Source organism: Synechococcus sp. RedBA-s (assembly GCF_024345495.1).
In the GTDB taxonomy this organism is placed as follows: Bacteria; Cyanobacteriota; Cyanobacteriia; order PCC-6307; family Cyanobiaceae; genus Regnicoccus_A.
The window spans coordinates 1-49,604 of the sequence record NZ_JAGQBF010000023.1 but is presented as its reverse complement, the minus strand read 5'-3'; the positions used below and the strand labels follow the sequence as shown (position 1 = coordinate 49,604).

The following is a 49,604-nucleotide window of genomic DNA, read 5'->3' as shown; positions in this document are numbered from 1 at the left end:
TCTTCTGCCGAAGCCTGTGGATGCGCTTCTCCTCATCCCAGAATCCACGCTGTCCCATTCAGCTGTGTTGAACTGAACCAATTCTATAGCATATTTCATAGTCTGTCAGGGAGCGGCGTAGATTTTTCGAGGTGCCCTTCAGCCACTTTTTGGATAAACGACCCCAAGGCCAGGTGAGCCAACGGGAAATCCTGATCGGCTGCAAGATGCAGGCCTCTACACCTTCCGCTTTGCCAATGGCAGCACTGCGGAAGCACGCTACAGCTTCATCTATGTACTGGAGGATGGCGAGTGGAAGATCTCCCACCATCACTCATCACTCCAACCCGAATCGACCGATTGAGTCACCACTGAGATCTTGGCCATGCCCCTGGCTTCATTGATGCGCCGTCTGTTGCTGCTTCTGATCCGCGGCTATCAGACCCTGATCAGCCCGCTATTGGGGCCAAACTGCCGCTTCACCCCCAGCTGCTCTCAATACGCCATCGAAGCCATTGAAATCCATGGAGCTTGGCGCGGCAGCTGGCTGGCGCTCTGCCGGTTGGGTCGCTGCCATCCCCTGCATCCAGGGGGCTACGACCCGGTACCGCCATCCACAATTCAGCCAAAACCGCTGCCGGCAGAAGCCCGCTGACGCGCGCGAGCCGGCACCACCACCGGCCACAGCCACCAACGCCCCTGGGCATCACCAGCAGCCAGGTGGAGTCCATCAGGTCGCCAGGCCAGGGTATTGAAGCCGCAGCCCTGCCCCTCTAGCGGCTGCAACATTTGCCCTTTGCCATCCCAGAGCGCCACGCTGCCGTCGCTTGAAGCACTGGCCAGCAGGGTGCTTCCGGGAGCAAAGGCCAGCGCCTGAACACGCTTTTCGTGCCACAGCAACGGTTCTGGCTGCCAGGCCTTGGAACCCTGCTTCACCTGCGTCCAGAGGATCACAGCCTCACCAGCAGCACTGGCCAGCAGCGGTGCCAGGCGACCCGGCTGATCACTCCAGGCCAGCTGACGCACCTTGGAGGGAAAGCCGCTGAACTGCCAGGGCTGGCCGTGGCAGCCCTGGGGCCACACCAGCAGGGAGCGATCCAGCATCCCGCAGGCCAGATGGTGCCCCGGCCCTGAAAAAGCCAAAGCCAAACCGGCCGAGGCGATGGCATGGCGCAGCGGCAGATCCGCAGCCGAGCTCAGACACGGCTGCCAAAGCACCACTTCACCGTTGCAACTGGCAGCTAGTTGAACCCCATCAGCGCTCCAGGACAGGGCTTGGATGGTGCCGGGCAACTGCAGCGGTGGCTCACTCCATTCGCGACTGGCCCCATCCCAGAGCTGCAGCTCGCGCCCAGCAGCCACCGCCAGTAGCGACCCACCAGGCTGCCAGGCAGCCGCATCGATCCAACCGCCGCCCAGGGGGAGGGGGTCCATGGCCAGCGGCCGCACCCCCGTGCCACCCAGCTCCCAAAGCAGCAGCTCGCCGCCCTGGCCCGCGGCCATCAGGAACTGGCCATCGTCGCTGAAACCGACCACATCAAGGCTGCTGTCACGGTCGCCCCGCAGCAGCTCCTCACAGCCGGCGCGGAAATCGATCATTAACAATTCACCACCGGCGCTGGTGATGGCTAGAAACTCACCATCGAGCGACCAGGCCAGGGCCGAGATCGGCTGCTCCAGATCGCCGCAGAGCCGTTCGCTCACCAGGGTTGCCTGAGCCATCGCCTGCTCAGGCCACACACGCCAAGAAGCTGGTTCGCAGCGCCTCAGCATCGAGATCGCGGCCGATGATCACAAATTCGCTGCGGCGCCGTTCACCGGCTTTCCAGGGGCGATCAAAATCGCCATCAACGAGCATGTGCACCGACTGGAGCACGTAGCGCTCATCCTTGCCAGCCAACTGGATGATGCCCTTCATGCGGAACAGATCCGGCCCACGGCTGCTCACCAGCTCCGAGATCCAGCTGCCCAACTTCTCCATGTCCATGGGCCGCTCCTCCACCAGGGCCACAGAGCCCACGGCATCGTCATGTTCATGGGCGTGCTCATCCACCAGGAACCCAGGATCGAGGCCTAGGGCCCGATCAAGCTCGAAGGCCTGAACGCCCAACAGCTCCTGCATCGGCACATCAGCGTTGCAGCTGGTGAGCAGGCGAGCCATTGGGTTGATGGCGCGCACCCGCCGCTCGATCGCGGCGCGCTCCGCGTCGCTCACCAGATCAGCCTTGTTGAGCACCAGCACATCTGCGAAGGCCAACTGCTCCTGCACCTCCTCCGTATCCCAATGCAGCTCAACGTGCTTGAGGTCCACCAGGGTTACCACCGCATCAAGCCGCAGCTCATCGCGCAGGTCTTCATCCACAAAGAACGTTTGAATCACCGGGGCCGGATCGGCCAGGCCGGTGGTTTCGATCACCAGGTGGTCGAAACGATCACGCCGCTTCATCAGGTTGCCGATGATCCGAATCAGATCGCCGCGCACGGTGCAACAGATGCAGCCGTTGTTCATCTCGAAGATCTCCTCATCGGTATCAACCACCAGCTGGTTATCGATGCCAATCTCGCCGAACTCGTTGACGATCACCGCCACCTTGAGACCGTGCTCGTGGGTGAGAATCCGGTTAAGCAGGGTGGTTTTGCCGGCACCGAGGTAACCAGTGAGCACGGTCACTGGCAGGCGCTCGGCGGCGGGAACAGGGCTGGAGAAGGCCATGGCCAGGGAGGAGCCGGAGCCCCATATGCTGAGAATGGTTCTCGTTTTAGCAGGTTGCGCACCTGGCAGTCCACCCATGGCTCAGCACTCCTATCCCCCCGATCCGGACGTCATGCCCCTGGGGCCCCGGCAGCGGGCCTTGCTGGCCGTGCTGCAGGAGGCGAATGCCGAGCTGAGCGGCCAGGAGCTGCATGAACGCCTCAGGCAGGGCTCGCAACGGCATGGGCTGGCCACCGTGTATCGGAACCTGCGGCTGCTACAGCGTTCAGGCCTGGTCCGTTGTCGCAAGTTGCCCAATGGGGAGAGCGTCTATGCCCCCCTGGAGCGCGATGACCATCACCTCACCTGCGTGAGCTGCGGCCACAGCGAACCGTTGCCGATCTGCCCGGTGGCAACGGGTGGCCTCGGACTGAGCAAGGTGTTGCTGCAGGGATTCAAGCCTCTGTTTCACACCTTCGAGATCCACGGCCTCTGCCTTTCCTGCCAGCAGAGTGAACCCTTGTCCCATGGCTGATCTTGTGATCGTCGGGGCCGGACCCCAGGCTCTCACCCTCAGTTGTCTGTTGCTGCAGAAACGGTCGCGGCTGCACCGCCGCCTCCGGATCGTGGATCCCAGCGGCCGCTGGCTGAGCTGCTGGCAGCGCCAGATGGAGCGCTACGAGATTCCCTGGCTGCGATCACCCTCGCCCCATCACCCCCATCCAAACGCCCATGCCCTGCGGCGCTTTGCCCACAGCCAGCAGCGCCATCGGCAGCTGGAAGGAGCGTATGGCTTGCCGCACACCGATCTTTTTGCTGCCTTCTGCCGCGAGGTGATCGCCGAGTTTGCGCTGGAGGGGCGTGTGCAGGCGGCGAGCGTCGAGCACATCAGGCTTCCAGCGAACGGCAAGGGCCCGCTGGAGCTATCGCTCAGTGATGGGACCACAGTGCAGGCCGGGAGGGTGGTGATCGCGACGGGCAACGGAACCCCGCAATGGCCCACCTGGATCAAGGCCATCGCAGGCGAGGCCCCGGCAGACGCGCTGCAGCACAGCGATGGGATTGATCTGCCTGCGCTGCGGCTACGCCCTGGTGAACGAATCCTGATTGTCGGCGGCGGACTCACCAGCGCCCATCTCAGCCTCGGGGCGCTGCGGCGCGGCGCAAAGGTGCAGCTGCTGTGCCGCCGCGGCCTGAAACAAAAGCCTTTCGATGCCGATCCTGGCTGGCTGGGCTCCAAATACCTCAAGGGCTTTCATGCAGAACCCTGCATGCACCGCCGCCGCCGCCTCGTCCTGGAGGCACGAGACGGCGGTTCGATCACGCCAGAGACTGGGGCAGAACTCAGAGAGGCCCAACGACGCGGCAAACTCCAGCTTCATGAACACTGCGAGGTGCAGGCCGCACATTGGAGTTCCGGTGAGTGGGACATTGTCTGCGGCGGAGGCCAGAGGCTTTCAGCGGATCGAATCTGGCTCGCCACGGGGCATCGGCAGGGCGTCAGCCAGCACCCGCTGTTGCAGCAGCTGCATCAGCAACTGCCGATTGAGCTGGTGGATGACTGGCCGGTTCTCGGGCCAGATCTGCGCTGGCCAGGAACCCCTGTGCATCTGATGGGCGGCCTCACTGCCCTCCAGGTCGGCCCGGCGGCCCGCAATCTCTTCGGCGGACGCGAGGCCGCCCAACGCATCTGGCGAGCTGTGGTTAAGCATTGATTGACGGCCACCACTCGGCAGGGGAAAGCCCCGGGGGACCCGCAGGCCCAGGGCGTCAGAGCACCGCGACGGCGCCGAACTTGTAGCTTGCGCGCCAGCTGATACGCCCGCTGGGGCTGAATGAAGCGTGGTTTCTTCACGGTGCGGCCACGATGGCCAGTGAAGACTGTGATGCGCTTGGCATATCACCTTCTAACAACCAGATACAGAAGACGGGAGCGGGGGTGGCTTGTCAAGACAATGAGTCCTTGCCCGCTTCTGATCTTGAGCGTTAGATCCACAAGCGTAAAGAGGCTGACTCCGAGCATCACGCTCCACACCTCTCAGCGAGTTGAATAGCCAGCAATGAAGTGGGCGATTCAATTTGCGCTGAAGAGCAAGGGAGGTAGACTTCCAAATCATTATCTTTTCGGTTCCAATGCGTGCTCCACTCGCCTTTGCCGCCGCTGGCCTCTTGGCGATCAGCCTTCCGGCAGCGGGCGCATTGGCCCAGGTGGCGATCGAGAGTCAAAGGGTCACGTTTCGAGCCGGAGCGGATTCCACCCTGCTCACGGGCCAGCTCAAGGGAGACCAGACCATCGACTACAAACTGCGGGCCGGCGCCGGTCAGACCCTGACGGTGGAACTCAAGGGTTCCAACCCGCAGAACTACTTCAACGTGCTGGCGGCGGGCACTGACACTGCTGTGTTCATCGGCAGCAGCTCCGGCAACCGCTTCAGTGGGCTCCTGCCGAGCGATGGCGATGTGAGGGTGAGGGTGTACCTGATGCGCCCGGCGGCGCGCCGCAATGAAACCAGCACCTACAGCCTGAAGGTGGGGATCGGCGGTGCTCCCCTCGCCCCCGTGTCCGCTTCCCGCGATGCCCTGATCCCCGGCACTCCGTATCACGCCTCTGCGGCTGTGCCCTGTGTGTCCGGGAGCAGCGGCAAAGGCTCCAGCTGCAAGGCCTCCGTGATCCGCCGGGCCAACAACAGCGCCACGGTGGTGGTGACGATCCCCGGGGGCCAGAAGCGGCAGTTCCTGTTCGTGAAGGGCAAGGCCGTCGCTTCCGATCAGCCCGAGAAGCTTTCGGTGCAGCGGCGCGGGGATGTTTCGGTGCTCACTCTGGGGGAGAACTTCGAGCGCTATGAGATTGTCGATGCCTTTGTGGTGGGGGGCTGAGGCCTCTGACTCCATCGCTGGATCTCGCGATGAATCGCACCGACCTGGGCCTGTCCCTCCTGCTCCTTTCGATAACGGGGGCTCCGGTTCTCGCCATTCCGCCGCCCCCACCCGACGACGTCCGTGTGGTGAAGGTGCGGGATGGCAACACGGTCGTCGTCACCCCTTACGGCGATCCGTTCACGGTGCGGCTGGCCTGTATCCATGCCCCGTCACTCCGTCAGGGCAGAGCTGGCCAGGTCGTCAAGGTAGCCCTGGAGAGGCTGCTCCCGCCCGGCGCCTGGGTGACGCTAACGACACGCAGCAAGGCCGCTGACGGAGTTGATCTGGCTGAGATCATTCCGGTTGGCTCTACGGTGCCGGTCAACCTGAGCCTGGTGCAAGTCGGCATGGCGGCGCTGGATCGCCAGGCCTCGAGCCCGTGCAACCAGGTGAGCTACAGAGAGGCGGAGTTGGGAGCCCGAACAATGCGACTCGGACTCTGGGGGCCATCGCCGGACACCCCATAGATGCGGTCCTAAGCCAATAGTTCTTGCACGAAGAGTGGAGCGAACTGATGATCATTCTGCGAGCAAGTAGAATGTCAGGGCATTGCGATGGAGCCCTTTGTTTACTTCATGGCCAGATAAAGTGAATTGCTCTCAACCCTAGAATCTGCGCAGCCCATCCGACTCATCGCACTGGCCGCGCTTGGCAGCTCGATTGCCTTGGGCCATGGCCTCTCTCCTGCCTTGGCTGAGCGGGCGGACACCACCACCAACGATGAGTTCCCCTCCGGGTCGAGCGCCAAGCGACTGTCCGGCAAGATCAAGGGTGATCAGCGTGCCCGTTACATCCTTCCTGGCAAGGCTGGCCATAAGTTGAGTGTGGAAATCAGTGCGAGCAATTCCCGCACCTTCTTCTCGATCAGCCCTCCAGGAGGCGGCACGGATCTTTTCCTCGGCGAAGATGCAGGCACCCTCTATGAGGGCAAGCTGCCTAAATCAGGTGGCTATCTGATTACGGTGTATCTGGGCCGGGGGCCCGCCAGTGAAGGTGCGGCCTCCAAGTACGACCTCACCATCCGTGATCTCGGCAAAACCGGTTCCAGCTCCAGCAGTGGTAGGTCACCCCGAGGCGATGATCTGGCCGGCGGTCCGGACTTCTGGGAGGTCACCAATTTCGACACCCCCTACTACGGGCTGTCCAGTAAGCCTGCTCTGGGGTCCACCTTCGTGGCTCGCGTTCGCAAGGGAACGGTGTTGAAGAATCTCGGTTGCGAGATGCACAACGGTGATCGCTGGTGTCGCGTTCAGCTGCGGGATGACCCACGGGTGGAAGGCTGGGCCAGGGGCCAGTACCTGCGAGAATTCAATCGCTAAATCTGCTTCCCTGTGATTGATCAGGCTGGGCGAGCAATCTCGTGATCGTTTCCCAGCCATTCTGCCGACTAATCATCATGTCAGAATTCGCTTGAGGACTTCATAGGCCTTTCGTTTGGGTCCTGCAGAGTGGTCAGGCGGTCATTAGAGAAGGGACGCCTCAGAAGATAACGATGATTCTGATCCAGCAAACCAAGATGACCCCAGGCTCCCCAGATCAGCGCTCTCATTGAGCCAGGGATAATTGCCTGGTTTATCATTAATTAGATAACATCGATGGCGCCAAGCAGCCGATGGCCCTTTGCCGCTCGATCTTCCAGGGCTGGGCCCTCCGGCAGCGCCGACTCCTGATCACTGGCCTGGCGTTGCTGTTGATGCTGGTGGCCCTGCCGGCCCTTGCGGCGGAGTCTGCCGGCCCTGCCACCACCCCTGAAACCGCCCAGGTCGTGGCAGGCAGCTTTCGGTTCGCCCAGGTCCGCATTCTTGGGGTGCCGGTGATCAACGTGGCCTCTCGGAGCATGGTGGGCCCGGATGCCGGGCCGGATGCCGCCGAGCGCGCCCGGGTGATCGAGGGCAACCTGGAGCTGCTCTACCGGCCCCAGCAGCCCTGCACCCCCGGGGAACGGATCGGCGAGCTGCTGCTGGAGCGTTCCAGCATCGGGGCCTCGGAAGCGGTCTGCGACCCTGATCACCTGGGGCTGCAGGGTGCGCCGGCCGCTTTGCGCGTTGTGGTGGAGCGCCAAGCAGGGGGGCTGAACGAGTTGGCGGCCGTGGTGCCGGGCCGCTCCACCCCTTTCCCTCTGCTCACCGTCACCGCCGCCGACGCCCAGCTGAATGGCATGACGGCCGAGCAGCTGGCGGAACACTGGCGTGGCCGGCTGGAGCGCCGGTTGCGCCGTGCTCGTGGGATCTACGCCAGCGAGCAGATCGATGGTCGAATGAGGATTGCCAGCCTCGTTGCCGGGCTCCTGGCTGGGGTGCTCGTCCTGGCCGTCTGGCTATGGCGCCGCCTCCAACGCCAGCTGCCTCGCCTCCATCGTGAACGTCTGACCTCAGTGGGCCGCTTCGCCGCCGCCCGTTTCCATCTGGTTCAGAGCCTCAGCCGGCTGCTGATGGCTTCAGTGCTGCTGCTGGGCGTGGCGATCAGCGCCGTGGTTCTGCTGGCCTGGCCGGGCCAGGTCGCGCCGGCGATCGATGTGTTGTTTCAACCGTTGGTGGTGATGTTCAAGGCCCTGCTGCTGGTGGCCTTGGCAGCCCTGCTGCGGGCCGTCTTGGGGCTGCTGCTGAGCCAGTGGGCCACCAATGTGTTCGTGCCGCTGGCCTCCCAGGCCCGCCGTGAGCAGCGCTACCGCAGCCTGCTGCGGGTGCTGCGCCGTCTGGTGGATCTGGGCTGCCTGCTGCTGTTCGGCTTCTGGACGGTGATGGGAATTCCGGTGTTGCGGGACCTTTCCAGCAATGCCCTGCTCGCCAGTGGCGCCGTGCTCGGTGCCTTGGCCCTGGTCTTTCAGGGCCTTCTGCGGGATTTTGTCACCGGGCTGGTGCTGCTGCTCGACGACCGCTATGCGATCGGCGACACCGTTGAGATCGGCGGGCGGCTTGGCGAGGTGATCGATGTGGGGGTGCTGAGCACCGAGCTGCGCTGCCGGGACCAACGGGTGGTGGTGGTGCCGAACAGTGGCTGTGAGCAGAGCGTGAACCACACCAAGTTGCGCTCAGGCGCGGAGGTGTCGCTGCTGCTACCCAGCAGCAGCGATCTGTCCCAGGCGCTGGAGACGATTGGTGCTGAGCTGGTCGCCTTCGCCGCTGATCCCGTCTGGAGGGCGCTGCTGCTGGAGCCGCCCCGCCTGCTTGGCGTGGAGGCCATGACCGCCGACGGCCTGCTGGTCGGCGTCCTGCTGATCACCGAAGCGGGCCGGCAGGGGGAGGCCCGGCGGGAACTGCTGGCCCGGCTGGTGCAGCGGCTGACCCTGACGACCTGACTCAAGACAGGTCACAGGCCTCCAGATTGACATCACTCGGCGTGGCGCATTCCCATCCAATAGCCAGATGCAGAAGGAGGGAGGTATTGTTATTTCATCGCTTTGATAAGAGCCTGCTCGATTCTGACCTGGAGCGTTGACGGCGACTCCATGGAGATGCGCTACACCGTTGAAGTTGTTTGATGTTTGATTTCCAAAGATCGCGGAGGAAGTCCTGATATGCCCCTCAGAGTCGTCCTTAGGAATGGACGTGCCTGGTCATTCTGTCGCCATCAGTGCATACCTCCATGGTGCATGCGCTTGTCTGGAAACTGAAGCGGCAGTGCGGTGATCCCGACGCGCCCTCACCTGGTTACATCCGCTCCAGCGTCGGGATGCCCAGCAGGCCCAACCCCAGCCGCAGCGTGTCGGCGGTGAGGCGGCAGAGCGCCAGACGTGAGCCCCGGGCCGGTTCATCAGCCTTGAGCACCGGCACCTGGTCGTAGAAGCGGTTGAACACCTGGGAGAGCTCAAAGAGATAGGAGCAGAGCCGGTTGGGCAACAGTTCCTCCTCCACCTCGGCAATCACCGTATCCAGCGCCAGCAGCTGGCGCGCCAGGGCCCATTCCTGGGGTTCGCTGAACACCAGGGGATCAGGGAACATCCCGGACGCATCCCCTTCCCCCACACCCACGCCCCCCTTGCGAGCGATGCCGGCGATCCGCACCAGGGCATAAAGCAGGTAGGGGGCCGTGTTGCCAGAGAGGGCCAGCATGCGATCAAAGCTGAACTGGTAGTTGGTGTTCCGGTTGGTGCTCAGGTCGGCGTACTTCACCGCCGCAAGACCCACGGTGGTGGCCACATGGGTGACGAACGCCTCCTCTTCCTGACGCTCTTCCTCCGCCAGGCGGCGGCGCAGATCCGCCTCGGAGCGCTCCACCGCCTCATCGAGCAGATCCTTGAGCCGAACCGTGTCGCCGGAGCGGGTCTTGAGCTTCTTGCCGTCGTCCCCCTGCACCAGACCGAAGGGCACATGCTCAAGCCGGCCTTCCTCGGGCACCCAGCCGGCTCGGCGCGCCACCTGGAACACGGCGGCGAAGTGGCTGGCCTGGCCCGCATCGGTGACGTAGATCAGCCGACGGGCGCCATCCCCCTCGGGCGGCGGCGCGAAGCGATAGCGCAGGGCCGCCAGATCGGTGGTGGCGTAGTTGAAGCCACCGTCGCTCTTGCGCACGATCAGCGGCAGCGGCTGGCCGTCCTTGCCGCTCACCCCCTCGAGGAACACACACTGGGCGCCGGCATCGGTGACCAGCAACCCGGTGGCGTCGAGATCGCTCACCACCTGCTCCAGGTGGGGGTTGTAGAACGACTCACCCCGCTCGCTCAGGCGGATGTCGAGGCGGTCGTAGATCTGCTGGAATTCGCGCCGTGACTGCTCGCACAGCAACAGCCAGGCCCGGCGGCTCACCGGATCGCCGCTTTGCAGCTTGACCACCTCCTCACGGGAGGTGGCCTGGAAGGCCTCATCGGCATCGAAGCGGGCCTTGGCCTGGCGGTAGAAGGCCACCAGATCGCCCAGATCCACCGCATCGGCGGTGGTGAGCGCCTCGGGAGCCACCTGCTTGAGATGGGTGATGAGCATGCCGAACTGGGTGCCCCAGTCGCCCACGTGGTTGAGGCGCAGCACCGGGTGGCCGCGGAACTCCAGCACCCGCGCCAGAGCGTCGCCAATGATCGTGGAGCGCAGGTGCCCCACGTGCATCTCCTTGGCGATGTTGGGGCTGGAGAAATCCACGATCACAGGCGCGCCTGCAGCCTCTGCCGCGCCACCGGCCGCAGCGCCGCCCACCTCCGGCACCCCCAACCGCGCAGTCCCCAGGCGGCTGCGCAGCTCCGCCGCCAGCTGCTGGGGGCGCAGGGTGAGGTTGATGAAGCCCGGTCCTGCGATCTGGGCGGGCTCGCACAGCGCTACGAACGCCGCATCAGCGGCCAGCTGCTCCACGATCGCGCCGGCGATGGCCCGGGGCGCCTGCTTCAGTGGCCGGGCCAGGGAGAGAGCACCGTTGGCCTGAAAATCACCGAATTCCGGCTGGCTGGCGGGCGCCAGCTGCGGATCGAGGGGGGCACCGGCCGCCTGCGCCGCCGCCACCTGCTCGGGGAAGGCCCGCTCCAAGGCCGCGCGCAGCTGGGCGTCGAGGGCGTGGGCGATGCGAAGCATGGCTGGGGGGTGCGGCCGGACTGCCAGGGGAGGGGAGGGATCCGGCTTCGATCATCCCTCCTGAGGGTCGCCTCCCTGGAGCGGAGGCGATCAGGCGCTCAGCCCCAGCTCCTGCTCCATGCCGGCGAGCACCACGTCGGCCACCAACTGGATGCGGTAGCGGCAGGCCTCGGTGACGCTGCAGTCGAAGCGGCCGTGCTCCCAGTACTTGTTGCTGCCCGCGCCACCCCCGCAGAGGCCGAAGTAGGCGCAGTCGCGGCGGCAGAGGTCCACGCCGGCCTCGATCTCGCGCCACACCCGTTGGAACTTGTCGGTATGCATCGAGGCTTCAAGGCTGCCCTGAAGCACGTTGCCAAAGATGAAATCACCGTAGTCGGCGGTAGCCACCGCCAGCAACTCCGGATCGAAGCTGGTGAAATTGCCCTTGGCATCCACGTTCACGATCGCGAAAGGGGTGTTCATGTCGGTGCTCTCCATCCGGCTCTCACCGCAGGCCAGGCTGGTGATGCCATCGAACTCGCGCAGGTTCAAGCGACCCGGCTCGGCCCGTTGCCGCTGCCAGAACCGCTCCATGAAGGCGCTGTAGCGGCGCTCACCATCGGGGCGCTCAAGGGTGGAGCGCAGGTTCTCCCCCTCGGTTTCCTCCATGTTGAAGCCCACGTCGCCGATGCCGTGGGCCGTGAAGAAGTCGTAGAGGGCATCGGCCTGATCGAGGGCATCGGCGGTGAGCACGCAGATCACCTCGAAGGGAATGCCCCGGCGCTGCAGGGCCGCGATGCCGCGCATCACCGCCCCATGGGTGGGCAGGCCCGTGCGGGTGCGGCGGTGGGCGTCGTGCAGGGCCTCGGGCCCATCCATGCTCACGCCCACGTGGATGTCGTTGCGCTCGAAGCAGTCGCACCAGGCGTCATCGATCACCACCGCATTGGTCTGCAGCGATTGCACGATCGTGGAAGGCGACAGGCCGTGGCGCTCCAGGGCCAGGCGGATGCGCTCGGTGGCCGCGTCGTAGAAGGCGATCGGCATGGTGAGCGGTTCGCCCGCATGCCAGAGCAGGGTGAAGCCACCGTTGAAGAACGGGCTCTCAAGCACCCGCTCCAGGGCGGCATCGAGGATCTCCAGCGGCAGCCGGCTGCGGTCGTCACGGCTGGGCAGATAGCAGTAGTCGCAGTCGAGGTTGCAGAAGGGTGTGGGCTGCACCACCAGCAGCCGCAGCGGGCCGGCCTGCGTCCGTGGAGACTCGCTCACCAGTAATTGCGCCAGCCGCCGTTGCGGAAGCCGCCATTGCCGAAGCCGCCATTGCGGAAGCCACCGTTATAGAAGCCGCCATTGCGGAAGCCGCCGTTGAAGAAGCCACCGTTGCGGAAGCCACCATTGCCCCAGCCGACCCGGGGACCATTGACGAACACCCTGGCCTGCAGGCCGTCAGCGGGCGTTTCCACCTGGGCTGGGTCCGCTCCCTCCTGATCCCGCACGGCGGCGGCGATGCGGCGCAGGCGCGCCTCAATCGCGTTCTCCTGGGGAGGGGGCTCCGAGGACGGCGGCGCCGAGGCCGATGCGGCCAGGGCCCTCCCCAGGCCAGGGTCCAGGGGCAGCGATGCCGCAATCAGCAGAATGCCGAAGAGCCGGGAACGAGTGAAGAGGGCCATCGGTGCAGGGCAGGGGCGGAGAAGGAGAAAGCGAAACGGCTGGGCGGTTCGGGCCACCTGAGCGGGCTAAGGAGCGGCAGGACTGGCGGAGGGCGCACCCGCCTGAGCCGGCAGAGGGCGCAGGGCCTCCACACCCAGCAGCACCGCATCGAAGTAGTTGCGGATCTGATCCGGCGTGCGGTTGAGCGCACTTCCGGGCCCCACCCAGCGATCGATGGAGCTCACCGCCTCGGGCTGGCCATCGAGGTAACCCTGCAGCAGCCGTGCAATCGCCAGATTCACCAGGTTGCGGAAGGCGGAGTCGTTCTCAGGAATCAGGCAGGCCACGGCATAGCGCTCGTAGGGATCAGAGGGGGTCTGAGCCAGAGCGGCATCCTTCCCTCCGGCGACAAGGCCCGCCAGGAGGGTGCTGTCACCGATCACCCCATCCACTGAGCCGCCCCGCAGTGCTGCCACCGCCTGGGAGAGATCCGCAAAACCCACGGGCCGGGCCGCCGGCTGGAGGCCCTTCAGCTCTGTTTCCCCCAGAGAGTTGGCGACCACACCGATGCGCCTCCCGGCCAGCGACTGGGGCGATCCATCCAGACGACCAGCGGGCGCCAGCAGCCGCAGACCGGAGAGCCCGAACGGCAGCGAATAGTCGAGGGTGATGTCCCGCTCCCAGGTGAACGGCACGCCACAGGCAAGATCGGCCTTGCCACCCACCAGCCGCTGGCCCAGATCAGCGGGGTCGGTCACCGGCTCGAAGCGGAGCCGCACCGGACGCCCCACGGCCACGGCCAGCTCAGCGGCGATCCGATTGGCCACCTCCATGGCGTAGCCCACTGGCCGCCCCTGGCCGTCCAGGGAGAGCAGGGGCGCCTGATCGGGGAGCCCCACCAGCACCAGCTCACCGCTGCGGGCGACCCGGTCGACGACGCCCTCAGCACGCGCCGAGTCCGCTGGCATAACAGCAGCGAGCAGGGCCAGGCTGGAGGGCAGGAGCCAGGCGTACGAGTGGGAGGGGAACAGTCGCGTCACAGAAGGTCGCCAGGCAGACCATCCGCAATCTGGACATGCCCAGCGCATTTGGCTAGCCACCAGGCCGAGAGAGCACAGCTTTGTGATGAAGAGCTTTGAGATGAGACGTCTGGGGAGAACGGCCTGGATGGCACCAGCGTCCGCCCTTCGGTTGGATCTACTTGGGCGCTCAGGCCAGCACCGGGGCGTAGCGCATGCTCAGATCCAGCCAGGGACTGCGGGTAACCGGGGCGCTGGTGGAGATGAGATCGATGCCGGTGGCGGCATAGGCCCTCAGCTGAGCTGGATCCACCCCGGACGCCTCCAGCACCACAGCCGAGCCCCGCCCCACTGCCTGCTGGCGCAGCTGCGGCACCAGCTCCAGCAGGGCCTCGGGCGTGAAGCCATCGAGCAGCACCCCGTCGGCACCGGCACCCACGGCCTGAGCCGCCTCGGCTGCACTTTCCGCTTCCACGATCACCCGCGCCGGCCAGGGCGCAGCGGAGCGCACCGCAGCAACGGCACAGGCCACTCCTCCAGCCCAGGCCAGGTGGTTCTCCTTGAGCATGGCGGCGTCATCGAGGCCGCAACGGTGGTTGATGCCGCCGCCGCAGCGCACCGCATATTTCTCCAGCAGACGCAACCCGGGGGTGGTCTTGCGGGTGTCGGCCAGGGCCACGCCGCTGCCGCTCAGCTCCGCCACCAGCGCCGCTGTGGCGGTGGCGATGCCGGAGAGGCGCATGGCCAGATTGAGGGCTGTGCGCTCCCCCGCCACCAGGGCCGTCGCCGGACCGGCCAGCTCCAGCAGCCGTTGATCGGGCTGCACCGGCTCCCCATCGGCCACCAGCAACCGCACCTGCACCGAAGCATCCAGCAGGCGAAACAGCGGCTCCACCAGCAGACCACCGCAGAAGATCCCCCCACGCCGGGCCGTCCAGCTGGCCCGGCCCGGCCGGCCCAGCAGCGCCGCCGCGCTGAGGTCGCCGCGGCCGATGTCCTCCGCCAGCCAGGAACGCAGCAGGGGCTCCAGCTGGGGCTGGCTCAGCAGGGAGGCGGCGGCGACGGCACTCGCGGGGATGGCCAACGGCAGCACGGGCGGGCGGTCTTGCCCCCCCATCCTGACCGCCGGGGCGGCCGACTCACTTGCCGATGCAGAAACGGGAGAAGACCCGATCGAGCACTGCCTCGTTCACCTCTTCGCCGGTGATCTCACCGAGGCTGCGGGCGGCCTGGCGCAGGTCGATGGTCCAGAAATCCCAGGGCAGCCCGGCGGCCGCCGCCTCAAGGGAGCCGGCCAGGCTCGTGGCCGCCGCCGCCGCCAGGTCCCGCTGGCGGGCGTTCAGCGCCACCTCCAGCCCCGGAGCGAGGCTGTGGCCGCAGCGGGCGAGCAGAGCGACGGCCAGCTCCTCGAGGCCATGGCCCGCCAGGGCACTGATCACCACCTCCACCTGGGCGGGGGTGTCGCCGGCGGCCCGGTCGGCCTTGTTGCCCACCACCAGCGATGGCACCGCGGCGGGCAGCTGGGCGTGGAGCTCGCTGTCGGCGGCGGTCCAGCCCTCTCTCAGGTCCACCAGCAGCAGCACCGCATCGGCGGCGGCCAGGGCCTGGCGGCTGCGCTCGATGCCCAGCCGCTCCACCGGGTCGTCGGTGGCGCGGATGCCGGCGGTATCCAGAAGGGTGAGCGGCACCCCCTGCAGCACCAGTTCGCTCTCGAGCAGATCGCGGGTGGTGCCCGGCAGATCGGTCACGATCGCCCGCTCCCGGCGGCTGAGGGCATTGAGCAGGCTGGATTTGCCCACATTGGGGCGACCGATGATCGCCACCTTCAGGCCGTCGCGCAGCAGCTGGCCCACCCCCGCCTCGGCCACCAGCCCCTGCAGCTCCTGGCGCACCGCCTCCAGCTCCGCCACCAGGGCCTGGGGATTGAGGGGGGGGAGGTCCTCTTCAAAATCAACCCGGGCCTCCAGCTCCGCCAGTTGATCCAGCAGGCGCTCGCGCAGGGCGCTGATCCGCCGCTGCAGGCCACCGTCGAGACCCGCCAGAGCCAGCTGGGCCGCCCGCCGGCTTCTGGCGGTGATCAGCTCACTGATCGCCTCGGCGCGGGTGAGATCAAGGCGGCCATTGAGAAAGGCCCGCTGGCTGAATTCCCCCGGCCGCGCCCGACGGGCCCCGCTGGCCAACACCAGCTCCAGGACACGGGCCACGGCGATCAGGCCGCCGTGGCAGTGCAGCTCCAGCACGTCCTCGCGGGTGAAGCTGCGGGGTGCCTTCATCAGCAGCAGCAGGGCCTCATCCAGCCGTTCACCACTGGCGGGATCACGCACATGGCCGTAGAGCACCCGATGGCTGCCCCAGGGCTGATCGCCTGGGGCGTCAAAGAGCTGGCGGCCGATGGGCTCCGCCTGGGGTCCGGAGATTCTTACGATCGCCACACTTCCCTCTCCGGGCGCCAGCGCCGTGGCAATCGCAGCAATGGTGTCGTCCGAGTCCAAGCAGCCCGACGGTCAGGGACCCGCCAGTCTGGGTGGCGGCGTTGGTGGGCCGCAGCCAGCAGCAGGTTCCGGCTCTGGATCCGCCGGCTGTGGGAGCAGGAGGGACGCCACGGCCAGCGTGCCCGCGGTCTGGCGGCCGGCGTGTTCTGTGGCTGCTTCCCCTTCTTCGGCCTGCAGACCCTGCTGGGGGTGGCGCTGGCCAGCCTGGTGAAGGGCAACCCCCTGCTGGCGGCCACCGGCACCTGGATCAGCAACCCCCTCACCCACGTGCCCCTCTACTGGTTCAACTACCAGCTGGGCAGCTGGTCTCAGCCATCGTCGGTGTACTCAGCTCCACCGTGCTGGGGAAGATCAACTGGCGCTGGCTGGAGCGTCAGCCGCCGAAGCCAGGGCAGAGCATCAGATCGATGTGACCGCCGCTGGGCTGGCGCCACTCACGGAACTCATCCGCCAGAGCCTTGTGCTCACTGCGCTTCTGGACTGCATCAAGGGCCTGAAGCCGTTGATGCACCAGATCCAGGGTGTCGTCAATCAGTTGGGCGGCTTGTTCGGAGGTCATGGCCACACATGCCAGCAGAAATTCGGTGGATGAATTCAGACAGATTCCTTCTGGGGAAGCTGTAGCGCCGAGCACCCGGATCCAGTGCTGTGGCTGGATCCGCACCGGTCCAGCCAGTCGTGCTGAGGCTGCCAGTCGTCGCGCTCATCGATGGGCGCCCAGATCCTGATCAGCGATGGCTGGTGGCCGGATCGAGTGGGACGCTGGTGCAACACTCGGAAGCCCTTGGTTGGTCACACCCTAGAAACGGGGCGCGAGGGCAGGCAGACTGCGATCTGGATCACCTCCAGCACTTGACCCGACCACGCATCGTGCTGACCGGGCTGTGGTGGCTCACCCTGATTGGCCTGGCGGTTCGTGTCTGGCGAGCCAGCACGATCGCCGGCAGCTACGACGGCGAAATCGATTCGCTGCTGGTTCTCGCCCAACGGGGCCTGCGCGGGACCCTGCTGTACCAGGACAGCTACCTGCGCCAATGGCCGATTGCCCAGTGGCTGTACATCCCGTCGGCCTGGCTCGGATCGATCCGGGTCCATCGCCTGCTGGTGCTGGGCCTCGACCTGTTGGCGGGCCTGCTGATGGCCCGGGCAGTTCGCAATTGTTCAGCGGCTGGCCTCATTCCCCTGAAGCCCCGCTCGCTCGTGCCGCTGGCCAGTGGGGTGCTGCTGGTGGTGCTGGCCCAGAAGCTCCCTGGCGGCCTCGCCGGCAGCCTGCACCAGTTCGCCAACTTCTTTCTGGCCCTTGGCCTCAACCAGCTCAGCCTGGCCGCAGCTGGAGAGGGCTCGCTCAGCAGCCGCTCTCGCTGGCGGCAGCTGGTGGCCACCGGCAGCTGTGCCCTGCTGGCGGTGGCCTGTTTCTTCACCCTGATCTATCCCCTCACCCTGGTGGCCGCCCTGGTGCTGGTGCACCACCGTCACCCCGCCGTTATTGCCAGGGCCCTGATCACTGGAGTCGCCCTGGGCTGTGCCCTGATGATCGTTCCTTATCTGGTTGTGGCCGATGGGCTCGCCCTCTTCTTTGCGGGAGCGGTGGCCCTGCCGCTGGAATGGGCCAGCCAGCAGGCCTGGTGGGGAGAGAACGTGGGCAACCTGTTCAGCGAGCTGGCCCGCATGCCCCTGGCGGGTCTGCCCATCTGGAGCCTGGCCCTGATGCCGAGCGCTGGCCTGCTGCTGATCGCCAGGCGTGCCTGGAGGAGCGAGCCGCGGCCTCAGGAGCGGCTGTTGCTGGTGCCCGGCCTCGCCATCCTGTTTCTGCTGGAGCTGGTCTGGTCGTTCCAGCGCAGCGATTTCAACGGCCAGGACGGCCAGTTGATCGTCGTTCCTCTGGTGCTGGTCATGGCTGCGGGGATGGCCGAGCTGGAGCGGAGCAGTCGCCGATCGCTGCGCATCGCTGCCTTCAGCGGCAGCTTGATCCTCTCGCTGATCCTGTTCAACAACATCGCCATCGCCGAGGTGTTCGGCTCACCGTCGCGGCCAGCGAAGCTGGTGCGGGCCCTGGAGCAGGACCGCGCCGAGCTGCGCCGCTACTTCAGCGGCCTGCCCGCAGCGGAGCGGGGTTTCACGGCGCCCCAGGACCCCGCCCTGCAATGGCAACTGCGGGTGCCGGCCACCACCGTGGGCATCGGCCCCAGCTGGAGCCTCAACCCCCAGGGACTGAGGGCGTCGTGGGCCACCCGCACCATCGGCCTGCCGGTAGGTCAGACCCAGATCTGTGAGCAGCTGCTGCAGAGCGCCAACCACCACCTGGTCTGGACCCGCACCGACCCCGACGGCCCCAATACTGAGGCTTTTCTGCAGCAGTGTCTGAAGCAGGACATGGCTCGCTGGCAGGAGATCAGCGGGAAGCTGGGGCTGCGCACCGGTGAGTTCAAGCTGTTTCGCCGCGAGGGCGGCATCACTCCGTTTGCGGCCCCTCTGCCTTGAGCCGATTCCCAGCGTGTCCGGAGCTTCGCTGATCGACCAACATGCAGCGCAGACGCAGGCCATCACTCTGAGCCCACCCATCCAGAGATCGCATGGCCGATGGCTGGGGCTACTGGCCATCACCTGGCTACTGATTCTGGTCGGGCTTGGCCTGCGGGTCTGGAATGCTCCCAGCAGCGTGGGGAGCTATGACATTGATATCGACACGTTCTTCTTTCTCGGCTGGAAGTTAACGCAAGGCAGCCTTCTCTACACCGAGCACTTCGATTCGAAGTGGCCGATCGTTCAGTATCTCTTCGTTCCATCCGCCCTGCTGGGTTCGATCCGCTCGCACCGGATGCTCGTGTTCCTGCTCAATGCCGCCACGGCACTGGTGCTGGCCCGCAGCGTCGCAAGCCTCGGGCGCAGCGGCTGGATCGCCGCGGCGCCGCGGTTCCCCCTGCCCTGGGTGGCCGCTGCGCTCTATCTCCTGCTGAGCCAGAAACTGGTCGGCGGTCTCTCCGGCCACATCCATCACTACGCCAACACGTTTCTGGTGCTCGCCCTCGCCTGCCTCAGCCGCGAGTTGGCCCGCCGTGCGGATCAGCGGACGCCGCCGAGAGCGGCCCGAGGCTGGCTGGTGGCGGCCGGGTTCTGGCTCTTCCTGGCGGCCGCCGTTCGCCCCAACCTGATCGTTCCGCTCCTGCTCACCACCCTGGCCGGCCAGCTGTGGCGATTCGTCAGTGGCCGGCGCAACGGCCTGGCCACTGACGCCCTGGTCATGGAGTGCCTGGCCATGGCCGGTGGCGGACTGCTCGGTGCCCTGCTGACCTTCGGCCCCTACGCGTTCGTTCCCGATGGCCCGGCCAGGGTCTGGGCCGGAGCGGTCGCAGTCCTGCTGGAGTGGAGCGGCCAGGCGATGCAGGACCAGGGCACGACGCTCCACTTCCTGCGTCAGATGTCGGTGGTGGGCATCGCCGGCATTGAGGTCTGGATCCTGATGATCCTGCCCCTGCTGGGCCTCGCCGGCTGGGTGCGCCGGGTGAAGGGCCACGGCAGCGGCGGCCGCCTTCTGCTGCTGCCGCTGCTGGCCACGCTGTATCTGCTGGGACTGGCGATCTCGTTCGAGCACACCCATTACTGGGGGCACTACGACCTGATGAGCGTGCTTCCTTACACGCTGTTGATCGTCAGCGGCATCGGCCTGCTCGATGCCCAGCAACGGCAGGCACGCAGCCAGGCTTTCTCTGCGGGAATCGTTCTGGTGCTCTCGCTGATCCTGGCCTACAACATCGTGAGCGCTGAAATCTGGTCGCCCTCGGCCGCGGGCCAGCGCAGCAGCAGGCTGGCCGCCACCGCCCGGCTTGCGGGCGAATGGAGCCTGGTGCGGAACCACCTGGCAGCGCAGACGCCGGACCGGCGAGGATTCATCTCCCCCCAGGACTTCTCACTGCACTGGCAACTTCACCAGGACGCCTCCACAGTCGGCGTTCATCCCAGCTGGAGCCTGGAGCCCTATGGCCTGAGCGCCTCCTGGGCCACCCGCCGCCTGGGCCTCGCCATCACCGACGCTCAGGCTTGCGACCAACTCGTCGCTGCCGGGAATCACACGATCGTCTGGAAGGACACCGACCGCGGCGGGCGCCATTCGGAGAGCTTTCTGAGGCACTGCCTGGCCACCAGTACGTCGCGCTGGACAGAAATCACCGCCAGGGTCGGCCTGAGCGGGGAGGACTACAAGCTGTTTGAACGGCAACCCAGATCCGCGGCAGACACCCCTGATCAGCCGATGCCGGTGCGGCAGAGGTCGAGCACATCGGCCATCGAGCGGATCTGATCCATGGTGGTGACCAGCTGGATGGCACTGGCGAGCTCCACCTTGAGGTCGATGCGGGCGGGTTTGCCGTAGGCCGTGCGCACCCGGGCGTCACTGACATTGATGCGGCCGTCGGAGAGGCGCGTGAGGATGTCCTTGAGCACACCGACACGATCGAGCACCTCGATGCGGATCTGCACCGGATAGCGCCGACGCTGCTGGTCGGCCGCCGGATTCCAGCGCACCGGCAACCGGCGCTCCACCGGCACGGTGGCCACATTGCTGCAGTCCTGGCGGTGAATGGTGATGCCGTGGTTGCCCAGGGCGACGCTGCCCACGATCGCCTCACCGGGGAGGGGGCAGCAGCAGCCCCCAAGCCGATACTCCAGGCCCTCGAGCCCCAGGATCGGGCTGCTGCCGGTCCCCGCTGCAGACGGCAGGGGCAGCATCGGCTGATCCGAAACGCTGCGGGCCAGGTCTTCGTTGCTGAGCACTGGAGCCGCTGCAGCGGTGCTGAGACGAACCTCCTCGCGCAGACGGTTGATCACCTGCTGCAGGGTGACGCCACCGAAGCCGAGGGCCGCCAGCAGATCCTCGGTGCCCACCAGATTGCAACGCCGGGCCACCTTGGCAATGGCCTCGCCATTGAGCAGGGCATCCAATCCCTCGCGCCCCAGCTCCCGCTCAAGCATGGCGGTGCCGCGCTGGATGTTCTCCTGACGGTGGCTGCGTTTGTACCACTGCCGGATGCGGTTGCGGGCGGTGGGTGTCGCCACGAAGTTGAGCCAGTCGAGGCTCGGATGGGCCGACTTCGCCGTGATGATCTGCACGAAATCGCCGTTGCGCAGCGGCGTGGCCAACGGGCAGAGGCGGTCGTTGATGCGCACGCCCTGGCAGTGGTTGCCCACCTCCGAGTGGATGCGAAAGGCAAAATCCACGGCGGTGGAACCCTTGCGCAACCCCAGCACATCCCCCTGGGGCGTGAACACGAAGACCTCCTCATCGAAGAGGTCTTCTTTGATCGAGGCAAGGTAGTCACTACTGTCCTCACCACCATCATCCTGCTGCCAATCAACCAGCTGGCGCAGCCAGTTGAAGCGATCGGCGGCACCGACCGAGGCGGGGGAGCCCCCCTCCTTGTACCTCCAGTGGGCGGCGATGCCGTACTCCGCCACCTGGTGCATCTCGGTGGTGCGGATCTGTACCTCGATGGGCCGATGGCGGCCGATCACGGCTGTATGCAACGACTGGTAGCCGTTGGGTTTGGGCAGACCGATGTAGTCCTTGAAGCGGCCAGGGATGGGGCGGAAGGTGTCGTGAACCACCGCCAGGGCGCGATAACAGCCCTCGAGGTTGGGCGTCAGGATGCGCAGGGCCGCCACATCGAAGATCTCGTGGAAGGCCTTCTGCTGCATCTGCATCTTGCTCCAGATGCCATAAAGATGCTTCGGCCGGCCGGTCACCTCACAGTCGTGCAGGCCAGCGCCCTGAAGCCGTTGCATCAGCAGGGCCACCGTGGCGGCCAGCCGCTCCTCACGGTCGCTGCGCTTACTGGCCACCTGCTGCTTGATCTCGCCGTAGGCCTCGGGCTCGAGGATCTTGAAGGCGAGGTCTTCGAGTTCCCACTTGAAGCGGCCGATGCCGAGCCGATTGGCGAGGGGGGCGTAAATCTCGCGGGTTTCACGGGCGATCCGCTGCTGCTTCTCGGGCTTGAGGGCCCCGAGGGTACGCATGTTGTGCAGCCGGTCGGCCAGCTTCACCAACACCACACGGATGTCGCTGGCCATGGCCAGGAACATCCGCCGCAGGTTCTCCGCCTGGGCTTCGGTGTGGTTGGTGAAGTGGATGCCCCCCAGCTTGGTGACCCCCTCCACCAGCGCCCTCACCTCGGCACCGAAATGCACCTCCAGGTCCTCGGCGCTGACATCGGTGTCCTCGACCACGTCGTGGAGGAAACCGGCAGCGATCACCCCGGCGCTGGCACCGATGTCGCGGAGCAGATCAGCGACGGCAATCGGATGAATGATGTACGGCTCGCCGGTGGCCCTGACCTGGCCGTCGTGGAGCTGGAAGGCAAAATCAAACGCCGCCGCCAGCAGGGCTTCGGGGTCGGTGGGGCAGCTCTCGCCGGCGCCGGGGGGCACGTGGCTGATGCAGATCCTGAGCCACTCAGGCAGCTTCACCCCGTAGTCGTCGGGGGAGCGGATCGGTCGCCGTCTCAGGGATGGGGGCGGGGTTGGGTCCACCACCAGCCCGGCCCCCAGGCTCTCGCCCGCAACGTTGTCCCTGATTCCAACGGCGGTATCGAGCATCACCAGACGCTGCTGCACCCATCGTATGCAGATCACGCAACAAAACCACGGTCGCCGTCGCTATAGCCCATGGTGGGGCGGAACGACTTGATCCGCCGCGTCCCATGGCCGACAAGGGTGCCGCCGAGCCGGTACTGGAGATCAGCGACCTGGTCGTGAGCTATCCCGGGGCCAGCGGGGCCCCCACGCTGGATGGCCTCAACCTGCGCCTCGGCCCCGGGGACACCCTCGCCCTGGTGGGGCCGTCCGGTTGCGGCAAGAGCACGGTGGCGCGGGCGGTGCTGCAGTTGCTGCCCCCCGGCAGTCGCTGCAGCGGACGCCTGCGGCTGGCGGGCGAAGACCCCCGCAGCCTGAAGCGTCCGGCCCTGCGCCGGCTGCGGGGGGAGGCCGTAGGGCTGGTGTTCCAGGACCCGATGACACGGCTGAACCCGCTGCTGCGCATCGGTGAGCACCTCAGCGACACCCTCTCGGCCCATCGCCCCGGCTGGAAGCGGGCCCAGGTGCGCCAGCGGGCCCAGCAGCTGCTGACGCGGGTGGGCATCGGCCCGGATCGCTACGGCAGCTATCCCCATGAATTCAGCGGCGGCATGCGCCAGCGGCTGGCGATCGCCATGGCCATGGCCCTGGAGCCGGCGCTGGTGATCGCCGATGAACCCACCACCAGCCTGGATGTGGCCGTGGCGGCCCAGGTGATGGCCGAGCTCACCGACCTCTGCCGAGAGAGCGGCAGTGCCCTGCTGCTGATCAGCCACGACCTGGCCATGGCCGGGCGCTGGTGCCAGCGGATCGCCGTGCTCGACCACGGGCAGGTGGTGGAGGAGGCCCCGGCCATCAGCCTGCTGAGGGCTCCGCAATCACCGCTTAGCCAGCGGCTGGTGGCGGCGGCCCGTGCCCGTGAGGGCAGCCACACCCCCGGCGGCAGCGAAGCGGCGCCTCTGCTGGAGCTGGAGGAACTGCGCTGCTGGCATCCACTGCCTTCACCGCCCTGGCGGCAGCGCTGGCTCAAGGCCGTCGATGGGGTGAGCCTGCGCCTGGGGCCGGGCGAAACCCTCGGGGTGGTGGGTGCGTCGGGCTGCGGCAAGAGCACCCTCTGCCGCGCCCTGATGGGCCTGACGCCCGTGCGGGGCGGCCGCGTGCGCCTGGAGGGCCGTGACCTGCTGCGGATGGGTGGGGCGGAGCGGGCCCGGGCCCGCCGTCACCTGCAGATGGTGTTCCAGGATCCGCTGGCCTGCCTCAATCCGAGCATGACGGTGGGGGAAGCGGTGGCGGACCCCCTGCTGATCCATGGCCTGGCCAGCCGCGCAGAAGCCCGCGCCAGGGCCCGTGAGGGGCTGGCCACTGTGGGGCTGGAGCCTCCGGAGCTCTTCGAAAACCGCCTGCCGCGCCAGCTCTCCGGCGGCCAGCAGCAACGGGTGGCCATCGCCCGCGCCCTGGTTCTGGAGCCGAAGGTGCTGCTCTGCGATGAGAGCGTGAGCATGCTCGACGCCGAAGTGCAGGCGGAGGTGCTGGGCCTGCTGCGGCAGCTGCAGAGCCGCCTGGGGCTGGGGCTGATCTTCGTGACCCACGACCTGGCGGTGGCCAGCGGCTTCTGCCAGCGGCTGATCGTGCTCGACGGGGGGCGGATCGTGGAGGAGGGACCCGCCGGGCCGATGCTCGAGCATCCCCAGGCCCCGATCACCCGCCAGCTGGTGGAGGCCTGCCCACGGTTGCCAGCACCCGCCTGAGCCATGCCCGTCGTGCGACCAACCCCAGGGCGCAAGATCCCGGGCCTGCTGATGCTCTTCCTGCTGGCCAACACGATCGGCATCGGCGTGGCCGTGGCGATCTGGATCTACGGACTGGAGATCCAGGCGGTCAATGCCCTGCGCCTGCAGCTGGCCAGCCACCTGCCCCGCTGGTTCGTGCTGCCGCTGATGGGCGTCCTGGGGGGCGGCATCGCCGGAGCCCTGATCAGCGGTGTGGAGCCTGGAGCCAAGGGGTCGGGGATCGTGCAGGTGATGCTCTGGCTCCAGGGGGTGCCGGTGCCCATGGGCTGGCGGGTGGCGGTGGTGAAACTGCTGGCCAGTGGCTTGGCGATCGGCGGCGGCATCCCGGTGGGGCCGGAAGGGCCATCGATTCAGATCGGGGCTTCTTTGGCCAAGGAATCCGCCGATCAGCTCTCAGCCAACAACCGGCAGCAACAGGTGGCGGTGGCCATCGGCAGTGGCGCCGGCCTGGCGGCCGTGTTCCACTCCCCCCTCGGCGGCGTGATGTACACGATCGAGGAGTTGCTCAAGCGCTCCGACGTGCGCACCAACGCCATCGCGGCCTTCGCCAGCTTCGCCACCATCGCCTGGACCCGCCTGCTGTCGGCGGCTCCGGTGGGACCGGCCTGGCTGCGGGAACTGCTGCCGGTCATTCCCTATCCCAGCGGCGTCGAGGAGTTCCGCCTGGTGGATGTGCCGATCCTGCTGCTGCTGGGGGTGCTGGCCGGTGGCCTGGCGGTGCTGTACCAGCGGGGGATCCTGCGGCTGCGCCTGGCCCTGAGGCCCCTGAGGCTGGAGGCCTGGCAGCTGCTGCCGCTGGTGGGTCTGGTGATCGGCATGGGCTGGTCGCTCTTGCCCGGCAGCTTCGACAACCCCGACCGCCTCGACTTCGACGCCCTGCTGGGGTTGAGCACCTCCTCCACCGCCCTGCTGGCCCTGGGGGTTCAGGGGATCGGGACGGCCGTGGCCGTGGCGGCAGAGGCCCCGGGCGGCTTTCTGGCACCGGCGCTGGTGGTGGGAGCCTCCCTGGGCACGCTGGTGCAGCAGCTCTGCCTGCTGCTGTTCTCCTATGCCCCGGCCACCTTGCTCTTCGCCGGCGGCGGCGCCTTCCTGGGGGCCCTCACGCGCACCCCGCTGACGGCCATCCTGCTCACCTTCGAGCTGAGCAAGAACTACGCGCTGCTGCTGCCGATCGGCTTCGCGGTGCTCACCGCCATCGCCGTGGCCGACCAGCTCGAGCGTCTCACCCTCTTCGATGTGATGCTCGCAGAAGCCAACCCGGGCTCCCGCTGAGGCCACCCGGGACCCGGCTGGCCTCAGCGGGAATCAGCTGGCTGGGCTGAAGCGCTGGCGCAGGACGGTGAGCAGGGCGTCGAACACCGGTGGCAGCGGCGCCTCGAAGGCCAGCCGCTCGCCGCTGATCGGATGATCAAGGCCCAGGGCCACCGCATGCAGGGCCTGACCCGGCAGCTCCAGCGGCAACTTGCGGCAGCGGCTGTAGGTGACATCACCCACGATCGGATGGCCGATGTGGGCGCAGTGGACGCGGATCTGATGGGTGCGGCCGGTGTCGAGGCGGAAGCGCAGCAGCGAGTAGTCGCCGAGGCGCTCGATCAGGGTCCAGTGGGTGCAGGCGAAGCGACCCTTCTCCTCGGCCACCACGGCGTACTTCTTGCGATCAGCGGGATGGCGGCCGATGGCCCCCACGATCGTGCCGCTGGAGGCCGTAGGCGCCCCGTGCACCACCGCCAGATACTCCCTGGAAGCCACCCGCTTCTGGATCTGCACCTGCAGCCGCACCAGGGCCTCCTGGCTCTTGGCGACCACAATGCAGCCGGTGGTGTCCTTGTCGAGGCGGTGGACGATGCCGGGGCGCATCTCACCGCCGATTCCAGGCAGATCGGGGCAGTGGTGCAGCAGGCCGTTCACCAGCGTGCCGTCGCGGTTGCCCGGTGCCGGATGCACCGTGAGGCCGGCCGGCTTGTTGAGCACGATCAGGTGGGCGTCCTCATAGAGCACATCCAGCGGGATCGGCTGGGGCAGCAGGTAGGGCAGCGGCTCAGGCGGCGGCATCCACAGCTGCACCTCGTCGTGGAGGCGCAGGGGAGTTTTGGCCCGGCCGGTGACGCCATTGACGCGCACGTAGCCGGCGTCGATGAACTTCTGGATCCGGGCCCGGCTCTGCTCCGGCCGCTGGGCCACCAGCCAGCGATCGAGCCGCATCGGCAGCGGCTTCGGGTACTGGAGCGTCAGCAACTCGCCCACGCCTTCACCGAAGCCCGTCATGCCGGATCAGGGGGCAGCTCCAGGGCGATCGAACCGAGGAGCGAGCGGCGGAAATCATCGAGGAGGCGCTGGGCCATGCGGGCGGTGTCGCCGCTGGTGTGGCGGGCGGCGGCGGCCTCCAGCCAGGTCCAGCCGTCCATGGGCGAGGGCACCGGCACGCCGTAGCGCCCCAGCACGCCGCCGGAGGAGATGCCCGCCGCCGGGTGCTGCTCCAGGGACTCCAGCAGACGCAGGAACGCCACGGCCACGGCCTCGCCGTCGTAGGCGGCCTGGCCGATGTCGTCGCAGAGGGCCAGCAGCAGGGCGGCGCGCTGGTCATCGAGCCGTGGCGGCAGCACCCCAGGGGCATCGAGCAGATCCAGCTCCTGGCCCAGGCGCACCCAACGCAGGGTGCGGGTGACCCCGGCGCGGCGGGCGCTGTCCACCACCTTCTGGCGCACGAGGCGGTTGATCAGGGCTGATTTACCCACGTTGGGGAAGCCGAGCATCAGGGCGCGCACCGGCCGCGGTCGCATGCCCCGACCCGCCCGGCGGGAGTTGAGTTGCCCCCCGGCGCGGATTGCCGCCTCCTGCAGCTGCTTCACGCCCGTGCCCACCTTGGCGTCGCACCACCAGGGGGTCTCACCGCGCTCGCGAAGCCAGTGGTCCCAGGCCTGACGCGCCGCTTCGTTGATCATGTCGCGGCGGTTGATCACCAGCAGGCGCGGCTTGGCCTTCATCCAGCGCTGCAGGCGGGGGTGACCGGTGGCCCGGGGGATGCGGGCATCGCGCACCTCGATCACCAGATCCACTTTGGCCAGCTGGGTGAACAGCTGCCGTTCCGCCTTGGCGATGTGCCCCGGATACCACTGGATCGCGGGGGCCGACAGGCTGAGGCCCTCCGCGGCGGGCGTGGCGATCCCTTCCATCAAGGCACCACCAGCACGGGGCAGGGGGCCAGCTGGATCACCCGCGAGGCGGTGCTGGGCTGATCGGCCTCCATGGACAGGCCACGGGTGCCCATCACGATCAGGTCGGCATTGATCTCATCGGCCACATCACCGATCACAAAGGCGGGCCGCCCCTCCCGCTCGATCACCTCACAGGCCACACCGGCCTGCTCGAAATGGCCGCGGGCCTGCTCCAGCAGCCGCGCCACGGCGGCGGCATCGTGCATCACGCCCTCTTCGGCCTCCACCACGGAGAGCACCACCAGGCGGCTGCCGTGCTGCTGGGCCAGCTTCAGGGCAACGGCCGCCGTGTCCATGGTCTGGCGGCTCTGGTCGATCGGAAACAGAACAGTGTTGAACATGGGTCGCCATCCAGTGGTCGCCATCGCGGCGCGGGGGTTGCACAGAACGCGCCGCCCCGCTTGTCCTAGCGCCCTCCAGGGCCTGGGGCTGAAGGCTGCGGGTTAATCTCTCCCATCCTCAATCTCCTCGAACCCCATGGCGAAGCGATCCCTGACCAGTCTGTCCGCTGCCGATCTGCAGGGCAAGCGTGTTCTGGTCCGGGTCGACTTCAACGTACCTCTTGAAGACAGCGGCGCCATCAGCGACGACACCCGCATCCGCGCGGCCCTGCCCACCATCAACGACCTCAGCGCCAAGGGCGCCAAGGTGATCCTCGCCGCCCACTTCGGCCGGCCCAAGGGCGAAGTGAACGAAGCGATGCGCCTCACTCCGGTGGCCGCCCGTCTGAGTGAGCTTCTGGGCAAGCCGGTCGTGAAAACCGACAGCTGCATCGGCCCCGACGCCGAGGCCAAGGTGGCGGCCATGGCCGACGGGGATGTGGTGCTGCTGGAGAACGTGCGCTTCTTCGCCGAGGAGGAAAAGAACGACACCGAATTCGCCAAAAAGCTGGCGGCTCTGGCCGAGGTATATGTGAACGACGCTTTCGGCGCCGCCCACCGGGCCCATGCCTCCACCGAAGGCGTGACCGAATACCTCAATCCCAATGTCGCCGGTCACCTGATGGAGAAGGAACTGCAGTACCTGCAGGGCGCCATCGATGAGCCCAAGCGCCCCTTGGCGGCGATCGTGGGCGGCTCCAAGGTGAGCAGCAAGATCGGCGTGCTCGAGTCGCTGATCGACAAGTGCGACAAGGTGCTGATCGGCGGCGGCATGATCTTCACCTTCTACAAAGCCCGCGGCCTGTCGGTGGGCAAGAGCCTGGTGGAGGAAGACAAGCTCGAGCTGGCCAGAGAGCTCGAGGCCAAAGCCAAGGCCAAGGGAGTTGAGCTGCTGCTGCCGAGCGATGTGGTGCTGGCCGACGCCTTCTCCCCCGATGCCAACAGCCAGATCACGGCGATCGAGGCCATCCCCGATGGCTGGATGGGCCTTGATATCGGTCCGGATTCGCTCAAGGCCTTCCAGGCCGCCCTGGCCGACTGCAAGACGGTGATCTGGAACGGCCCGATGGGCGTGTTCGAATTCGACAAGTTCGCTGCCGGTACCAACGGTGTGGCCCACACCCTGGCCGAGCTGAGCGGCAAGGGCTGCTGCACGATCATCGGCGGCGGTGATTCAGTGGCGGCGGTGGAAAAGGTGGGTGTGGCCGAGAAGATGAGCCACATCTCCACCGGCGGTGGTGCCAGCCTCGAGCTGCTGGAGGGCAAGGTGCTTCCCGGCGTCGCCGCCCTCGACGACGCCTGAAGCCACTCAGATCTGATCGGCCGGGCCATCACCGCGGCGGCCTTTGGGGGCCGGCAGTCCCAGCCGTTGATACAGGGCCTGGGCCTCCTGGCGGGTCCGGGTCATCAGCTCACGCCTGGCCAGGCGTTCCGTCTGGCGGCAGCTGCTGAGGGCCTTGAGGTCCTTGGCCTCACCCAGGCAGCGCTCCCCCTTCTGCAGGATGGCGATCTGGTCGCTGTGGGCACGCATGGAGAGGGTGCGCTGTCCTTTGAACAGCTCGCTTTCCTGGTTGGGGGTGAGCTGGATGCGGGCTGGAGCCGGCCGGGTGCTGGGGGCAGCGCCGGTCTGGGCCTGGCCTGAGCCCACCTGCAGCAGCATGGCGAGGGCCACGGCGGCGGGTGGGATCAGCGCAAGCTGGGCATTGCGGAGGAATGACATGACGGGCACGTTTGAGACTCAGCCATGTTCTCGTGGCCGGATCACCAGGGTCCAACTGAACGGGCGGAACTGATGACCAGTTCTTTCGTGGCCTTTCTCGGGCTTGGGGCCCTGGGGGCACCGATGGCAGCGAGGCTGCTGGCGGCGGGCTTTGGCGTCACCGTTCATAACCGCACAAGGACGGCAGAGGAACCGCTGGCGGCCGCAGGGGCAGGCAGGGCCGCCACAGCGGCGGCAGCGGCGGCCTCAGCTGAGCTGATCGCCCTCTGCCTCAGTGATGACACCGCCGTTGAGCAGGTGCTCTTTGCGCCAGGCGGGGTGGCCGAGGGCGCGGCCCCAGGTTCGCTGGTGATCGACTTCTCCACCATCGCGGCGGCCACCAGCCAGCGCCTGGCTGCCCGCCTCGGCGAGCTGGGGGTGGGCTATCTCGATGCTCCGGTCACCGGCGGCACCGAGGGGGCACGCGCCGGCACGCTCTCGCTGTTGGTGGGTGGCCCCAGCGACCAGCTGGAGCGGGCCCGGCCGCTGCTGGAGGTGGTGGGCAGCCGGATCAGCCACTTCGGCCCGGTGGGATCCGGCCAGCAGGTGAAGGCCGTCAACCAGATTCTGGTGGCCGGGAGTTATGCGGCCCTGGCCGAAGGACTGGCGCTGGCCAGGGCCCTGGGGCTGCCGCTGCGGGAGGTGTGCGCCGCCCTTGAAGGCGGTGCCGCCAGCTCCTGGGCCCTGCAGCACCGCGCCGGCCAGATGATCGAGAACAGCTACCCGCTCGGCTTCCGTCTGGCCTTGCACCGCAAGGATCTGGCGATCGCCCTGGAGACCGCCGCCGCCGCGGGAGTGGCCCTGCCGATCAGCGCCAGCGTGGCCGGAATCGAAGATGCGCTGATCGCCGCCGGCCACGGCGATGACGACGTCTCCGCCCTGGCCCGCTGGTTCAGCCCGGATCAGGCCCGAGGCGCAGGGCCGCTCAGGGGGTGAGTGCGGCCTTGTCGGCCACCACCCGCACCCGCTTGGTGGTGCTGATGATGCCCTTGGGGTGCACCAGCAGCACCGCCCAGGTCTGGCTGCCGGGCTGCTGGGGCGCCTGCACCGATTTGAACAGGCCGCCTCCGCCGAGGGCCGCCAGTTCCAGTTCAGGGGTTTCCAGGGCGCTGATCTGTTCGGGGGTGATCGCGGCGATGCCACCAGCGGCCACCTCGCCATCGAGCGGTTCATCGAAGACCACATCCACGTCGTAGCGCTGGCCCGTGAGCACCGCGTCCGGGATGATCACGCTCACCGGCAGGTTCGCTTCACCGCTGCGCAGGGTGGTGGTTTCGCGGATCAACTCCTGGCCGTTCAGCCGCGAGCCGTTGGCGCTGAGGGCCAGCAACTGGTCTGCCTGAAGGCTGTAGCGGAATGGGCCTTCGGAGCGACTGCCGCTCACCGCAATCGCCACGGTGGGGCGGCCATCCCGCAGGGGGGTGCCTTGACTCACCCGCCAGCGGGCATCCGGGAAGCGGTCGCGCAGGATCTTGTAGCGCTTCTCCAGACGGGCGGGATCCAGGCCGGGGCCAGACTCCACCAGGGCAGCCAGACTGGAGGCCTGGCCGCTGTTGAGCGCCGCCTCCAGACTCTGGAGTAGGGCCGGAGTCGGCGGAGCGGCCTTGGCCGCCGGCAGCGCCGCTACCACCGAGGCTGCGAGCAACGCGGCGAGGAAAGGGCGGGACTGCGGCATCGGGGTCAGCCATGGCGGCCCTTTTAAGTTAGGCCCGCCCCGGTAGCGCGCCGCGCGCATCAGCGAAGCTCCATGTCCAGGCTCCTGATCGCAGCCAGCGGCACCGGCGGGCATCTGTTCCCCGCCCTGGCGGTGGCGGAAGCCCTGCCCGACAGCTGGCAGGTGCAGTGGCTGGGGGTACCCAACCGCCTCGAGCGCGAGCTCGTGCCCAGCCGCTACCCCCTGCACACCATCCGAGCGGGGGGACTGCAGGGCAAGGGGTTGCGCAAGCTCTGGCAACTGCTGCGCCTGATCGCCTCCAGCGTGGCGGTGCGGCAGTTGATCCGCCGGGAGGGCATCGACCTGGTGTTCAGTACCGGGGGCTACATCGCCGCGCCGGCGATCCTGGCGGCCCGCTGGTGCGGGGTGCCGGTGGTGCTGCATGAATCCAACGCCATCCCAGGCCGGGTCACCCGCCTGCTCGGTCGGCACTGCAGCCGGGTGGCGGTGGGGCTGCGGGAGGCGGCGGAGCGGCTGCCCCAGTGCCGGCCCCTGGTCACGGGCACACCGGTGCGTGCTGAGTTCCTGCGGCCAGCGCCCCTGCCCGCTTGGGTGCCCGATGGAGACGGCCCCCTGGTGCTTGTGATGGGCGGCAGCCAGGGAGCCCTCGGCCTCAACCGCATGGTGCGGCCCTTGGCGGCGAAGCTGGCGGCCGCCGGCTGCCGCGTGGTGCACCTCACCGGCAGCAGCGATCCCGATGCCGGCAGCCTGCGCGTCCCCGGTTACACCGAGCGGCCCTTCAGCGACGAACTGCCGGGCCTGCTGCAGCACGCCCAGCTGGCCATCAGCCGCGCGGGGGCCGGCAGCCTCAGCGAACTGGCCGTCTGCGGCACGCCCACGATCCTGGTGCCGTTCCCCCAGGCCGCCGACCACCACCAGGACGCCAACGCCGAGGCCGCCGCCGCCGTGGGGGCCGCCGTGATCGTGTGGCAGCACGCCCCTGAGCACCATGCCCTGGAGCAGGCGGTGTGGCGGCTGCTGGGTCCGCGGCTGCGCGGTGCCAGCGGCTCCCTCGACCCCCTGAACACCCTGAGGGCGGGCATGGAGCGCCTGGCCGTGCGTGATGCCGATCAGCGGCTGGCGGAGCTGCTGATCGAGCTGGCTGGCTAGCGGCTGATCTCCTGCCGCAGGGCCCGCAGCAGGCGGCGGTTGTTGCGCCGGTCCTGCAGAGCCACCCGCAGCCAGCGCTCCCCCAGGCCCTCAAAGGAGCGGCAGTCGCGCAGCAGCACCCGGTGGCGGCACTCCAGCTGCTCGCGCAGGTCCACCAGGGAGTGGTCTGAGCGCAGCAGCAGAAAGTTGGCGGCAGACGGCAGCGGCGTGAGGCCTGGCAGCTGCCGCAGGCGCTGCTGCAGCCAGGGGCCCTCCGCCGCCACCCAGCGCTGCACCCGCTCCTGCCAGCGCCGATCGCCCACCAGCACCTCCCCCACCGCGGCCGCCAAACCATTCACCGGCCAGGGGTCGCGCCAGGCGGCCCAGCGCCGCAGCCGGGCGGGATCGGCCACGGCATAGCCCAGGCGCAGGCCGGCGATCGCCAGCAGCTTGGTGAGGCTGCGGATCACCACCAGGTGGGAGTGGCTGGCCACCAGCGGCAGCAGCGACTGACTCTCCCCAGCGGGCACCAGGGGCAGGAAGGCCTCATCGACGATCACCAGCGCGAAGCGCTCCAGTAGGGGCTCCAGCGAGGCGCGACTCCAGAGCTGGCCCGTGGGGTTGTGGGGATTGGTGATCCAGAGGGCCGAGTCGGCACCGGCCGGAGGCGGCGGCAGGGGCTGGGGCCAGGCCACGGTTCCCGGCTGCGGCAACGCCAGCGGCCAGGCGCTCCAGGCACCGCCCCAGCAGGCCAGGGCCCGGGGGTAGTCGGCGAAACCGGGTGTGGGCAGCAGGCTGGGGCCCGCAGCGGCCGCATCGCGGGCCAGCCAGGTGAACAGCTCGGCGGCCCCGTTGCCGGGCAGCACGGCGGCCGGATCGAGCTGGTGGTGGGCGGCAATGGCCCGGCGCAGCCGCAGCTGCTCGCGATCGGGGTAATCCCGCAGGGGCGAAGGCCGGCCTGGTGGCGTGCTCAGCACGGCCTGCAGCACCCGCCGCACGGAGGCCGGAGGGCCGAAGGGCACCAGGGAGGCGCTGGCATCAAGCAGATCGGCAGGGCGGCAGCCCAGCCTCCGGGCCACGGCCTCCAGGTTGCCGCCATGGCGCTCGGGTGACAGCAGATCCGGAGGGACAGCGCCCATGCCAGCACCAGCAGGCCCTCCAGCGTGGACCAGCCAGGAGCCCAGCGGCTGGTGCTGCCGGCAACGACCCATTGGTGAGGAGCTCGCCATAATCAGCGCCTCGAAAAGAGAGAACGGTGGGCAAGGGCTGGGGCACGGCAAAAGGGTTGATGCTGGGCCTCACGGCGGCAGCGACCCTGCTGGCTCCAACGGCACACACCGCCCCTTACTGCCTGGCAGAACAGCGTTTCTTCAGCCAGGGACCGCAACCGCCCGACGCCTCGGTGGAGCGGGTGAACGGGCTCAACATCCAGAACTGCTCCAGCGGCCAGCCCTGCCTCAACCAGCTGTTCGCCGGGATGGTGGGCCTGGAGCCCTTGCCGGCCGCCTACGAATGGAAGAAGATCGGCCGTCGCCTGTGCATCGAGCCCCGCGATCTGAAGGCGTCCCCTGCGGCCGCCCGCTGAGTCCAACCCCATCACCCCCTCCGGCATGGCGCCACAGCTGCGATTCCATGGCCCTCTACTGAGGGGAGCCCTGCTGCTGGCCACCGGCGCCCAGCTGCTTGGCCCAGCGGTGCACGCCGCCGAGGCCGACGATGTGATGCGTCTGCTCGACAAGAAGGCCTGCTCCAGCTGCCGGCTGCAGGACGCAGATCTGGTCCATGCGGACCTGCGCGACGCCGACCTGAGCAAAGCCCAGCTGCAGCGGGCCAACCTCAGCCGTGCCCAGCTCGATGGCGCCAATCTCCAGGGGGCGAATCTCACCTTCACCTCGTTGCTGGGGGCCTCCCTGCGCGGCGCCGACCTGCGGGGTGCCCAGCTGGAGGGCACCGATCTGCGCGAAGCCGATCTAAGCGGCGCCTTGCTCGATGTGGACGGCTTGGCCCGCAGCCACTGGAAACGGGCGGTGGGGGTGAATCCCAGCGCCAGCAGCTACGCCGATCTGCACAATTCCGGCGTGGAGGCGGCTCTGCAGGGCCGGGCGGGCGAAGCGGAAACCTATTTCAACCAGGCGATCCTGAAACAGCCCGATGCGGCCATGAGCTGGCTGGCGCGGGGCATCAGCCGGGCTGAGCAGGCCAAGCGCGAGCAGGCCGCCGCCGACTTCACCTACGCCGCCAGCCTGTTCGAGCAGCAGGGCAACACGGTGGTGGCCAAACAAGTGCTGCAGGGCGCCGAACAGCTCAAGAAGAACCCCCAGGGCGGCGCCGGCGGCAATGGCTGGGGTGGCCAGTTCATGCAGAGCGCCGCCTCGATCTTCCAGCAGCTGGCACCACTGGCGATCAAATACTTTGCTCCGCTGGCCTTTTGATCACTGGAACTTTGGTCTTTGGACTCAGGGGCTGTAGATCAGACGGCGGGCATCCTGGGTGGAGGGGGTGTAGCCGTAGCCGTAGGTGCCGCCCTGCTCGTCATCAATGATGCGGGGAGTCACGAGGATCACCAGTTCGTTCTTGAGGCGGGAGCCGTTGGTCTTGCGGAAGAACTGACCCACCAGGGGCAGATCACCAAGGATCGGCCATTTCGACACTTCCTGATTGTCATCCTCGGAGATCACACCGGTGAGGATCAGGGTCTGACCATCGCGCACACGCACGCTGCCGGTGTCGAGGCGGCGCAGGCGCAGGATATCGATATCGCCGCAGCCCGGCACTGGCTGCCGGTCCACCACACCGGAAATTGCCGGAGAGAGCGTGAAGGTGACGAAGCCATTGTCGTCGATTTTTGATATTCGCGCCCCAAACGTGAGGCCAGCCGTGCTGAACGTGGGCTCGCAGCTGGTGCCCACATTGGCGGTGTTGGTGACTTCATAGGCCGACACCACCTGGCGACCCACGGTGACGAACGACTCATTGGCCCGTGAGCGGCCGATCGTGGCGGGGCTGAGGCCAGAGGTGTCGCCAGCCTGCCCACCAAGACCACCTCCTCCAACATTGGCGCCGCCCTCGATCAGCTCAGGATTCTCACTGAGAATCAGGGTGGGGCTGGCCAGCACCTTGGCATTGCGTGACACGATCTGAGCCTGAAGGAAGCTGAAGAATTCGTTGTCGGGGTAGTTCAGACCGGGGTTGCGACGGCGTGAACCGGAATAATTCTGGAAGGAATCGGTCACCGTGTCCGAACCCGAACGTGAATTCCTTGAGCCCGTGTTGCCCGAGCCCGACTGACTGGTGGAGCCGGAATTGCTAAAGCCGCCGCGGCTGCGAGCGATGTTCACACCGCTGTTCACTTGGGATGAAACGATCTGGGAAATTCTGGACGTGAGGTCGTCGGTGATGGTGCGAGTATTTTCTCCGATTGGGACGATGCGATATTCCGTATCGGTGACGGTGATGAAGCGATCTCCAGGAGTGGCCGCTCCGGGATTGAAATTAGGATTGGGGATGAACCGTTCCACCTCAAAGGGGTCAATACGCGTGCCAGTCTCACTGAACAGCTGACGGTTCACATCGCTGATCTGACTCTGATCCAGCGAACGGCCGTTATTGAGCGAAAGCGTGAGATCTTCGCTGAACGATGAATCACTTCCAGACCCCGAATTGTTCTGCGATTGAGAATTGGAGGTGGAGCCCGAATTGGAGTTGTTTCCGGTATTTCCCACTGTGCGCGAGGAGCTGCCAAAGCTTTCCCGGGTGTTTTCAGGCGAAAAGTCTGCTGCGTTAGCCGGCAAATTACGCCCAAAAGCTGCCAGCAACCTGCCGCCATCATTCACGATGAAGTTATTCCCAAAGCGGAAGGCGAAGCTATTGTCGATCTCGGTGTCGTTCGTGAGGGTTACATCGAGAATTTTCACCGACAACGCCACCTGGCGCTGACGCAGATCCAGCTGCTTGAGGTATTGCTCGCCGATGGCCACCAGCGCAGGCTCTCCCACGATCGTGATCGTGCCCAGGCGTGGATCGGTGGTGGCGCGCAGCCCCACCAGGGGGCCGGTTGATGCTCCGAAAGCCTCCACGGTCTGCTGAGTGGAGGTGGTGCTCTGGGAGGTGGCGGTGAGGCCGGTGCCGGCAGGCTGAGCCCCCAGGGGAACACCCTGGGACACGGCCGTGGTGACCGACGTGGTTTTGGTGACCTGGGCCCCGAGGTTGGCGAGGTAATCCGCCGCTGAATTGGGTGACACCTGGTTGAGGCGGTACACCTTCGACATCTGCGGGCCGATCGTCTTGCCCAGCACATCGGATCCCACCAGGATCGTGTTGCCCTCTTTACGGGCCTGAAGCCCGGAGGAGAGCAGCACGAAGTTGAATGCCCTCTCATAGGGCTCGTTCTGGAACGCCACCGTCACCGGGGCGGGCGCCTGCTTCATGGCGGCCGCGGAACCCAGTCCATTCGCCATCGAGGCATCCGAGAAGGCGAAGCCATACCCCCCCATCTGCGCCAGCACCATCAACACATCGCGCGGGTTGGCGGCCCGAGTGGTGAGCGTTACGGGAGGGCCGTAGAGGCTGAGGTAGCCGCGGTTGCGGATCGTCATCGTGCCCACGGCGATGTCGCCCGAGGGGGGAGCCACCGCCCGGGGCCGCAGGGGCGGCACAAAAGGCATCGTGGGCACCCGTGCCGGCGCGCGCAGATCCACTCGAGCCGTCTGGCTCACGGGAAGCTCCGGAGCGTTGAAGCGCACCGTGAGATCACGGCCGTCGCTGCTCACCAGCGGTGTGCCCAGGTTGCGCCCGGGCATGGGCGTCACCTTGAGCTGGAATTCCGTGCCGGTGCCATCGAAGGTGATCGAATTCACGCCGGCGTCAGTCATCGAGAGCGACTGGCGGCCGGCCTTGAGCCCGCGGATCTGCGAGGTGCGCAGCTCGCCTAGCCACGTCTGGCCCTGCATCTGCTGGCGCAGGTCGCTGCCGGTGCCCGCGTCCTGGATCACCAGCTCCAGGGCATCGGGCAGGCGGCGCAGCTTCAGCTGCAGTCCGTCGGAGCGAATGGCTGCCTGGGCCAGCACTGGAGCCGGGGTCACCGCCAGTGGCAAGGTCGCCAGCAGGATGCTGCTGGTGGCCAGCCACAGTCCGCCGCGGAATCCAAGACCAGCTGAGCCCATCAACGCATCCATCACGTCGGGATGGTATGGGGTGTGTTCTGTAAACACCAGATGACCAAATGCAACTGTGGCCCCTGCCTGCTCATTGGGGTGGAGCCGGGGGTGCCGGGGCAGCGGGACTGGCGGCAGGTGGTGGTGCCGCGGGCGGAGTGCCGGCAGGCGCTGGGGCCGTGGCTGCCGTAACCGCTTTGACAGCGGGCTTGAGGGCAGGGCCCTCGCCGTAGAGCGCCAGGTTCAGCTTCAGCACCACCTTGGGAATGGGCGGCACTTGTCCCCCGGGCCTGTTGGCGACCGGCTGGGCCTGGGCGCGGATGGCTTCCAGGTCGAGGTTGAGATCGCTCTGGGCCACCAGCAGGCTGAGGCGCTCCAGGCGGCGCAGGAACACCAGCAGGTTCGGGTAGCGCCCGCGAGCGCTCAGTAGCAGGGTGGTCCTGCGCAGGCCATCGGCCTCTAGGGGGTCCGGTGGAGGTGCCGCTTCCTTCTCCTGGCCGCCGGGAGCTGGCTTGCCCGCAGCGGCCGGGGCTGCTGCTGCCGTGGGCGCCACAGGCTCGAACACATCGAGCTGCACGCCGGTGGCCGTGGCCTCGCGGTTCAGCTGGGCCAGGAAGGTACTGATCTGACCACTGCCGGCGATCAGCTTCAGCAGGCTGGAGCGCTGACCCTCCACAGTCTTGACCTGATCGAGCTGGCGTACCCGCTGGCCCCGCAGCAGTGGCAGCCGTTCGTTCATGCCCCGCAGCTCATCGAGCTGGAGTTGATCCCGGCGCAGCTGACTCCAGGGCTGAAACACCCCCACCACGCCCACCAGACCGGCCAGCACCAGACCAGCCGCCACGGGCAGACCGATCAACAGACCGTTGCGCAAGAGCAGAGACCGGGGCGGCGCGCCCTGCTGAAGGTTGGTCATCGCAGCAGGCCCTCCTTCTGCAACAGCTCCAGACGGCGGGCCATGCCGCCGGCACCCAGCTCCTGCAACTGCTTCAGCTGGGCTGTGCTGGCCGGCGGGGGACGGAAGGCGGCACTGAGCTCAAACTCCACCAGGCCGCTCTCCGGCCCCTTGTTCGGCTGGTTGGGATCGGTGTCGGTGCGGATCGCGCGGCTGAGGTTGACGCTGGCTGGATCGGTCAGCTCAGACGTTTTGAGGCGCAGCACCAGGGCATTGATCCGCTCGAACGCACCGGGGTCAGCGGTGCGGCCCTTGAGCTGCAGATCGTCCTTGCCCACCACCACCGATGTGAGCTGCAACTCGGCCGGTGTGCGGCCGGCCAGGTCGGTCATCAGGGCAGAGCCAGAGCGCACGGCCACCAGTCCATTCACCAGCTCAGCATTTCCTTTGCTTTTGCGCTCCAGGTTGCCCTGATCGGCAGCCAGTTCGGCCTCGAGTGTCTCCACCTGGCCCCGCACCGGCGCCAGCCGGGTGAGCTCCTGCTCCAGCAGCAGCCCCTGCAGCTTCAACAGCAGCGTCACGCCAATGGTGGAAAGCACGATGGCGCCGCCGATGGCCGATCCGATCAACAGCAGCCGCCTGGCGTCGGGCGGCCTGGGCGGTTCCGCAGGCAGACCCAGCTCCAGCCGCCGTTCCCGCAGCAGGTCAAGACCAGGAAACATCGGGCTCATCGCGCCGCCTCCGCTTGCATCAGTCCATGGAGGCTGGCCAGGGCAGAACCTGGCGGTGGCGGCTCATCGTCGTCGTCCGGGGGCAGGGCGATCCAGCCAAGGGCCACCGGATCGAGGATCTCCACAGGCCAGTCGCCCCTGCCGCGCAGCTTGTCAGCCAGCAGGGGCAGGTCTGGACTGGAGCCCGTCAGCCAGAGGCGAACACCGATCACGCCTGGATCCCGGCCGCGCCAGTAGTCGATGCAACGCTCCAACTCATCCTCGAGGTCGGACAGCGACCCTTTCAACTGATGGCCGTACTCCGGCACGCCGTGGCGCAACAGGGTGAGCCGCGCACCCCGCTCTTCCAGCACCACCAGCACCTCGAGCAGATCAGGCTCGGCCCCGTCGAGCAGGGGGGCCAGGGCCCTCAGTTCGCACACCTGAGTCGCTTCCAGCCGCTCCAGCTGCACCCCGGCAATGTCGAACACCTCAATCCAGCTGAGCACCCGCTGGCGCGGGACACTCACCAGCAGCGAGGAGCAGGCCCCAGAGTCCTGCTGGCCAGCACCCTCCAGCGGCAGGAGGCTGATGTAGGCCTGGGAGAGGTCATAGGGAAGCCCAAGGGTGGGGTCGATCTGGCGCAGGGCCTCGTCCGCTGACTCGGGCCAGTCGTCGAAGGGCCACTGCACCACCCTCCAGGCACAGGCGGCGGCGGGAAGCACCGCCAGCACCTCAGCGCCCACCAGGCCCAGTTCCACCAGCAGATCCCCGATCAGATCGCCGAGGGCCATCACCTGCTGGGGATCACCGGCGGAGCAGGCCCCCTGCGGCAGGGGCACCCGCCTCAGCAGGTCCAGTTGAACCGGCTGGCCCCGTCCCTTGGTGGTCAACACCGTGACCGCGTCATCCTCAAGAGCCAGCCAGACCCGGCGAGGAAACAGCCGGACCTTGAGGGGTTGTAGCTGTTCCTGCACGCCGGCAAGGACCAATCGTCACGTCCTGGAAACCCGCTGCAGCGTATTGGCCTCACGCCGTTTGCGCACCTCCGCGACGCCCCGTCTGCAGAGGGGGACAGGACCAGCACTCAGCGCCAGGGCAGACCACTGCCCACCACCTCACTGAGGTGGCTGCAGCCATGACGATCGAGCTGATCGCCGAGGCCCTCGAGAATCGCCGGCACCAGGCCCGGACCCTGGTAAATCCAGCCCGTGTAGAGCTGAATCAACGAGGCTCCCGCCGTGATCCGCTCCCAGGCGGCCTCGGGGGAATCGATTCCGCCCACGCCGATCAGCGGCAGGGCTGGACCAGCTGTGACCCGCAGGCGCCGGATCACCTCCAGGGCGCGGCCGCGCAGGGGGGCGCCGCTGAGGCCTCCGGCTTCCTCGGCCAGGGTCCGGCCGGTCTGGGGCAGGCGGCGGTTCTCCAGCCCCAGCCGGTTGACGCTGGTGTTGACCGCGATCACGCCGGCGAGGCCCTCCTCATAGGCCAGGCGAGCAATCGTGTCGATGGCGTCGTCTTCGAGGTCGGGGGCGATCTTGACCAGCAGGGGCGGGCAGGCCGAGAGGCGCCGCAGGCGCTCCACCAGGCGGCGCAGCTGCACGGCGTCCTGCAGGTCGCGCAGTCCGGGGGTGTTGGGTGAACTGACATTGATCACCACGTAGTCGGCCAGCGGCGAGAGCAGCTCCAGGGAGGAGGCGTAGTCGTCGGGGGCCAGCTCCAGGGAGGTGATCTTCGACTTGCCCAGATTGAGACCCAGCACCGCAGGCCGCTGGCCCGGCAAGGGCAGGCGCTGGCGCTCCAGGTTGCGCTTCACCCCCTGGGCGCCGTCGTTGTTGAACCCCATGCGGTTGAGCGCGGCCCGCTCCTTCGCCAGACGAAACAGCCGAGGTCGCGGGTTACCCGGCTGCGGGTGCCAGGTGATCGTGCCCAGCTCAGCAAAGCCGAAGCCGAACAGATGCCAGATTCCCGCCGCCACGGCGTTCTTATCGAAGCCGGCGGCCAGACCCAGCGGATTGGCGAAGCGGCAACCGAAGAGGGTCTGCTCGAGGCGATGGTCACGCCGTTGCAGCTCAGCGCCGAGGCCCGCCAGGCTGCCCGACACCAGGGGCCAGTCGCGGCGCAGGGAGGCCTGAGCCAGGGCGGCGAGGGTGAGGCTGCTGAGCTGCTCGGCGTCAGCCCCCTCATCGCTGGCCAGCAGCGGTCCCACCCAGCGGCGGTAGAGCGAGCCCGTGCTGGTGCCGGCTGCGGCAGCTGAGGAGGCGCGCTCTGATCGCTCCAGAATCATGGGGACTCCTGCAGGACGGGCTCGGCGCGCTCCAGCCGCCAGCGGCCCTCGCTGGTTGGACTCACCCGCCAGTCGCGCCAGATCCAGGGGCCCTGCCGCTCCTGCAGGCGGGCCAGGGGCTGCTCCACCAGGCGGGCCAGTTCAGCGGCCGTGAGGGCATAGCCGCCGCTGGCGAGGCGATCGGCCACCTCAAGGCGGGTGAGCAGCTCGCCGAGCGCCGCGGGGGCCGGCTGATCGAGACCGCCACCATCCTCTTCAGATCCAGCACCTTGAGAATCAGCAGCTCCAGAACCACCACCCCTGGACTGGGCCAGCTCGGGGAAGAGGCCGCGGGAGTAGGCCACGGCGATCGCATCGCAGCGGTCGTTGTCGGGATCACCGCTGTGCCCTTTGACATGGGCCAGGCTCAGGCCCGGCAGGCGTGCCCGGTCCAGCTCCTCCCAGAGGTCGCGGTTGAGCACGGGTCCGCCGGAGGCGGTGCGCCAGCCCTTGCGCTTCCAGCCCGGCAGCCACTTGGTAAGGCCATCGATCAGGTAGCGGCTGTCGGTGCGCAGGCGCAGATCAGGGTGAAGCGGGAGCGTCTTCAGCTCCTCCATCAGGGCCAGGGCGGCGGTGAGCTCCATGCGGTTGTTGGTGGTGGCGGCGGCTGCCCCCCCCAGCTCACGCACGCTGCCGTCCTCGAAACGCAGCAGGCAACCCCAGCCCCCGGGGCCGGGATTACCACGGCAGGCACCATCACAGGCGGCCGCCACCACCCGCGGCGGTTCAGCAGCCACTGGGCAATCCGGGCATTGTTCGATAGACAGTGGTGCCGTAGACCGTGGTGACGATGTTGGAACGCATGAAATCCACCATGCAGCGAACCTACCTGGCCCTTGCGGGGGCTGGTCTGGCCGCCACCACGCTCCAGGCCGTCACAACGCCCCTGGCGGAGGCGGCCGGGGTCTTCGACAGCCAGTCGGTGGAGGCCTCGCGGTTTGCGGTGCTGGCCAAGCCGGTGGGCTTCGCCGACTGGTCGCTGCTGCTGATCGAGCAGGCGGCCAATGGCCAGCCCTGCTGGCAGGCCAGGCCCGACGGCCTGGTGGACGCCTCCATGAACCGCTTCGACTCCAAGGAGATCTGCACCAGCTACGCCGGCAGCAACGCCTATTCCCTGCGGGTGGCTGGCCAGGATCTGGCCAGCCGCTACCGCCTACGCCTCAGCCAGGTGGGCAACGAGCTCCAGCTGCAGGCCATGACCCCGTCAGACACCACCCTGCTGCTGCTGGGCCGGGGCCAGGTGAACCGGCGTGATCCCGAGGGGTTCGTGCCGATCAAGCTCGAGAGCGACTGGCAGCTCAACCGCCGCGTCTTCGGCCAGCAGACCCTCAAGCACATCTATTTTGTCGCCAGCACTCCCCTGGGGCAGCTGATCGCCCAGGCTGGGGGTGGGAACCAGCAGGCACAGCCCAGCGGAGGCGGGGCGCCGGGCAGCCTGGGACGCGCCCTGGGCAGTTTGGCCAGAGGCGGCGAGCTGCCCAGCGGTCCGGTCGCCCTGCAGGTGATCCCCTTCCGGGAGTGACAGTCGACACAGCGGCCCTGGCCACTGGCACCCTCTGGATCCGGCCCGTACTCTTGACTCGTGTGAGGAGTGCAGAACGCTCTCCCGGGGTCGAAACGAGGACAGACTCCCGGCATCGTTCCACCTCAAAAGCCTGCCTTCGGCGGGCTTTTTTTTTGGCCACTGCCCCTCAGCCCGAGGTCCTGCCAGCCACCTGCAACCAACTCGGCGGACCCGTTCCCGGCCATCAAAAAGCCGGCCCCGTGAGGCCGGCTGCGCTGGGCGCTGGGTCAAGGAAAGAAGCTGGCGGAGGGCAGAGCCTCCGCCGGGCGCCATCACTTGATGGTGACTTTGCCGCCCACTTCTTCAATCGACTTCTTGAGGGCTTCGGCTTCATCCTTGGTGATGCCTTCCTTGACGGCCTTGGGGGCTGCTTCAACGAGGGCCTTGGCTTCGCCGAGGCCGAGGCCGGTGGCCTCGCGGACGGCCTTGAGCACCTTGATCTTGGAGGCGGCATCGAAGCCGTCGAGGATTACATCGAACTCGGTCTGCTCTTCAACGGCCTCGGCGGCAGCGGCGGGAGCCGCGGCCATCATGACGCCGGCGGAAGCGGCGGCGGACACGTCGAAGGCCTCTTCGATCTGCTTAACGAGCTCGGAAGCTTCCAGCAGGGTGAGGGTCTTCAGTGACTCGAGAATGTCGTCAGTTTTGGTGGTCATGGTTGAGATTCAGCAACAGAGATCTGTGGAAAATTGAACCGGCAGAGCCGGTGGATTTCGCTGGGCTCAGCTGGCGTCGCCGCTGTCGGCGTGCTGCTGGAGGGCCCGGGCGAGACCGGAGGGAACTTCGTTGATGCCAACAGCCAACTTGGTGGCCACCGCATTGATCGCACCGGCGATCTGGGCGATGAGCACCTCCTTGGAGGGCAGCTCGGCAATGGCCTTGATGTCGTTCTGGGAAAGGAGTTTGCCTTCGTAAAGGCCTCCTTTGACATCCGACTTCTTGGTGTCCTTCTGGAAGGACTGAACGGCCTTGACGGCACCACCGACATCGCCCTTGATCAGGACGAAGGCGTTGGTACCGGTGAGCAGGGAGTCGAGTTCCGACCAGGCGCTGTTTCCATCAATGGCACGGCGCATCAAGGTGTTTTTGGTCACCTTGCAAATGCCGCTGTTGGCCTGCAGACGAGTCCGCAGATCAGACATTTCCTTGATGGACAGGCCCTTGTAATCAAGGACCAGCGCCATTTCGGCCTCACCGAGGAGCCCCTTGAGCTCATCGATGATCTGTTGCTTGCTCTCCAGCGTGCGGCCCATGGGTTTGGTACGGAGTTGGGGGAACAAGCCGGGACGCGGCCGCTGCTTCCTCAGCCGGTGTGAACCGGTGGGAAGCCCCGAGGCCGCTGAACGGTGATCCGCCCGGAAAATCCGAACCGAAAAAAGTCGCGTGCACCTCGGCAGGGTTTATGGAACTGGGGCTACTGGAGTCTCCACCGAAGCGGAGACCCTCAAGCCACAGCACTGACCTGCTGTCTTGGGCCGGGCGCGTGCCCGATCCTTCAGCCTACATGGCAGGCCGCCGAATCATCCCGCCGTGCTGAATCAGCCCTCCAGCTTGATGTCCTGCAGAGCCGTGACATCAACGGCCACCGACGGGCCCATGGTGGAGGTGAGGTAGAGACTGCGCCAGTAGCGGCCCTTGGCTCCGCTGGGCTTCTGGCGATCGATCGTTTCCTGCAGAGCCTTGAGGTTCTCCAGCAGATCGTCGATCGAGAAGCTGGCCTTGCCGAAGCGCACATGCACGATGCCGGTACGATCGGCGCGGAATTCCAGCTTGCCCGCCTTGAATTCGTTGATGGCCGCCGCCAGGTCGGTGGCCACGGTGCCGGCCTTCGGGTTCGGCATCAGACCGCGGGGGCCGAGCACGCGGCCCAGCTTGGCCACCTTTGGCATCATGTCCGGCGTGGCGATCAGCAGGTCGAAGTCCATCTGACCGCCGGCGATGGCCTCCACCAGCTCGTCGTCACCGGCGAGGTCGGCGCCGGCCGCTTTGGCTTCGGCCACCTTCTCGCCCCGGGCGATCACGGCGATGCGGATGGTCTGGCCGGTGCCCTTGGGCAGGGCCACGGTGGTGCGCAGCTGCTGGTCGGTGTACTTGGGATCGATGCCGAGGCGGGCATGGACCTCGATCGTTTCATCGAACTTGGCGTTGGCGTTGGCCTTCACCAGCGCGAGCGCGTCGAGCGGCGTGTACTCGCGCTCCTCGACGGTCTCGAGCAGGGCGGTGAAGCGCTTGGATTGTCTGGGCATGGGTTTCAGCGGGGTTCAGGCGACAGACGGTCCGTGGCTGGGGCTGGGCCCGGGGCCAGCGGCGACTGTCTCCCCCGGATGGGGTTGAGTGGTGGTTGAAGCGGAGGTGGCGGAGCTGAGCTCCTGGGCCATCAGTCGCTGATGGCGACGCCCATGTTGCGGGCGGTGCCTTCGATGATGCGCATGGCCGAATCGAGGCTGGAGCAGTTGAGGTCGGGCAGCTTGGTGCTGGCGATCTCCTGGAGCTGGGCACGGCTGATGGTGCCCACACTGCCCTTGGCCGAGGTGGCGGCACCCTTGTCGATTCCAGCGGCCTTGGTGATCAGCACCGAAGCCGGCGGGGTCTTGGTGATGAAGGTGAAGCTGCGGTCTTCGAAGACCGAGATCTCCACCGGAATCACATAGCCGGCCTTCTCCTGGGTGCGGGCGTTGTACTCCTTGCAGAACGCCATGATGTTGACCCCGTGCTGGCCGAGGGCTGGGCCCACCGGCGGTGCGGGGTTGGCTTTGCCGGCATTGAGCGCCAGCTTGATTACGGCAACGACTTTTTTGGCCATCGGCTGGTCTACGGAGGGAAGCGCTGCGGATCGCCTGACCCTTGGGTCGAGGCTTTGGGCGGCGGCGCCGGAACGGTGCCGCCAGGTTGGGCCACCCTCCGCAGGGAGGCGGCCCCGTGGCGATCAGCTTTGCTTGCTGATCTGGGCGAATTCGAGTTCCACCGGGGTTTCCCGGCCGAAGATCGAAAGCAGGGCCTTGAGCTTGCTGCGCTCGCCCGAGACCTCGATCACTTCGCCCTGGAAGTCCTTGAAGGGACCGGCGATGACCAGGATCTGATCACCTTCGGCCAGATCGACCTTGACGACGGGCTTCTTCTCGGCGGCGCGCTTGAAGATCCGGTCGACCTCCTGGCGGCTGAGGGGCCTGGGCTTGATATGGCCGCGGGCCCGGCCGGTGGAGCGGCGCTCCTCCTGGCCCACGAAGTTGATCACATTCGGTGTGCTCCGCACCGCCATCATCGTGTCCTCATCGAGCATCATCCGCACGAGCACGTAGCCGGGGAAGACCTTTTCTTCGGCGGCCTGACGGCTGCCGTCTTTCTTGAGCTTCACCGCTGGGGTCTGGGGAATCTCGATCTCGAGGATGCGGCTGTCGACCCCGAGGGTGATAGCACGCTGCTCGAGGGTGGCCTTCACCTTCTTCTCACAGCTGGAGGCCACCTGCACCGCATACCAGCGGGCCACCATCGGCTTGCCTTCGCGCTCCGCGGGGGGCGCATCGAGGGCGAGCACGTCCACGGTGGCGGCGGCCTCAGGGGCGTCGTCGAGGCTAGCTGCGGTGGCGAGATCGGCTTCGGACACGGGGACGGAGGAGTGGGTGCTCGGAACGAACGGGACGGGAAGGGCCAAGGAGCCGCCGCCTCAGGGAAAGACCTGGGACGACGCCCAGCTGTAGAAGCGATCGACGGCGGCAATGGTGGCGGCCGAGAGGCTCACCATCAAAATCACCGCCACCGACTCACTGAAGAGCTGCTGACGACTGGGCCAGACCACCTTGCGCAATTCCTCCAGGGTGGAGGAGACAAATCCACCGACACCAGCCTTCTCAGCAGGCTTGTGAGCCGGCTCAGGGATGTCGTCAGGGGTGGTGGTGGTGCGGCTGGGAGAATCCAAGGGCGCGGGCGCACCGGACGGCAAGGCGTTCCGGCAAACGAACACCCTAACGGACACCCTTTCAGCGCTTACTCCAGGGGCAGGAAGCGCAGAGTGTCAGCGCCCCCCGGGCCGGCGGGATCGCCGAGACACACGCGCACGCCATGGGCCGTGCGGAAATGGTCCTCCAGCAGCTCGGTGGCCAGGGGGTTTTCGATGCGGCGGCGCAGCACCCGGCGCAGGGGCCGGGCCCCGAATTCCGGCTCGTAGCCCAGCTCCGCCAGCCGGCTCACCACGTCTTCATCGATCTCCAGCTCCAGCCGCTGCTCCCGCAGCAACGCCGCCAGCTCCGCCACCTGCAGGCGCACGATGCGTTGCAGATCGCTGGGCGCCAGGGGGCGGAAGCGGATCACCTCATCGATGCGGTTGAGGAATTCCGGCCGGAACTGGGCGGAGAGGGCGTGCTCCACCGCCGCCTCCAGGCCTGATTCATCGCCGCTGCGGGCACTCTCGAGGATGGCCCGGCTGGCCAGGTTGCTGGTCATCACCACCACGGTGTGGCGGAAATCGACAGTGCGGCCCTGGGAATCGGTGAGGCGGCCGTCGTCAAGCACCTGCAACAGCAGGTTGAACACCTCCGGGTGGGCCTTCTCCACCTCATCGAGCAGCAGCACCGCGTAGGGGCGGCGGCGCACGGCCTCGGTGAGCTGGCCGCCCTCCTCGTAGCCCACGTAGCCGGGGGGCGCCCCCACCAGCCGGGCCACGGCGTTGCGCTCCATGAATTCGCTCATGTCGAGCCGCACCAGCGCGTCCTCCTCATCGAAGAGGGCGGCGGCCAGGGCCTTGGCCAGTTCTGTCTTGCCCACGCCGGTGGGGCCGAGGAAGAGGAAGGAGCCCACGGGCCGGCGCGGATCCTGCATGCCGGCCCGGGCCCGTCGGATCGAGGCGGCCACCGCCGTCACCGCCTCGGGCTGGCCGATCACCCGCTCCGCCAGGCGCAGCTCCAGCTCCAGCAGCTTCTGACGCTCCCCGGCCAGCAGCCGCTGGATCGGGATGCCGGTCCAGCGGGCCACCACATCGGCGATGTCGCCCTCCTCCACCTGCTCCCGCAGCAGCGAGAGGCCTCCGCGCTGGTCGTCGAGGAGTTCCTCCTCCAGGTCGGCGCGGCGTTGCTGCACCAGCTGCAGCTGATCCACCTGCAGGCGGGCCGCCTCCTCGAACTCACCATCGCGCTCGGCCTCGGCGATCGCCAGCCGCAGCTCGTCGTCCTGTTGCAGCAGCTCCCGCAGCTCGGCCAGCTGGTCGCGCTCCGCCTGCCAGCGCCGCTGCAGGTCCTGCAGGTGCTCCAGGGCGGTGCGTCGCTGCTCCTGCAGCGCCACCCGCTCCTCCTGGGAGGCGCCCTCAGCACTGAGCAGGGCCAGCTCGATCCGGCGCAGCTCGAGTTCGGCGGCCTCCACCACCTGGGGCTTGGAGGTCACCTCCATGCGCAGCTGGGCGGCGGCCTCATCGATCAGATCAATGGCCTTGTCGGGCAGGCAGCGGTCGGCGATGTAGCGCTCGGCCAACCGCACCGCCGCCTGCAGAGCTCCATCGGTGATGGTGACGCCGTGGTGGAGCTCATAGCGCTCCTTGAGGCCCCTCAGGATCTCGAGGCTCACCTCCTTGCTGGGTTCACGGATCACCACCTGCTGGAAGCGGCGGTTGAGGGCGGGGTCCTTCTCCACCGTGCGGCGGTAGTCCTCCGGGGTGGTGGCTCCGATGCAGCGCAGCTCACCCCGGGCCAGGGCCGGCTTGAGGATGCTGCCGGCATCCGCGCTGGAGCGGTCGGTGCTCACCACGGTGTGCAGCTCGTCGATGAACAGCACCACGCCGCCATCACTGGCGCCGGCGCCACGGCCCTGTTCGGGCTCCTTCACCTCCGCCAACACGCTGCGCAGGCGTTCCTCGAACTGACCGCGGAACTTGGCGCCGGCGATCAGGGCCCCGAGGTCGAGGGCGATCAGGCGCAGACCTTTGAGGGAATCGGGCACTTCACCGCTAGCGATGCGCTGGGCCAGCCGCTCGGCGATGGCGGTCTTGCCGACGCCCGGCTCACCGATCAGCACCGGATTGTTCTTGCCGCGACGGGAGAGCACCTGGATCAGGCGGCGGATCTCGGTGTCGCGGCCGATCACCGGATCGAGCAGGCCGGAGCGGGCGGCGGCGGTGAGGTCGCGGCCGTACTGCTCCAGGGCGCTGGGCTCGGCCTCCAGGGTCAGCTCCATATCAGCGCCTGGGGCTGGTGGCACCACGGCTGGGCTGGGGGCCGGAGCCGGCCCCCAGCCC

At 67.4% G+C, this 49,604-nt stretch carries 47 protein-coding genes and 1 pseudogene; 19 read left to right on the top strand and 29 right to left on the bottom strand.

The genetic code is table 11. The features are described 5' to 3' along the window. Window positions 1-199 precede the first annotated feature (199 nt). Together KBY67_RS14955 and yidD are read left to right on the top strand one after the other, a co-directional pair. The gene (locus KBY67_RS14955) at window positions 200-343 is read left to right on the top strand and encodes a nuclear transport factor 2 family protein (RefSeq protein WP_399214309.1); all 144 of its coding nucleotides are present in this window, start codon (window positions 200-202) and stop codon (window positions 341-343) included. A gap of 39 nt (window positions 344-382) precedes the next feature. Then, entirely contained in the window at window positions 383-634 is a 252-nt protein-coding gene (gene yidD / locus KBY67_RS10620) for a membrane protein insertion efficiency factor YidD (RefSeq protein ID WP_255111003.1), read from the top strand. Here yidD and KBY67_RS10615 read toward each other — a convergent pair. Both KBY67_RS10615 and KBY67_RS10610 read right to left on the bottom strand, forming a co-directional pair. Next, the gene (locus KBY67_RS10615) at window positions 601-1,701 is read right to left on the bottom strand and encodes a WD40 repeat domain-containing protein (RefSeq protein ID WP_255110997.1); all 1,101 of its coding nucleotides are present in this window, start codon (window positions 1,699-1,701) and stop codon (window positions 601-603) included. The two genes, yidD and KBY67_RS10615, sit on opposite strands and share 34 nt — an antisense overlap. A 7-nt stretch (window positions 1,702-1,708) precedes the next feature. Beyond that, window positions 1,709-2,692, bottom strand: coding sequence for a GTP-binding protein (locus KBY67_RS10610; protein WP_255110996.1), 984 nt, complete (start codon window positions 2,690-2,692; stop codon window positions 1,709-1,711). A gap of 76 nt (window positions 2,693-2,768) precedes the next feature. Between KBY67_RS10610 and KBY67_RS10605 the strand changes: the two genes are divergently transcribed. From KBY67_RS10605 to KBY67_RS10580, 6 genes are all read left to right on the top strand, one after another. After that, window positions 2,769-3,206 carry a Fur family transcriptional regulator gene (locus KBY67_RS10605; RefSeq protein ID WP_255110995.1) on the top strand — a complete coding sequence of 146 codons (438 nt, stop codon included), beginning with the start codon at window positions 2,769-2,771 and terminating at the stop codon, window positions 3,204-3,206. Further along, on the top strand, window positions 3,199-4,386 hold the full coding sequence (locus tag KBY67_RS10600) for an FAD/NAD(P)-binding protein (RefSeq protein ID WP_255110994.1): 1,188 nt from the start codon (window positions 3,199-3,201) through the stop codon (window positions 4,384-4,386). The genes KBY67_RS10605 and KBY67_RS10600 overlap by 8 nt, the downstream gene beginning before the upstream one ends. Window positions 4,387-4,804: 418 nt before the next feature. Beyond that, window positions 4,805-5,548, top strand: a complete 744-nt coding sequence (locus KBY67_RS10595; RefSeq protein ID WP_255110993.1) for a hypothetical protein — start codon at window positions 4,805-4,807, stop codon at window positions 5,546-5,548. Between the two features lie 29 nt (window positions 5,549-5,577). Next, window positions 5,578-6,057: a thermonuclease family protein gene (locus KBY67_RS10590; protein ID WP_255110992.1), complete on the top strand. Its 480-nt coding sequence runs from the start codon at window positions 5,578-5,580 to the stop codon at window positions 6,055-6,057. 222 nt (window positions 6,058-6,279) lie between these two features. After that, the gene (locus KBY67_RS10585; protein WP_255110991.1) at window positions 6,280-6,909 is read left to right on the top strand and encodes an SH3 domain-containing protein; all 630 of its coding nucleotides are present in this window, start codon (window positions 6,280-6,282) and stop codon (window positions 6,907-6,909) included. A 293-nt stretch (window positions 6,910-7,202) separates the two neighbouring features. Further along, window positions 7,203-8,888: a mechanosensitive ion channel domain-containing protein gene (locus tag KBY67_RS10580; protein ID WP_255110990.1), complete on the top strand. Its 1,686-nt coding sequence runs from the start codon at window positions 7,203-7,205 to the stop codon at window positions 8,886-8,888. A 352-nt stretch (window positions 8,889-9,240) separates the two neighbouring features. Here KBY67_RS10580 and argS read toward each other — a convergent pair whose 3' ends face one another. The 6 genes from argS to mnmE all read right to left on the bottom strand — a co-directional run bounded on the left by argS (window position 9,241) and on the right by mnmE (window position 16,225). Continuing rightward, window positions 9,241-11,085, bottom strand: coding sequence for an arginine--tRNA ligase (argS, locus tag KBY67_RS10575; protein WP_255110989.1), 1,845 nt, complete (start codon window positions 11,083-11,085; stop codon window positions 9,241-9,243). 90 nt (window positions 11,086-11,175) lie between these two features. Next, on the bottom strand, window positions 11,176-12,333 hold the full coding sequence (gene grrM / locus KBY67_RS10570; protein WP_255110988.1) for a cyclophane-forming radical SAM/SPASM peptide maturase GrrM/OscB: 1,158 nt from the start codon (window positions 12,331-12,333) through the stop codon (window positions 11,176-11,178). Further along, window positions 12,330-12,734 (bottom strand): GrrA/OscA1 family cyclophane-containing rSAM-modified RiPP, encoded by a 405-nt coding sequence (gene grrA / locus KBY67_RS10565; protein ID WP_255110987.1) that lies wholly within the window; start codon window positions 12,732-12,734, stop codon window positions 12,330-12,332. Before grrA ends, grrM begins: the two co-directional genes overlap by 4 nt. 66 nt (window positions 12,735-12,800) lie before the next feature. Next, window positions 12,801-13,682, bottom strand: coding sequence for an extracellular substrate binding-like orphan protein GrrP (grrP, locus tag KBY67_RS10560; protein ID WP_255110986.1), 882 nt, complete (start codon window positions 13,680-13,682; stop codon window positions 12,801-12,803). 241 nt (window positions 13,683-13,923) lie between these two features. Further along, entirely contained in the window at window positions 13,924-14,850 is a 927-nt protein-coding gene (gene nadC, locus KBY67_RS10555; RefSeq protein ID WP_261350719.1) for a carboxylating nicotinate-nucleotide diphosphorylase, read from the bottom strand. A 22-nt stretch (window positions 14,851-14,872) separates the two neighbouring features. Further along, the gene (gene mnmE, locus KBY67_RS10550; protein WP_255110984.1) at window positions 14,873-16,225 is read right to left on the bottom strand and encodes a tRNA uridine-5-carboxymethylaminomethyl(34) synthesis GTPase MnmE; all 1,353 of its coding nucleotides are present in this window, start codon (window positions 16,223-16,225) and stop codon (window positions 14,873-14,875) included. Between the two features lie 78 nt (window positions 16,226-16,303). Between mnmE and KBY67_RS10545 the strand changes: the two are divergent. After that, window positions 16,304-16,528: pseudogene (locus KBY67_RS10545) on the top strand (DUF2062 domain-containing protein); the annotation flags it as partial. A gap of 70 nt (window positions 16,529-16,598) precedes the next feature. Here KBY67_RS10545 and KBY67_RS10540 read toward each other — a convergent pair. Continuing rightward, window positions 16,599-16,784, bottom strand: a complete 186-nt coding sequence (locus KBY67_RS10540; protein ID WP_255110983.1) for a hypothetical protein — start codon at window positions 16,782-16,784, stop codon at window positions 16,599-16,601. A 293-nt stretch (window positions 16,785-17,077) separates the two neighbouring features. Between KBY67_RS10540 and KBY67_RS10535 the strand changes: the two genes are divergently transcribed. Together KBY67_RS10535 and KBY67_RS10530 are read left to right on the top strand one after the other, a co-directional pair. Further along, entirely contained in the window at window positions 17,078-18,706 is a 1,629-nt protein-coding gene (locus tag KBY67_RS10535; protein WP_255110982.1) for a hypothetical protein, read from the top strand. A 178-nt stretch (window positions 18,707-18,884) separates the two neighbouring features. Continuing rightward, window positions 18,885-20,522: a hypothetical protein gene (locus KBY67_RS10530; protein WP_255110981.1), complete on the top strand. Its 1,638-nt coding sequence runs from the start codon at window positions 18,885-18,887 to the stop codon at window positions 20,520-20,522. Here KBY67_RS10530 and KBY67_RS10525 read toward each other — a convergent pair. Next, a complete protein-coding gene (locus KBY67_RS10525) occupies window positions 20,468-22,813 on the bottom strand; it encodes a bifunctional (p)ppGpp synthetase/guanosine-3',5'-bis(diphosphate) 3'-pyrophosphohydrolase (RefSeq protein ID WP_255111002.1) in 2,346 nt (781 codons plus the stop codon). The genes KBY67_RS10530 and KBY67_RS10525 overlap by 55 nt on opposite strands. 104 nt (window positions 22,814-22,917) lie before the next feature. Here KBY67_RS10525 and KBY67_RS10520 point away from each other — a divergent pair, with 104 nt between their 5' ends. Both KBY67_RS10520 and KBY67_RS10515 read left to right on the top strand, forming a co-directional pair. Then, entirely contained in the window at window positions 22,918-24,537 is a 1,620-nt protein-coding gene (locus KBY67_RS10520; RefSeq protein WP_255110980.1) for an ABC transporter ATP-binding protein, read from the top strand. A 3-nt stretch (window positions 24,538-24,540) separates the two neighbouring features. Further along, window positions 24,541-25,851, top strand: coding sequence for a ClC family H(+)/Cl(-) exchange transporter (locus tag KBY67_RS10515; RefSeq protein ID WP_255110979.1), 1,311 nt, complete (start codon window positions 24,541-24,543; stop codon window positions 25,849-25,851). 33 nt (window positions 25,852-25,884) lie between these two features. Here the strand turns inward: KBY67_RS10515 and KBY67_RS10510 are convergent, their stop codons facing one another. Genes KBY67_RS10510 through KBY67_RS10500 form a run of 3 tightly spaced genes read right to left on the bottom strand, consistent with a single transcriptional unit; the run spans window position 25,885 to window position 28,135 of the window. Then, window positions 25,885-26,844, bottom strand: a complete 960-nt coding sequence (locus KBY67_RS10510; RefSeq protein WP_255110978.1) for an RluA family pseudouridine synthase — start codon at window positions 26,842-26,844, stop codon at window positions 25,885-25,887. After that, on the bottom strand, window positions 26,841-27,752 hold the full coding sequence (gene ylqF, locus KBY67_RS10505; RefSeq protein WP_255110977.1) for a ribosome biogenesis GTPase YlqF: 912 nt from the start codon (window positions 27,750-27,752) through the stop codon (window positions 26,841-26,843). The genes KBY67_RS10510 and ylqF overlap by 4 nt, the downstream gene beginning before the upstream one ends. Then, window positions 27,752-28,135 carry a universal stress protein gene (locus tag KBY67_RS10500; RefSeq protein ID WP_255111001.1) on the bottom strand — a complete coding sequence of 128 codons (384 nt, stop codon included), beginning with the start codon at window positions 28,133-28,135 and terminating at the stop codon, window positions 27,752-27,754. The genes ylqF and KBY67_RS10500 overlap by 1 nt, the downstream gene beginning before the upstream one ends. 136 nt (window positions 28,136-28,271) lie before the next feature. On the opposite strand from KBY67_RS10500, the gene KBY67_RS10495 reads away from it, so the two are divergent. Further along, a complete protein-coding gene (locus KBY67_RS10495) occupies window positions 28,272-29,477 on the top strand; it encodes a phosphoglycerate kinase (RefSeq protein WP_255110976.1) in 1,206 nt (401 codons plus the stop codon). Window positions 29,478-29,483: 6 nt separating this feature from the next. On the opposite strand, the gene KBY67_RS10490 is transcribed toward KBY67_RS10495, so the two are convergent. Continuing rightward, window positions 29,484-29,894, bottom strand: a complete 411-nt coding sequence (locus KBY67_RS10490) for a hypothetical protein (protein ID WP_255110975.1) — start codon at window positions 29,892-29,894, stop codon at window positions 29,484-29,486. 72 nt (window positions 29,895-29,966) lie between these two features. Here KBY67_RS10490 and KBY67_RS10485 point away from each other — a divergent pair, with 72 nt between their 5' ends. Beyond that, entirely contained in the window at window positions 29,967-30,869 is a 903-nt protein-coding gene (locus KBY67_RS10485; RefSeq protein WP_255110974.1) for an NAD(P)-dependent oxidoreductase, read from the top strand. Here KBY67_RS10485 and KBY67_RS10480 read toward each other — a convergent pair. Next, window positions 30,859-31,608 carry a hypothetical protein gene (locus KBY67_RS10480; protein WP_255110973.1) on the bottom strand — a complete coding sequence of 250 codons (750 nt, stop codon included), beginning with the start codon at window positions 31,606-31,608 and terminating at the stop codon, window positions 30,859-30,861. The genes KBY67_RS10485 and KBY67_RS10480 overlap by 11 nt on opposite strands. A gap of 72 nt (window positions 31,609-31,680) precedes the next feature. On the opposite strand from KBY67_RS10480, the gene KBY67_RS10475 reads away from it, so the two are divergent. Then, window positions 31,681-32,757 carry a glycosyltransferase gene (locus KBY67_RS10475; protein ID WP_255110972.1) on the top strand — a complete coding sequence of 359 codons (1,077 nt, stop codon included), beginning with the start codon at window positions 31,681-31,683 and terminating at the stop codon, window positions 32,755-32,757. Here KBY67_RS10475 and cobD read toward each other — a convergent pair. Then, window positions 32,754-33,875 (bottom strand): threonine-phosphate decarboxylase CobD, encoded by a 1,122-nt coding sequence (gene cobD, locus KBY67_RS10470; RefSeq protein ID WP_255110971.1) that lies wholly within the window; start codon window positions 33,873-33,875, stop codon window positions 32,754-32,756. The two genes, KBY67_RS10475 and cobD, sit on opposite strands and share 4 nt — an antisense overlap. 116 nt (window positions 33,876-33,991) lie before the next feature. On the opposite strand from cobD, the gene KBY67_RS10465 reads away from it, so the two are divergent. Beyond that, entirely contained in the window at window positions 33,992-34,321 is a 330-nt protein-coding gene (locus KBY67_RS10465; protein ID WP_255110970.1) for a hypothetical protein, read from the top strand. 25 nt (window positions 34,322-34,346) lie between these two features. Further along, window positions 34,347-35,168, top strand: coding sequence for a pentapeptide repeat-containing protein (locus KBY67_RS10460; RefSeq protein ID WP_255110969.1), 822 nt, complete (start codon window positions 34,347-34,349; stop codon window positions 35,166-35,168). Between the two features lie 24 nt (window positions 35,169-35,192). On the opposite strand, the gene KBY67_RS10455 is transcribed toward KBY67_RS10460, so the two are convergent. The 6 genes from KBY67_RS10455 to KBY67_RS10430 form a co-directional block, all read right to left on the bottom strand. Beyond that, window positions 35,193-37,910 (bottom strand): type II secretion system protein GspD, encoded by a 2,718-nt coding sequence (locus tag KBY67_RS10455; protein ID WP_255110968.1) that lies wholly within the window; start codon window positions 37,908-37,910, stop codon window positions 35,193-35,195. Window positions 37,911-37,980: 70 nt separating this feature from the next. Beyond that, window positions 37,981-38,805, bottom strand: coding sequence for a hypothetical protein (locus KBY67_RS10450; RefSeq protein ID WP_255110967.1), 825 nt, complete (start codon window positions 38,803-38,805; stop codon window positions 37,981-37,983). Continuing rightward, window positions 38,802-39,506, bottom strand: a complete 705-nt coding sequence (locus KBY67_RS10445) for a PilN domain-containing protein (protein WP_255110966.1) — start codon at window positions 39,504-39,506, stop codon at window positions 38,802-38,804. The genes KBY67_RS10450 and KBY67_RS10445 overlap by 4 nt, the downstream gene beginning before the upstream one ends. 5 nt (window positions 39,507-39,511) lie before the next feature. Continuing rightward, a complete protein-coding gene (locus tag KBY67_RS10440) occupies window positions 39,512-40,486 on the bottom strand; it encodes a hypothetical protein (protein WP_255110965.1) in 975 nt (324 codons plus the stop codon). A gap of 95 nt (window positions 40,487-40,581) precedes the next feature. Then, window positions 40,582-41,781, bottom strand: a complete 1,200-nt coding sequence (locus KBY67_RS10435) for a quinone-dependent dihydroorotate dehydrogenase (protein ID WP_255110964.1) — start codon at window positions 41,779-41,781, stop codon at window positions 40,582-40,584. Next, window positions 41,778-42,557 carry a ribonuclease H gene (locus KBY67_RS10430; protein ID WP_255110963.1) on the bottom strand — a complete coding sequence of 260 codons (780 nt, stop codon included), beginning with the start codon at window positions 42,555-42,557 and terminating at the stop codon, window positions 41,778-41,780. Before KBY67_RS10430 ends, KBY67_RS10435 begins: the two co-directional genes overlap by 4 nt. A gap of 53 nt (window positions 42,558-42,610) precedes the next feature. Here KBY67_RS10430 and KBY67_RS10425 point away from each other — a divergent pair, with 53 nt between their 5' ends. Next, entirely contained in the window at window positions 42,611-43,342 is a 732-nt protein-coding gene (locus tag KBY67_RS10425) for a DUF3747 domain-containing protein (protein ID WP_255111000.1), read from the top strand. A 314-nt stretch (window positions 43,343-43,656) separates the two neighbouring features. Here KBY67_RS10425 and rplL read toward each other — a convergent pair whose 3' ends face one another. The 7 genes from rplL to KBY67_RS10390 form a co-directional block, all read right to left on the bottom strand. After that, complete coding sequence (rplL, locus tag KBY67_RS10420) at window positions 43,657-44,040, bottom strand: 50S ribosomal protein L7/L12 (RefSeq protein ID WP_255110962.1); 384 nt, start codon at window positions 44,038-44,040, stop codon at window positions 43,657-43,659. Window positions 44,041-44,106: 66 nt separating this feature from the next. Then, a complete protein-coding gene (gene rplJ / locus KBY67_RS10415) occupies window positions 44,107-44,637 on the bottom strand; it encodes a 50S ribosomal protein L10 (RefSeq protein WP_255110961.1) in 531 nt (176 codons plus the stop codon). A gap of 285 nt (window positions 44,638-44,922) precedes the next feature. Then, complete coding sequence (rplA, locus tag KBY67_RS10410) at window positions 44,923-45,630, bottom strand: 50S ribosomal protein L1 (RefSeq protein ID WP_255110960.1); 708 nt, start codon at window positions 45,628-45,630, stop codon at window positions 44,923-44,925. Between the two features lie 131 nt (window positions 45,631-45,761). Next, complete coding sequence (gene rplK, locus KBY67_RS10405; RefSeq protein WP_255110959.1) at window positions 45,762-46,187, bottom strand: 50S ribosomal protein L11; 426 nt, start codon at window positions 46,185-46,187, stop codon at window positions 45,762-45,764. Between the two features lie 123 nt (window positions 46,188-46,310). After that, entirely contained in the window at window positions 46,311-46,988 is a 678-nt protein-coding gene (gene nusG, locus KBY67_RS10400; RefSeq protein WP_399214295.1) for a transcription termination/antitermination protein NusG, read from the bottom strand. A gap of 60 nt (window positions 46,989-47,048) precedes the next feature. Beyond that, complete coding sequence (secE, locus tag KBY67_RS10395) at window positions 47,049-47,300, bottom strand: preprotein translocase subunit SecE (RefSeq protein WP_261350717.1); 252 nt, start codon at window positions 47,298-47,300, stop codon at window positions 47,049-47,051. A gap of 68 nt (window positions 47,301-47,368) precedes the next feature. After that, window positions 47,369-49,604 (bottom strand): ATP-dependent Clp protease ATP-binding subunit (locus tag KBY67_RS10390; protein WP_255110958.1); only part of this gene is annotated, 2,236 nt, incomplete at its 5' end.

What these genes read in the sequence shown, in the direction of transcription:
- yidD (WP_255111003.1), top strand. Translation starts at nt 383, where the DNA reads ATGCGCCGTCTGTTGCTGCTTCTGATCCGCGGCTATCAGACCCTGATC.
- KBY67_RS10615 (WP_255110997.1), bottom strand. Translation starts at nt 1,701, where the DNA reads ATGGCTCAGGCAACCCTGGTGAGCGAACGGCTCTGCGGCGATCTGGAG.
- KBY67_RS10610 (WP_255110996.1), bottom strand. Translation starts at nt 2,692, where the DNA reads ATGGCCTTCTCCAGCCCTGTTCCCGCCGCCGAGCGCCTGCCAGTGACC.
- KBY67_RS10605 (WP_255110995.1), top strand. Translation starts at nt 2,769, where the DNA reads ATGGCTCAGCACTCCTATCCCCCCGATCCGGACGTCATGCCCCTGGGG.
- KBY67_RS10600 (WP_255110994.1), top strand. Translation starts at nt 3,199, where the DNA reads ATGGCTGATCTTGTGATCGTCGGGGCCGGACCCCAGGCTCTCACCCTC.
- KBY67_RS10595 (WP_255110993.1), top strand. Translation starts at nt 4,805, where the DNA reads ATGCGTGCTCCACTCGCCTTTGCCGCCGCTGGCCTCTTGGCGATCAGC.
- KBY67_RS10590 (WP_255110992.1), top strand. Translation starts at nt 5,578, where the DNA reads ATGAATCGCACCGACCTGGGCCTGTCCCTCCTGCTCCTTTCGATAACG.
- KBY67_RS10580 (WP_255110990.1), top strand. Translation starts at nt 7,203, where the DNA reads ATGGCCCTTTGCCGCTCGATCTTCCAGGGCTGGGCCCTCCGGCAGCGC.
- argS (WP_255110989.1), bottom strand. Translation starts at nt 11,085, where the DNA reads ATGCTTCGCATCGCCCACGCCCTCGACGCCCAGCTGCGCGCGGCCTTG.
- grrA (WP_255110987.1), bottom strand. Translation starts at nt 12,734, where the DNA reads ATGGCCCTCTTCACTCGTTCCCGGCTCTTCGGCATTCTGCTGATTGCG.
- grrP (WP_255110986.1), bottom strand. Translation starts at nt 13,682, where the DNA reads ATGCCAGCGGACTCGGCGCGTGCTGAGGGCGTCGTCGACCGGGTCGCC.
- nadC (WP_261350719.1), bottom strand. Translation starts at nt 14,850, where the DNA reads ATGGGGGGGCAAGACCGCCCGCCCGTGCTGCCGTTGGCCATCCCCGCG.
- KBY67_RS10540 (WP_255110983.1), bottom strand. Translation starts at nt 16,784, where the DNA reads ATGACCTCCGAACAAGCCGCCCAACTGATTGACGACACCCTGGATCTG.
- KBY67_RS10525 (WP_255111002.1), bottom strand. Translation starts at nt 22,813, where the DNA reads ATGCTCGATACCGCCGTTGGAATCAGGGACAACGTTGCGGGCGAGAGC.
- KBY67_RS10520 (WP_255110980.1), top strand. Translation starts at nt 22,918, where the DNA reads ATGGCCGACAAGGGTGCCGCCGAGCCGGTACTGGAGATCAGCGACCTG.
- KBY67_RS10515 (WP_255110979.1), top strand. Translation starts at nt 24,541, where the DNA reads ATGCCCGTCGTGCGACCAACCCCAGGGCGCAAGATCCCGGGCCTGCTG.
- KBY67_RS10510 (WP_255110978.1), bottom strand. Translation starts at nt 26,844, where the DNA reads ATGACGGGCTTCGGTGAAGGCGTGGGCGAGTTGCTGACGCTCCAGTAC.
- ylqF (WP_255110977.1), bottom strand. Translation starts at nt 27,752, where the DNA reads ATGGAAGGGATCGCCACGCCCGCCGCGGAGGGCCTCAGCCTGTCGGCC.
- KBY67_RS10500 (WP_255111001.1), bottom strand. Translation starts at nt 28,135, where the DNA reads ATGTTCAACACTGTTCTGTTTCCGATCGACCAGAGCCGCCAGACCATG.
- KBY67_RS10495 (WP_255110976.1), top strand. Translation starts at nt 28,272, where the DNA reads ATGGCGAAGCGATCCCTGACCAGTCTGTCCGCTGCCGATCTGCAGGGC.
- KBY67_RS10490 (WP_255110975.1), bottom strand. Translation starts at nt 29,894, where the DNA reads ATGTCATTCCTCCGCAATGCCCAGCTTGCGCTGATCCCACCCGCCGCC.
- KBY67_RS10485 (WP_255110974.1), top strand. Translation starts at nt 29,967, where the DNA reads ATGACCAGTTCTTTCGTGGCCTTTCTCGGGCTTGGGGCCCTGGGGGCA.
- KBY67_RS10480 (WP_255110973.1), bottom strand. Translation starts at nt 31,608, where the DNA reads ATGCCGCAGTCCCGCCCTTTCCTCGCCGCGTTGCTCGCAGCCTCGGTG.
- KBY67_RS10475 (WP_255110972.1), top strand. Translation starts at nt 31,681, where the DNA reads ATGTCCAGGCTCCTGATCGCAGCCAGCGGCACCGGCGGGCATCTGTTC.
- cobD (WP_255110971.1), bottom strand. Translation starts at nt 33,875, where the DNA reads ATGGGCGCTGTCCCTCCGGATCTGCTGTCACCCGAGCGCCATGGCGGC.
- KBY67_RS10460 (WP_255110969.1), top strand. Translation starts at nt 34,347, where the DNA reads ATGGCGCCACAGCTGCGATTCCATGGCCCTCTACTGAGGGGAGCCCTG.
- KBY67_RS10455 (WP_255110968.1), bottom strand. Translation starts at nt 37,910, where the DNA reads ATGGATGCGTTGATGGGCTCAGCTGGTCTTGGATTCCGCGGCGGACTG.
- KBY67_RS10450 (WP_255110967.1), bottom strand. Translation starts at nt 38,805, where the DNA reads ATGACCAACCTTCAGCAGGGCGCGCCGCCCCGGTCTCTGCTCTTGCGC.
- KBY67_RS10445 (WP_255110966.1), bottom strand. Translation starts at nt 39,506, where the DNA reads ATGTTTCCTGGTCTTGACCTGCTGCGGGAACGGCGGCTGGAGCTGGGT.
- KBY67_RS10435 (WP_255110964.1), bottom strand. Translation starts at nt 41,781, where the DNA reads ATGATTCTGGAGCGATCAGAGCGCGCCTCCTCAGCTGCCGCAGCCGGC.
- KBY67_RS10425 (WP_255111000.1), top strand. Translation starts at nt 42,611, where the DNA reads ATGTTGGAACGCATGAAATCCACCATGCAGCGAACCTACCTGGCCCTT.
- rplL (WP_255110962.1), bottom strand. Translation starts at nt 44,040, where the DNA reads ATGACCACCAAAACTGACGACATTCTCGAGTCACTGAAGACCCTCACC.
- rplJ (WP_255110961.1), bottom strand. Translation starts at nt 44,637, where the DNA reads ATGGGCCGCACGCTGGAGAGCAAGCAACAGATCATCGATGAGCTCAAG.
- rplA (WP_255110960.1), bottom strand. Translation starts at nt 45,630, where the DNA reads ATGCCCAGACAATCCAAGCGCTTCACCGCCCTGCTCGAGACCGTCGAG.
- rplK (WP_255110959.1), bottom strand. Translation starts at nt 46,187, where the DNA reads ATGGCCAAAAAAGTCGTTGCCGTAATCAAGCTGGCGCTCAATGCCGGC.